This window comes from Sphingobium sp. R-21, assembly GCF_049913335.1.
Taxonomy (GTDB): domain Bacteria; phylum Pseudomonadota; class Alphaproteobacteria; order Sphingomonadales; family Sphingomonadaceae; genus Sphingobium.
Genome location: NZ_CP184374.1, coordinates 2,490,001 through 2,544,313, shown reverse-complemented (window position 1 = coordinate 2,544,313; position 54,313 = coordinate 2,490,001). Strand labels below are relative to the sequence as shown.

The 54,313-nt window shown below is 65.1% G+C and carries 53 protein-coding genes, 2 tRNA genes and 2 rRNA genes (2 of these 57 running past the window's edge); 28 read left to right on the top strand and 29 right to left on the bottom strand.

Annotated elements, in window-relative coordinates:
• Positions 1–1,544: the 5' portion of a S9 family peptidase gene (locus ACN9MX_RS12195; RefSeq protein ID WP_363826756.1), read on the bottom strand. The gene continues 529 nt to the left of window position 1, outside the view; only the first 1,544 of its 2,073 coding nucleotides appear in the window; it begins with the start codon at positions 1,542–1,544; the stop codon falls past the left edge of the window.
• Between the two features lie 93 nt (positions 1,545–1,637).
• Here ACN9MX_RS12195 and ACN9MX_RS12190 point away from each other — a divergent pair, with 93 nt between their 5' ends.
• The gene (locus tag ACN9MX_RS12190; protein ID WP_363826753.1) at positions 1,638–3,419 is read left to right on the top strand and encodes an aminopeptidase P family protein; all 1,782 of its coding nucleotides are present in this window, start codon (positions 1,638–1,640) and stop codon (positions 3,417–3,419) included.
• A 10-nt stretch (positions 3,420–3,429) separates the two neighbouring features.
• Here ACN9MX_RS12190 and ACN9MX_RS12185 read toward each other — a convergent pair whose 3' ends face one another.
• The gene (locus tag ACN9MX_RS12185; RefSeq protein WP_363827028.1) at positions 3,430–3,564 is read right to left on the bottom strand and encodes a hypothetical protein; all 135 of its coding nucleotides are present in this window, start codon (positions 3,562–3,564) and stop codon (positions 3,430–3,432) included.
• Positions 3,565–3,678: 114 nt separating this feature from the next.
• Here ACN9MX_RS12185 and ACN9MX_RS12180 point away from each other — a divergent pair.
• A tRNA-Thr gene (locus ACN9MX_RS12180) sits at positions 3,679–3,753 on the top strand.
• Positions 3,754–3,885: 132 nt separating this feature from the next.
• On the opposite strand, the gene metW is transcribed toward ACN9MX_RS12180, so the two are convergent.
• Positions 3,886–4,473, bottom strand: a complete 588-nt coding sequence (metW, locus tag ACN9MX_RS12175; protein WP_133653087.1) for a methionine biosynthesis protein MetW — start codon at positions 4,471–4,473, stop codon at positions 3,886–3,888.
• The gene (metX, locus tag ACN9MX_RS12170; RefSeq protein ID WP_363826750.1) at positions 4,470–5,621 is read right to left on the bottom strand and encodes a homoserine O-acetyltransferase MetX; all 1,152 of its coding nucleotides are present in this window, start codon (positions 5,619–5,621) and stop codon (positions 4,470–4,472) included. Before metX ends, metW begins: the two co-directional genes overlap by 4 nt.
• Positions 5,622–5,678: 57 nt before the next feature.
• Between metX and ACN9MX_RS12165 the strand changes: the two genes are divergently transcribed.
• The 3 genes from ACN9MX_RS12165 (at position 5,679) to ACN9MX_RS12155 (ending at position 8,704) form a co-directional block, all read left to right on the top strand.
• Complete coding sequence (locus tag ACN9MX_RS12165) at positions 5,679–6,638, top strand: 2-hydroxyacid dehydrogenase (protein ID WP_363826747.1); 960 nt, start codon at positions 5,679–5,681, stop codon at positions 6,636–6,638.
• 63 nt (positions 6,639–6,701) lie between these two features.
• Positions 6,702–7,799 (top strand): histidinol-phosphate transaminase, encoded by a 1,098-nt coding sequence (hisC, locus tag ACN9MX_RS12160; protein ID WP_363826744.1) that lies wholly within the window; start codon positions 6,702–6,704, stop codon positions 7,797–7,799.
• Positions 7,799–8,704, top strand: a complete 906-nt coding sequence (locus tag ACN9MX_RS12155; protein ID WP_363735732.1) for a prephenate/arogenate dehydrogenase family protein — start codon at positions 7,799–7,801, stop codon at positions 8,702–8,704. The genes hisC and ACN9MX_RS12155 overlap by 1 nt, the downstream gene beginning before the upstream one ends.
• 165 nt (positions 8,705–8,869) lie before the next feature.
• Here ACN9MX_RS12155 and ACN9MX_RS12150 read toward each other — a convergent pair whose 3' ends face one another.
• The 4 genes from ACN9MX_RS12150 to ftsE are packed head-to-tail and all read right to left on the bottom strand — an operon-like array spanning position 8,870 to position 11,731.
• On the bottom strand, positions 8,870–9,565 hold the full coding sequence (locus ACN9MX_RS12150; protein ID WP_363826741.1) for a lysophospholipid acyltransferase family protein: 696 nt from the start codon (positions 9,563–9,565) through the stop codon (positions 8,870–8,872).
• A 14-nt stretch (positions 9,566–9,579) separates the two neighbouring features.
• Positions 9,580–10,110 (bottom strand): YdcF family protein, encoded by a 531-nt coding sequence (locus ACN9MX_RS12145; protein WP_363735730.1) that lies wholly within the window; start codon positions 10,108–10,110, stop codon positions 9,580–9,582.
• Entirely contained in the window at positions 10,107–11,021 is a 915-nt protein-coding gene (locus tag ACN9MX_RS12140; RefSeq protein ID WP_363826738.1) for a cell division protein FtsX, read from the bottom strand. Before ACN9MX_RS12140 ends, ACN9MX_RS12145 begins: the two co-directional genes overlap by 4 nt.
• Positions 11,021–11,731: a cell division ATP-binding protein FtsE gene (gene ftsE / locus ACN9MX_RS12135; protein WP_363735727.1), complete on the bottom strand. Its 711-nt coding sequence runs from the start codon at positions 11,729–11,731 to the stop codon at positions 11,021–11,023. Before ftsE ends, ACN9MX_RS12140 begins: the two co-directional genes overlap by 1 nt.
• Positions 11,732–11,912: 181 nt before the next feature.
• Between ftsE and ACN9MX_RS12130 the strand changes: the two genes are divergently transcribed.
• Positions 11,913–12,755, top strand: a complete 843-nt coding sequence (locus ACN9MX_RS12130; RefSeq protein ID WP_363826735.1) for an MJ0042-type zinc finger domain-containing protein — start codon at positions 11,913–11,915, stop codon at positions 12,753–12,755.
• Between the two features lie 82 nt (positions 12,756–12,837).
• Here ACN9MX_RS12130 and ACN9MX_RS12125 read toward each other — a convergent pair whose 3' ends face one another.
• The 3 genes from ACN9MX_RS12125 to ACN9MX_RS12115 all read right to left on the bottom strand — a co-directional run bounded on the left by ACN9MX_RS12125 (position 12,838) and on the right by ACN9MX_RS12115 (position 14,859).
• Complete coding sequence (locus tag ACN9MX_RS12125) at positions 12,838–13,743, bottom strand: pirin family protein (RefSeq protein WP_363735725.1); 906 nt, start codon at positions 13,741–13,743, stop codon at positions 12,838–12,840.
• Positions 13,740–14,447 (bottom strand): glutathione S-transferase, encoded by a 708-nt coding sequence (locus ACN9MX_RS12120; protein WP_363735751.1) that lies wholly within the window; start codon positions 14,445–14,447, stop codon positions 13,740–13,742. Before ACN9MX_RS12120 ends, ACN9MX_RS12125 begins: the two co-directional genes overlap by 4 nt.
• Positions 14,448–14,556: 109 nt before the next feature.
• Positions 14,557–14,859, bottom strand: coding sequence for a BolA family protein (locus ACN9MX_RS12115; RefSeq protein WP_133653075.1), 303 nt, complete (start codon positions 14,857–14,859; stop codon positions 14,557–14,559).
• Positions 14,860–14,903: 44 nt separating this feature from the next.
• Here ACN9MX_RS12115 and ACN9MX_RS12110 point away from each other — a divergent pair, with 44 nt between their 5' ends.
• The 5 genes from ACN9MX_RS12110 (at position 14,904) to ACN9MX_RS12090 (ending at position 19,656) form a co-directional block, all read left to right on the top strand.
• Positions 14,904–15,521: a J domain-containing protein gene (locus ACN9MX_RS12110; protein WP_363826732.1), complete on the top strand. Its 618-nt coding sequence runs from the start codon at positions 14,904–14,906 to the stop codon at positions 15,519–15,521.
• Positions 15,522–15,691: 170 nt separating this feature from the next.
• The gene (cobS, locus tag ACN9MX_RS12105) at positions 15,692–16,699 is read left to right on the top strand and encodes a cobaltochelatase subunit CobS (RefSeq protein ID WP_133653073.1); all 1,008 of its coding nucleotides are present in this window, start codon (positions 15,692–15,694) and stop codon (positions 16,697–16,699) included.
• 21 nt (positions 16,700–16,720) lie between these two features.
• Positions 16,721–17,143 carry an OsmC family protein gene (locus ACN9MX_RS12100; protein WP_133653072.1) on the top strand — a complete coding sequence of 141 codons (423 nt, stop codon included), beginning with the start codon at positions 16,721–16,723 and terminating at the stop codon, positions 17,141–17,143.
• 103 nt (positions 17,144–17,246) lie between these two features.
• Positions 17,247–19,070: a cobaltochelatase subunit CobT gene (gene cobT / locus ACN9MX_RS12095; protein WP_363826729.1), complete on the top strand. Its 1,824-nt coding sequence runs from the start codon at positions 17,247–17,249 to the stop codon at positions 19,068–19,070.
• Between the two features lie 115 nt (positions 19,071–19,185).
• Positions 19,186–19,656, top strand: a complete 471-nt coding sequence (locus ACN9MX_RS12090) for a GreA/GreB family elongation factor (RefSeq protein WP_363753468.1) — start codon at positions 19,186–19,188, stop codon at positions 19,654–19,656.
• A 45-nt stretch (positions 19,657–19,701) separates the two neighbouring features.
• Here the strand turns inward: ACN9MX_RS12090 and ACN9MX_RS12085 are convergent, their stop codons facing one another.
• From ACN9MX_RS12085 to ACN9MX_RS12075, 3 genes are all read right to left on the bottom strand, one after another.
• Complete coding sequence (locus ACN9MX_RS12085) at positions 19,702–20,193, bottom strand: Dps family protein (RefSeq protein WP_133653069.1); 492 nt, start codon at positions 20,191–20,193, stop codon at positions 19,702–19,704.
• 118 nt (positions 20,194–20,311) lie between these two features.
• Positions 20,312–20,878 carry a TMEM165/GDT1 family protein gene (locus tag ACN9MX_RS12080; protein ID WP_363826725.1) on the bottom strand — a complete coding sequence of 189 codons (567 nt, stop codon included), beginning with the start codon at positions 20,876–20,878 and terminating at the stop codon, positions 20,312–20,314.
• Positions 20,879–20,886: 8 nt separating this feature from the next.
• Positions 20,887–21,219 carry a hypothetical protein gene (locus ACN9MX_RS12075; protein WP_133653067.1) on the bottom strand — a complete coding sequence of 111 codons (333 nt, stop codon included), beginning with the start codon at positions 21,217–21,219 and terminating at the stop codon, positions 20,887–20,889.
• Positions 21,220–21,438: 219 nt separating this feature from the next.
• On the opposite strand from ACN9MX_RS12075, the gene rpmG reads away from it, so the two are divergent.
• Positions 21,439–21,606, top strand: a complete 168-nt coding sequence (rpmG, locus tag ACN9MX_RS12070) for a 50S ribosomal protein L33 (protein WP_007687342.1) — start codon at positions 21,439–21,441, stop codon at positions 21,604–21,606.
• A 234-nt stretch (positions 21,607–21,840) separates the two neighbouring features.
• Here the strand turns inward: rpmG and ACN9MX_RS12065 are convergent, their stop codons facing one another.
• The 3 genes from ACN9MX_RS12065 to ruvA all read right to left on the bottom strand — a co-directional run bounded on the left by ACN9MX_RS12065 (position 21,841) and on the right by ruvA (position 25,589).
• A complete protein-coding gene (locus ACN9MX_RS12065; RefSeq protein WP_363826722.1) occupies positions 21,841–23,709 on the bottom strand; it encodes a PhoX family protein in 1,869 nt (622 codons plus the stop codon).
• A 255-nt stretch (positions 23,710–23,964) separates the two neighbouring features.
• Entirely contained in the window at positions 23,965–24,984 is a 1,020-nt protein-coding gene (ruvB, locus tag ACN9MX_RS12060; RefSeq protein WP_133653065.1) for a Holliday junction branch migration DNA helicase RuvB, read from the bottom strand.
• Positions 24,981–25,589, bottom strand: coding sequence for a Holliday junction branch migration protein RuvA (ruvA, locus tag ACN9MX_RS12055; protein WP_363826719.1), 609 nt, complete (start codon positions 25,587–25,589; stop codon positions 24,981–24,983). The genes ruvB and ruvA overlap by 4 nt, the downstream gene beginning before the upstream one ends.
• 139 nt (positions 25,590–25,728) lie before the next feature.
• On the opposite strand from ruvA, the gene ACN9MX_RS12050 reads away from it, so the two are divergent.
• The 3 genes from ACN9MX_RS12050 (at position 25,729) to ACN9MX_RS12040 (ending at position 28,396) form a co-directional block, all read left to right on the top strand.
• On the top strand, positions 25,729–26,304 hold the full coding sequence (locus tag ACN9MX_RS12050; protein ID WP_133653063.1) for a peptidase S14: 576 nt from the start codon (positions 25,729–25,731) through the stop codon (positions 26,302–26,304).
• Positions 26,305–26,400: 96 nt separating this feature from the next.
• Positions 26,401–27,027 (top strand): DUF1345 domain-containing protein, encoded by a 627-nt coding sequence (locus ACN9MX_RS12045; protein ID WP_363735719.1) that lies wholly within the window; start codon positions 26,401–26,403, stop codon positions 27,025–27,027.
• Positions 27,028–27,100: 73 nt separating this feature from the next.
• On the top strand, positions 27,101–28,396 hold the full coding sequence (locus ACN9MX_RS12040) for a methyltransferase family protein (RefSeq protein ID WP_363826716.1): 1,296 nt from the start codon (positions 27,101–27,103) through the stop codon (positions 28,394–28,396).
• Between the two features lie 85 nt (positions 28,397–28,481).
• Here the strand turns inward: ACN9MX_RS12040 and ACN9MX_RS12035 are convergent, their stop codons facing one another.
• Together ACN9MX_RS12035 and ACN9MX_RS12030 are read right to left on the bottom strand one after the other, a co-directional pair.
• Positions 28,482–29,855, bottom strand: coding sequence for a glutamate--cysteine ligase (locus tag ACN9MX_RS12035; RefSeq protein ID WP_363735718.1), 1,374 nt, complete (start codon positions 29,853–29,855; stop codon positions 28,482–28,484).
• Between the two features lie 172 nt (positions 29,856–30,027).
• The gene (locus tag ACN9MX_RS12030; RefSeq protein WP_363826714.1) at positions 30,028–30,774 is read right to left on the bottom strand and encodes a 16S rRNA (uracil(1498)-N(3))-methyltransferase; all 747 of its coding nucleotides are present in this window, start codon (positions 30,772–30,774) and stop codon (positions 30,028–30,030) included.
• 105 nt (positions 30,775–30,879) lie between these two features.
• On the opposite strand from ACN9MX_RS12030, the gene ubiA reads away from it, so the two are divergent.
• Both ubiA and ACN9MX_RS12020 read left to right on the top strand, forming a co-directional pair.
• Complete coding sequence (ubiA, locus tag ACN9MX_RS12025; RefSeq protein ID WP_363826711.1) at positions 30,880–31,785, top strand: 4-hydroxybenzoate octaprenyltransferase; 906 nt, start codon at positions 30,880–30,882, stop codon at positions 31,783–31,785.
• Complete coding sequence (locus ACN9MX_RS12020) at positions 31,782–33,239, top strand: phospholipase D-like domain-containing protein (protein WP_363826708.1); 1,458 nt, start codon at positions 31,782–31,784, stop codon at positions 33,237–33,239. The genes ubiA and ACN9MX_RS12020 overlap by 4 nt, the downstream gene beginning before the upstream one ends.
• 115 nt (positions 33,240–33,354) lie before the next feature.
• On the opposite strand, the gene smc is transcribed toward ACN9MX_RS12020, so the two are convergent.
• The 4 genes from smc to ACN9MX_RS12000 form a co-directional block, all read right to left on the bottom strand.
• Positions 33,355–36,798, bottom strand: a complete 3,444-nt coding sequence (gene smc / locus ACN9MX_RS12015; protein WP_363826706.1) for a chromosome segregation protein SMC — start codon at positions 36,796–36,798, stop codon at positions 33,355–33,357.
• An 80-nt stretch (positions 36,799–36,878) separates the two neighbouring features.
• The gene (locus ACN9MX_RS12010; protein ID WP_363735713.1) at positions 36,879–37,613 is read right to left on the bottom strand and encodes a thioredoxin domain-containing protein; all 735 of its coding nucleotides are present in this window, start codon (positions 37,611–37,613) and stop codon (positions 36,879–36,881) included.
• Positions 37,614–37,659: 46 nt separating this feature from the next.
• Entirely contained in the window at positions 37,660–38,331 is a 672-nt protein-coding gene (locus ACN9MX_RS12005; protein ID WP_363735712.1) for a thioredoxin domain-containing protein, read from the bottom strand.
• A 63-nt stretch (positions 38,332–38,394) separates the two neighbouring features.
• Positions 38,395–38,937, bottom strand: a complete 543-nt coding sequence (locus ACN9MX_RS12000; protein WP_363735711.1) for a DUF721 domain-containing protein — start codon at positions 38,935–38,937, stop codon at positions 38,395–38,397.
• 26 nt (positions 38,938–38,963) lie between these two features.
• Between ACN9MX_RS12000 and ACN9MX_RS11995 the strand changes: the two genes are divergently transcribed.
• From ACN9MX_RS11995 to ACN9MX_RS11980, 4 genes are read left to right on the top strand one after another with little or no spacing between them, the layout of a single operon-like run.
• Entirely contained in the window at positions 38,964–40,043 is a 1,080-nt protein-coding gene (locus ACN9MX_RS11995) for an A/G-specific adenine glycosylase (RefSeq protein WP_363826703.1), read from the top strand.
• Complete coding sequence (gene nudC / locus ACN9MX_RS11990) at positions 40,030–40,965, top strand: NAD(+) diphosphatase (RefSeq protein WP_363826700.1); 936 nt, start codon at positions 40,030–40,032, stop codon at positions 40,963–40,965. Before ACN9MX_RS11995 ends, nudC begins: the two co-directional genes overlap by 14 nt.
• Before the next feature lie 48 nt (positions 40,966–41,013).
• Positions 41,014–42,360: a TldD/PmbA family protein gene (locus ACN9MX_RS11985; RefSeq protein ID WP_363826697.1), complete on the top strand. Its 1,347-nt coding sequence runs from the start codon at positions 41,014–41,016 to the stop codon at positions 42,358–42,360.
• A complete protein-coding gene (locus ACN9MX_RS11980; protein WP_363826695.1) occupies positions 42,347–43,144 on the top strand; it encodes a 3'(2'),5'-bisphosphate nucleotidase CysQ in 798 nt (265 codons plus the stop codon). The genes ACN9MX_RS11985 and ACN9MX_RS11980 overlap by 14 nt, the downstream gene beginning before the upstream one ends.
• 42 nt (positions 43,145–43,186) lie before the next feature.
• On the opposite strand, the gene ACN9MX_RS11975 is transcribed toward ACN9MX_RS11980, so the two are convergent.
• The gene (locus tag ACN9MX_RS11975; RefSeq protein WP_363735706.1) at positions 43,187–43,549 is read right to left on the bottom strand and encodes a response regulator; all 363 of its coding nucleotides are present in this window, start codon (positions 43,547–43,549) and stop codon (positions 43,187–43,189) included.
• A 77-nt stretch (positions 43,550–43,626) separates the two neighbouring features.
• On the opposite strand from ACN9MX_RS11975, the gene ACN9MX_RS11970 reads away from it, so the two are divergent.
• The 5 genes from ACN9MX_RS11970 to ACN9MX_RS11950 are packed head-to-tail and all read left to right on the top strand — an operon-like array spanning position 43,627 to position 46,896.
• Entirely contained in the window at positions 43,627–43,923 is a 297-nt protein-coding gene (locus ACN9MX_RS11970; RefSeq protein WP_363753488.1) for a DUF3572 domain-containing protein, read from the top strand.
• Positions 43,920–44,591 (top strand): HAD family hydrolase, encoded by a 672-nt coding sequence (locus tag ACN9MX_RS11965; RefSeq protein WP_363826693.1) that lies wholly within the window; start codon positions 43,920–43,922, stop codon positions 44,589–44,591. The genes ACN9MX_RS11970 and ACN9MX_RS11965 overlap by 4 nt, the downstream gene beginning before the upstream one ends.
• The gene (locus ACN9MX_RS11960; RefSeq protein WP_363753493.1) at positions 44,588–45,049 is read left to right on the top strand and encodes a RidA family protein; all 462 of its coding nucleotides are present in this window, start codon (positions 44,588–44,590) and stop codon (positions 45,047–45,049) included. The genes ACN9MX_RS11965 and ACN9MX_RS11960 overlap by 4 nt, the downstream gene beginning before the upstream one ends.
• Entirely contained in the window at positions 45,033–45,758 is a 726-nt protein-coding gene (locus ACN9MX_RS11955) for a glycerophosphodiester phosphodiesterase family protein (protein WP_363826690.1), read from the top strand. Before ACN9MX_RS11960 ends, ACN9MX_RS11955 begins: the two co-directional genes overlap by 17 nt.
• The gene (locus ACN9MX_RS11950) at positions 45,751–46,896 is read left to right on the top strand and encodes a GNAT family N-acetyltransferase (RefSeq protein ID WP_363826688.1); all 1,146 of its coding nucleotides are present in this window, start codon (positions 45,751–45,753) and stop codon (positions 46,894–46,896) included. Before ACN9MX_RS11955 ends, ACN9MX_RS11950 begins: the two co-directional genes overlap by 8 nt.
• Before the next feature lie 54 nt (positions 46,897–46,950).
• On the opposite strand, the gene ACN9MX_RS11945 is transcribed toward ACN9MX_RS11950, so the two are convergent.
• Entirely contained in the window at positions 46,951–47,247 is a 297-nt protein-coding gene (locus ACN9MX_RS11945; protein ID WP_133653309.1) for an SEL1-like repeat protein, read from the bottom strand.
• A gap of 185 nt (positions 47,248–47,432) precedes the next feature.
• Between ACN9MX_RS11945 and ACN9MX_RS11940 the strand changes: the two genes are divergently transcribed.
• Positions 47,433–48,707 (top strand): multidrug effflux MFS transporter, encoded by a 1,275-nt coding sequence (locus ACN9MX_RS11940; RefSeq protein WP_363826685.1) that lies wholly within the window; start codon positions 47,433–47,435, stop codon positions 48,705–48,707.
• Between the two features lie 35 nt (positions 48,708–48,742).
• On the opposite strand, the gene ACN9MX_RS11935 is transcribed toward ACN9MX_RS11940, so the two are convergent.
• A complete protein-coding gene (locus tag ACN9MX_RS11935; RefSeq protein WP_363753501.1) occupies positions 48,743–50,359 on the bottom strand; it encodes an amino acid permease in 1,617 nt (538 codons plus the stop codon).
• A gap of 171 nt (positions 50,360–50,530) precedes the next feature.
• Between ACN9MX_RS11935 and pgeF the strand changes: the two genes are divergently transcribed.
• On the top strand, positions 50,531–51,292 hold the full coding sequence (pgeF, locus tag ACN9MX_RS11930) for a peptidoglycan editing factor PgeF (protein ID WP_363826681.1): 762 nt from the start codon (positions 50,531–50,533) through the stop codon (positions 51,290–51,292).
• A gap of 175 nt (positions 51,293–51,467) precedes the next feature.
• On the opposite strand, the gene ACN9MX_RS11925 is transcribed toward pgeF, so the two are convergent.
• The 3 genes from ACN9MX_RS11925 to ACN9MX_RS11915 form a co-directional block, all read right to left on the bottom strand.
• Positions 51,468–51,544, bottom strand: a tRNA-Met gene (locus ACN9MX_RS11925).
• A 63-nt stretch (positions 51,545–51,607) separates the two neighbouring features.
• Positions 51,608–51,722 (bottom strand): 5S ribosomal RNA (gene rrf / locus ACN9MX_RS11920).
• Between the two features lie 119 nt (positions 51,723–51,841).
• Positions 51,842–54,313, bottom strand: a 23S ribosomal RNA gene (locus ACN9MX_RS11915); it runs 329 nt beyond the window's last position.

Sequence of the window (54,313 nt, the reverse complement as noted above, 5' to 3'; positions counted from 1 at the left end):
GTGAACGTGTTGGTCCGCTTTTCGAGCTTTCCATCGAGATACCATTGCTGGCCAAGATCGTCGCCGCCCCGGATATGGGCGAGTGCGAAGGCAAAGCCCCGGTCCAGCAGGGAAAGCCGGCTGGTGGAGAAGCCCGGCTCCATCGCAATGCCATAGGCGCCATAGCCATAGAGGTGGAGCGGCGCGCTGCCGTCGCGCGGAAGGTCTTTCGGATAGACGATGGATACCGGGATCGGCGTGCCGTCGCGGGCCGGGACCATCAGCCGTTCCGTCGCGTAGCGGGTCGCGTCATAGCCCGATGGAATTTCCTGCACCTTCAGCACTTCAAGCTCGCCGGTGGCGAGGTGATAATCATAGATCGTGTCGGGCGTGACCATCGATTCATAGCCGATGCGCAGCCTGGTCACGTCATATTCGGGATTGTCGTCGAGGCTCGCCGAATAGCTGGCTTCCGGAAAGGGAATGCGCCGGGGCGAATGCGTGGCATAGTCGCGCAGCTCGATCTGGTCGAGGCCGTCCTGCCGCCCCTCGGTGACGTAGAAGCCCTTGAACAACGTGAAATCGGTCAGGTAGAAATGCGGGTCGGCACCGATGATCTCTTCCCATTGGCCGGGCGTTTCGAGCGACGCCTTCACCAGCCGGAAATTGGGATGAACGTCGTTGGTGCGGATGTAGAGCGTCCCTTCATGCTCATCGACTTCATATTCGCGGCCGGGCTGGCGCGGCGCGACGAGCAGCGGGGGTGCCGTGGGATTGTCCGCGGGAAGCAGCCAGACCTCGCTGGTGACATGGTCGCCGGTCGCGATCACGATCCATTTTTCCGATGAGGTGAGGCCGACCGAGACGCGGAACCCCTCATCATCCTCATGGAACAGCTCTACATCGCTTTCCACCGGCTGGCCCAGCCAGTGGAGGCGGGTATTGTCGGTGCGCCATTGTTCATTGGCGATGCCGTAGAGCAAGCCCTTGCTGTCGCCGGTCCACACCAGCGAGGACAGGGTATCGGGGATCACCTCCGGCAGGATTTCGCCGGTGAAGAGATCCTTGATCCGCGCCTCGAACCGTTCGGAGCCATCATTGTCGATGGCATAGGCGAGATAGCGGCCGTCCGGGCTGACCGACAGGGCGCCCAGGCGGAAATAATCATGCCCCTCCGCCAGCGCAGGTTCGTCCAGGATGAGCTGATCCTGCGCGCTGTCATCCCCGGCAGCCACCGGCTTGCGATACCATTTGCGATATTGCGCGCCGACCTCGAACGCGCGCCAGTAGATATAGTCGCCGTCTTTCTGTGGGACGGAGCTGTCATCCTCCTTGATGCGGCCCTTCATCTCCTCGAACAGGCGATCGGTCAGCGCCTTGCGCGGCTGCATGGCCGCTTCGAAAAACGCATTCTCCTCCTCCAGATAGGACAGCACATCCCTGTCCGTCACCTCCGGATAGCCGGGGTCGCGCAGCCAGGCATAGGGATCCTCCACCGTGATGCCGTGACGGGTGAAGCTGTGCGGGCGGCGGTCGGCGGAAGGAACTACGGAGGGAGCGGTCATTCAATGTCCTGATCTGGCGAAACTGTGCTGGTCTGCTTATGTTGGCGGCCATAGGCCCTGCGCAAGAGGGCCGACAAGTCCAAGGGAAATTTGATGTCCACTTATGAAGATCGCCTGAAAGCGTTGCGCGCCCAACTGGTGCGCGTGGCGCTGGACGGCTTTGTCGTGCCGCTGACTGACGAGCATATGAGCGAATATGTCGGCGCCTATGCGCAGCGGCTGGCGTGGCTGACGGGCTTTCAGGGTTCTGCCGGAAGCGCCGTGGTGTTGCCGGAGGAAGCCGCGATCTTCGTGGACGGCCGCTACACCTTGCAGGTGCGCGAGCAGGTGGATGGCGCGCATTGGCAATATGAGAGCGTGCCGCAAACCTCCGTCGCGGCGTGGCTGGGCGATCATGCCCCGGTCGGCGGGCGGATCGGTTACGATCCGTGGCTGCACACCCGCGCCTGGGTGAAGGCGGCGGGCGAGGCGCTGGCGGAGCGCGGCGCGGAGCTGGTGGCGGTGGACACCAACCCCGTAGACGCCGTCTGGCCCGATCGCCCTGCCCCCAGCGACGCCAGGCTGGTGGTGCACGAGGACCGCCATGCCGGGCAGTCGGCGGCGGAAAAACGACAGGCCATGGCCGACTGGCTCGTCACCCGGCATGCCGACGCCGTGGTTCTGTCCGCGCTCGATTCCCTCGCCTGGACGTTCAACATTCGCGGCAAGGATGTGGAACGGACGCCGGTCGCGCTCGCCTATGCCATCGTCCATGCGGATGCGACGGCGGACCTGTATGTTGCGCCGGAGAAGATGGACGAAGCGGTGGCGAAGCATCTGGGCAATGCGGTGCGCGTGCATGATCGCTCGGCCTTCGCCGATGCGCTGGCGGGCTTTGCCGGCAAGACGGTCGCTGCCGATCCCGAACGCGCGGTCGCCGCCATATTCGAGGCGCTGGAGGCCGGCGGCGCGCATATTTTGGCACTGCGCGATCCGGCGGTGCTGCCCAAGGCGGTCAAGAACCCCATCGAGATCGCGGGCCACAAGGCGGCGCAGGCGCGGGACGGGGCGGCCTTGTCGCGCTTCCTGCACTGGATCGCGGCCGAGGCGCCGGGGGGCGGTGTCGACGAACTGGGCGCGGCGGCCCGGCTGGAGGCGTTCCGCAAGGAGACCGGGCTGCTGGAGGACCTGTCCTTCGACACCATTTCCGGCGCCGGGCCGAATGGCGCGGTGGTGCATTACCGCGTGGAGGAGAAGACGAACCGGCCGATCGAGAGCGGCAGTTTCTACCTGGTCGATTCCGGCGGGCAATATCGCGACGGCACGACCGACGTGACCCGCACCATCGCCATCGGCACGCCGACGCAGGAAATGAAGCGGCGCTTCACGCTGGTGCTGAAGGGGCATATCGCCCTGGCCCGCGCGCAGTTCCCGAAGGGGACGCGCGGCGGGCAGCTCGACGTGCTGGCGCGCCAGTTCCTCTGGGCGGAAGGGCTGGATTATGCCCATGGCACCGGCCATGGCGTGGGCAGCTTCCTGTCGGTGCATGAAGGACCGCAGCGGATCGCGACATTCGGCGGCGGTGACGAGGCGCTTCAGGCGGGGATGATCCTTTCCAACGAGCCGGGTTATTACAAGACCGGCGAATATGGCATCCGCATCGAAAATCTGGTGCTGGTCGAACCCCGTGACGTGCCAGGCGCGGAGCGGGAGATGCTGGGGTTCGAGACGCTGACCTTCGCGCCGATCGACCGGAACGCGATCGCAACCGAACTGCTGACCGACGAGGAGCGTGCCTGGCTGGACGGCTATCACGCCCAGGTATGGGAGGTCGTCGGGCCGCAACTGGACGGCGCGGCGCTCGATTGGCTGAAGGCGGCCTGTGCACCGCTGTAGCAGTGCCGATCTACTCCCCCGCGTCGTCCGGGCGCGGGGGGGCTGGCGTGTCGCGCGATTCGCGGGACTGGGCCTTGCGGCGACGCAGATTGTCCCGCAACGCCTGCGCCAATCGCTCTTTCCGTTGGTCCTGACCGTTTGTCATGGCCCGCCCATAATCAAATTGCATCTTCTGCCGCAAGCCGCCTTGACATGGCGCAAGGAGGGAGCCATAGGCCCGGCTCCGCTGGCGCTATAAGCCGGATGGAACCGAAATAGTGCTGCCGTAGCTCAGTGGTAGAGCGCATCCTTGGTAAGGCTGAGGTCGTGAGTTCAATCCTCACCGGCAGCACCATTTTTCCCGCATATCCTTGATTTACGCCGCCCCGGCTTGGCGTTTTTTCGCCGCGCTTGTGGCGGTGGATCGTCAGCCATTGCGGGTGGGCAGCGGCCGCAGCCCTGTCGCTGCACGAGGATTTCCGCGCCCTCAACGCCTCAGCAGGAACACGGCATGCTCCGCCAACAGATTGGCATTGGCATGGGTGGTCTCACGATCCCCTTTCAGAAACCATTGGCCGTCTATCGACCAGCCGCGATCCTTTACCAGGGCGCGGAAATCATCGACCGTGACATGGTGGATGTTGAGCGTGTCATACCATGTGTCGGGCAGCAGGCGCGTCACCGGCATGCGGCCGCCCCAGAACAGCGACAGCCGGCCGCGCCAATGGGCGAAATTGGGGAAGGAAACAAAGGCCTGCCTGCCGATGCGCAGCAGTTCCTCCACCACCCGGTCCGGGCGGCGGGTGGTCTGCAGCGTCTGGCTGAGGATCGCATAGTCGAAGCTCGCTTCGGGATAATAGGCAAGGTCGGTGTCGGCATCCCCCTGAACGACCGACAGGCCCCGGCCGACGGCTGCGGCGACATTGTGCGGATCGATTTCCAGGCCCCGGGCATCGACCTGCTTGGTGTCGCGCAGCGCCGCCATCAACGCGCCGTCGCCACAGCCCACGTCCAGTACCCTGGCGCCAGGGGTGACAGTGCGGGCGATCAGGGCAAGGTCGGGGCGCAGGCTCATGCCCGGCCGCCCTTCAGGAAGCCGTCCACCACACGGTTCAGTTCCGGGCATTCCAGCAGGAAGGCGTCATGGCCGAAGGGACTGGAGAGTTCGACGAAGCTGGCCTGCGCGCCGCCGGCGTTGAGGGCGTGGACGATCAGGCGGGATTCCGCCGTGGGATAGAGCCAGTCCGTATCGAAGCTGACCAGGCAGAAACGCGCCCTGGATGGGGCAAAGGCCCTGGCGAGGCTGCCGCCATGATCCTCCGCTATGTCATAATAGTCCATGGCCCGGGTGATGTAGAGATAGCTGTTGGCGTCGAACCGCTCGACGAAGCTCAATCCCTGATGCCGGAGATAGGATTCCACCTGGAAATCGGCATCGAAGCCGAAGGTCTTGGCCCCGTTCGGGTTTTCCGGGCGCCCCTGCAAACGCCGTCCGAATTTCTCGGTAAGGCCAGCTTCGGAAAGATAGGTGATGTGCGCCGCCATGCGCGCCACCGCCAGCCCTGCGCTGGGGATCAAACCGCCCGCATAATAATCGCCGCCGCGCCAGTGGGGGTCGGCCATGATCGCCTGCCGGCCGACTTCGTGAAAGGCGATGTTCTGGGCGCTGTGCCGCGCCGTGGAGGCGATGACGATGCAGCTTTCCACGCGGTCCGGACAGAGGGTGGGCCAACTCAGCGCCTGCATGCCCCCCATCGAGCCGCCAATGACGGCATGGAGCCGGTCGACGCCCAGATGATCGAGCAACATCGCCTGGGCGCGGACCATGTCCGCTATGGTGATCACCGGAAAGCGCATCGCATAGGGATCGCCGGTGACGGGATCCACGCTGGCCGGCCCGCTGGACCCCATGCAACTGCCGATCACATTGGCGCAGACGATGAAATGACGGGCGGGATCGACGGGCTTCCCCTCCCCCACCAGCCGCCACCACCAGCCGGGCTTGCCCGTGACGGGATGTTCCGACGCGACATATTGGTCGCCGGTCAGCGCGTGGCAGATGAGGATGACGTTGGACCGGTCCGCATTCATCCGCCCATAGGTTTCATAGGCGATGTCCACCGGGCCCAGCGCCGCGCCGCTGTCCAGCCGCAGCGGGCCGGGCAGGCGCGCCTGCCGCCGCAGGCCGAAACGGTTGTCATCGGGAAGGGACGCGCTGGCCATATCCGTTCGGGCTAGGACCGGGGCCGGGCTCTGTCAATCGGCCCTTCCTTCGCCTAGATGACCGGAATGACCGACCGTCCCGCCATCCCCATCGTCACCTATGGCCCGCTCTATCCCTATCTGGACGATGCGCTGGCGCGGCGTTTCGCGGTCCACGCCCTTCCCGCGAATGCCGATCCCGCCACGTTGCCCCCGCAGGTGCGGGAGGCGCGGGCGCTGGTATCCTTCGGATCGGTCGGCGCCTCCGCCGCGATCATGGACGCGCTGCCGAAGCTGGAGATGATCGGGCTGTTTTCGGTGGGCTATGACAAGGTCGATATCGATCATGCGCGGGCCGGGGGCATCCGCGTCACCAATACGCCGGACGTGCTGACCGATGACGTGGCCGACCTGGCGGTGGGCCTGCTCTACGCGACGGTGCGCAACATCGCGGCCAATGACCGGATGGTGCGGGCCGGAGATTGGGCGCGGGGCAACAGGCCTCCGCTTGCCGGGCGGTTGACGGGGCGGAGGATCGGAATTCTCGGGCTGGGGCGGATCGGGCGGGCCATCGCCCGGCGGCTGGAGCCGGTGGCCGGGGAAATCCTGTATCACAATCGGCGGGCGGCAGCGGACAGCCGCTATCGCTATGTGGCCGATCCGCTCGACCTTGCGCGGCAGAGCGACGTGATCATCGTCGCGACATCGGGCGGGCCGGAAGCGCAAGGGCTGGTGGGCGCGGCTATGCTGAACGCGCTGGGACCGGAGGGCGTGATCGTCAATATCAGCCGGGGCAGCGTGATCGATGAGGGTGCGCTGGTGGCGGCGCTGGCGGAAAGGCGGATCGCGGGAGCGGGTCTCGACGTGTTCGCGGACGAGCCGCATGTGCCGGAGGCCCTGTTCGCCATGGATCATGTGGTGCTGCAACCGCATCAGGGCAGCGCGACGGTCGAGACGCGCAAGGCGATGGCCGACCTGGTGCTGGCCAATCTGGACGCCTGGGCGGCCGGCGAGCCCCTGCTGACCCCGGTCGTATAAAGCGGCGCGGAAGGGACATCCAAGCGCTTTGCGTTTCGCCTCGATGACGCTAAAGCGCGGCGCATGACAAAGCCCGCCCCCAAAGACTGGATCCTTGGCATTTCGCCCTATGTCCCCGGCAAGTCGGCCGCCGATGACGGACGCCCGCTGGCGAAGCTGTCGGCCAATGAGAATCCCTTGGGCACCGGGGAAGCGGCGCGAGCCGCGATGGTCGCGGCGACGGCGGATCTGGCGACCTATCCCGATCCGGCCGCAACCGGGCTGCGCGAGGCGATCGCGGCGGCGCATGGACTGGACCCCGTGCGCGTGATTTACGGCACCGGATCGGACGAGCTGCTGCACATCGCGGCCAGCGCCTATGCCGGGCCGGGGGATGAGATCCTGTACGTCCGCTATGGTTTTTCGGTGTACGACATCGCCGCGCGGCGCGTCGGGGCGACGCCCGTCATCGCAGCGGATGCCGACTATGCGACCGACGTGGACGCGCTGCTCGCGGCGGTGACGGAAAAGACCAAGGTCGTCTTCCTCGCCAATCCCAACAATCCCACCGGGACCATGACGTCGCGGGAGGAGATTGCGCGACTGCACGCCAGCCTGCGGCCCGACATATTGTTCGTGCTGGATCAGGCCTATGCCGAATATCTGGATGCCGAGGAGGATGATGGCGGGCTGGAACTGGCCAGGACCGCATCCAATGTGTTCGTGACGCGCACCTTCTCGAAAATTCATGGCCTGGCGGCCGAACGCATCGGCTGGGGCTATGCCAGCGCCGAGGTGATCGACGTGCTGCATCGCATCCGGGCGCCGTTCAACGTGACGACGGCGGGGCAGGCCGCGGCGGTGGCGGCGATCCAGGACACGGCCTGGATCGAGGCGAGCCGGGTGCACAACCGGAAATGGCGCGAATGGCTGGCGGCGGAAGTGGCCTCGCTGTCCAACCATGGGCTGCGCGCCGTGCCCAGCAAGGCGAATTTCCTGCTGATCCTGTTCGATGGACGGCTGACGGCCGAGGCGGCGATGAAGGGGCTTTGGGACGAAGGCTTCGCCACCCGCTGGCTGCCTGGACAGGGGCTGCCCAACGGCCTGCGCATCACCATCGGCTCCGAGGATCAGATGCGCAGGGTTGCGGACAGGCTGCGCGCCATGGCGGAAACCGCCTGATGCTGCCCTTCGCGCGGGTCACGATCATCGGGCTGGGGCTGATCGGCTCGTCGCTGGCGCGGGCGATCCGCGAAACCATGCCGACCGTGCGCGTGACCGGCTATGATGCCGATGCAGGCGTGCGGGAGATTGCGCGGGCCATCGATCTGGCCGACGACGTCACCGATACCGCCGGCGCTTCGGTGACGGACGCCGATCTGGTCGTGCTGTGCGTGCCGGTCCGGGCCATGGGCGCGGCGGCGGCGGAAATTGCCGAAGACCTGCCTGCCGATGCGATCATCAGCGATGTCGGTTCCTGCAAGGCCGACGTGCTGGCGCAGTTGAATGCGGCGCTGCCCGGGCGCAGGGTGGTCCCCGCGCATCCCGTGGCGGGGACCGAGAATAGCGGGCCAGAGGCGGGCTTTGCCTCGCTGTTCCAGGGCCGCTGGTGCATCGTGACGCCACCTGCCGACGCCGATCCAGTGGCGGTGGAGCGGGTGTCCGAACTGTGGCGGCGCGTCGGTGCCGACGTGGAGACGATGGACCCGGCGCATCATGATCTGGTGCTGGCGGTGACCAGCCATTTGCCGCACCTCATCGCCTATACCATCGTCGGCACGGCCAGCGATCTGGAGGACGTGACCCAGTCGGAGGTCATCAAATATTCCGCTGGCGGTTTTCGCGACTTCACGCGTATCGCCGCATCGGATCCGACCATGTGGCGCGACGTGTTCCTGGCGAACAAGGATGCGGTGCTGGAAATGCTCCAGCGTTTTTCGGAGGATTTGTCGGCCTTGCAGCGGGCGATCCGCTGGAATGACGGGGATGCGCTGTTCAACCTGTTCACCCGCACGCGCGCGATCCGGCGGTCGATCATCGAGCAGGGGCAGGACGATCCCAAACCCGATTTCGGGCGGCGTCATTAGAGCGGGTTTCGATCTGATTAAATCAGATCGCCGCTCTGGATTCCTTGTTTTCCGCGATTTCTTAACCAGCGATCGGTTCCGATCGCTTGGAAATCGCTCTAAATGCAGCAGCGTGTTCCGCGCAACCTGTGAACTTGGCTCCTGCCTTCGCAGGGGCACGGCAGGTTATGACGGCCTGTTCAACGCATTGATCGCCGCATGTACCAGGGCTTCCGCCTCGCGCCGGTCGAGGCCGGGGGGAACGATCTCGCCCACCCTGTAGGTTATGGTCCCTGCGCGCTTCATGAACTTGCCGCGCGGCGAGACGCGGCCGCTGTCCACCGCGACGGGTACCACCGGCAGGCCGAGCAGCGCATAGAGCCCGGCAAAACCAGCGCGCAGCGGTGGGCTTTCGCCATGAGGCACACGGGTGCCCTCCGGAAAGAGGCAGACGGCCCGGCCCTCCCCCGTGGCAGCCCTGGCCGCGGCGCGCAGGGCGCGCAGCGCGCTGGCCCCGGCGGTGCGTTCGATGGGGATCAGGCCGTAGCGCCGGGCGATGCCGCCCCAGAGCGGAATGTCGAACAGTTCGCGCTTCGCAGCGATGGCGGGACGATCCAGCAGGCAAAGCAGGTCGATCGTCTCGAACATCGATTCATGCTTGACGATATAGAGATAGGGACCGTTCTCCAGCCTTCCTTCGACCCGCACCTTCTGCCCGAGCAGCCAGTATGCGCAACGGCGATGAAAGCGGCTCCACGCAGTCGCGACCCGAGGAATCGAGCGCGGAGCGACCAGGTTGGACGCCATCGCCGCAAGGACGAACAGCAGCGATCCCGGATAGAAGATCAGCATGAAGGCAAGGGAGCGCAGCGCGGTCAGCATTCCGGGTAAGCCATTCAGATACCGATGAGCGCCGCCGCCCGGCGAAGCAGATATTTATTATATTCCCGCGCCAGCATGGTGAGGCTGGGGCGGCTGGGCACGGCGTCGTAGACGAGCGTGACCCGTTCCGGCAACGCCTGCCGCAGTTCAAGCGCGGAACGTCGCATGTGCCAGTCGGTGGTGATGAGGCGCACCGTCTTGAAATCCCGCCGCTCCAGCCAGTGCGCGGTCTCTATGGCATTGGAACGCGTGTCGATGGCTTCGCGGCCAAGCGTGATGCAACAGGAAAAGAGGCGTTCAGGCACCTTATATTGCGCAGCCAGTTCCACCGGGCGGACCGAGCGATCGACGCCGGAGATCAGCATCCGCTTGGCCGCGCCGTCCTGAAGCAGCGAAAGGCCGCGATTGATGCGCCCGGCCCCGCCGGTGAGCACGACGATCGCATCGGTCTGGCGACCGTCCAGCGGCTGCGGCAGGAAGATCGCGAACCAGGCAAAGCCCAGCATCCACCCCAGCAGGGTGACGGCGATGAAGCGGACGATCACAGCAGCCGCCCCAACGACCGCAGCACTGTCCAGCGCGCCGCGATCCGCGCCAGCAGCACGCAACCCATGGGTATAGCGGCCAGTACGGCCCAGCTGGTCCAGGGTAGCTGGACGGCGCTCAACAGTTCCGATCCGGTAGCCAGCAGCCGCGCGCCGAGCAGCAGGATCACCAGCAATGCGCATGTAAAGCCGAGCGCGCCGCCGAACAGCGCGTCCAGTCCGATACGGCGCTGAAACAGCCGGGCGATCTGCACATCGGTCGCGCCCATGAGGTGCAGGACGTCGATGGTGCCGCGATGGCTGTCATGCGCGGCGCGCGCGGCAAGGACGACCACAGCGCCGGTCGCCAGCGTCATCAGCACGACGATGCCCGCCGCCAGCCAGCCCAGCGCGGAAAGCAGGCCCGCGAGCGGCGCGAGGAAAGCGGCATGGGGTTCGATGCGGGCCTTGGGCGACAGGTTGTGGAGCTGGCGGCGAAGGCGCTCCACCTTCGCGTCCGCCTGGCCCGGCGTGAGTTCGATGTCGATCAGCGCCGGTATCGGCAGGTCGCCGCTTGCCGCATCCTGCCCCAGCCAGGGGCGAATCTGCTCTGCCAGCGCGGCGGGCGGGACCGGACGGACGGTGCGGACGGTCGCGTCCTTGCGCAGTGCGGCGGCAATGCCCGCACTGAGGCGTTCGCGCTGTTCGGCATTGGCTTCCACGATCTGCACCGTCGCGCGGCCGGCGAGGTCGGCGCCCATCGCCTTCACCGCCGCGCCCAGGCCAAGACCGGCGGCCGCCGACAGCACCGTCAGGAACATCATGATGGCGATGATCCAGGGCATGGGGCCAGCCACCCGCCCCTCCGGCAGCAGCCGATGGCGCGCGGCGGCGGCGGCCCGACGATTGCCCAGAGTGCCGGTGGACGCCATCAGCCGGCCACCTGCGGCCGGGGCGGGTAGCGCAGCGATCCGGTCGGGTCGGACAGGCGGCCCTTGTCCAGCTTCATCATCTGCGCGCTTCCCACCTGAGCGATGAGCGGCAGGTCGTGCGTGGCGACGACGATGGTGGTGCCGAGCCGGTTGAGCGCTTCGAACAGGGTCATGAGGCGGCGGGCCATGTCGGCGTCGACGTTGCCGGTCGGCTCATCCGCCACCAATATCTCCGGGCGGCCGATCACCGCGCGGGCGATGGCGACGCGCTGCTGCTCGCCACCTGAGAGGGTGGCGGGGCGCGCCTGGCCGCGATCGCCCAGGCCCACCCAGTTCAGCATTTCGCTGACGGGCAGGTCGATCTCGCTCTCTTCCATGCCGGCAACGCGTAGCGGCAGGGCGATATTGTCGTATACGGACAGATGCGGGACCAGCCGGAAATCCTGGAACACCACGCCAATGCGGCGGCGGAACCCCGGCAGGCGCTTGCGGGGCAGCGTCACCACATCCTCGCCGAACAGACGGATGACGCCACGGCTGGGCCGCTGGGCGAGGTAGAGGAGCTTCAGCAGCGATGTCTTGCCCGCGCCCGACGCGCCGGTCAGGAAGTAGAAACCGCCGCCGGCCAGGGAGAAGCTGACGTCGGACAGCGTCTCGCTATCCAGACCATAGCGCAGGCCGACATTTTCGAACTGGACAATGGCCGACATGCGTCAATTTCGGCGCCCGCGCGCTCCCTGCTTCCCCGAGCATATAGCCATGGCACAGTGGACGGGCGGCCGTAAAGCCCATCCGGAAGGCGAGCCAGCCTGTTCCCGCGAGTCGCGCACGATGGAGACGGCATGTTTGAAGCCGCTTGCCCTCGAATCCAACTCGTGCCTATGAAGCAACATGATCCTGGTGTGTCCCAATTGCGCCACGCGCTATATCGTGCCGGACAGCGCCGTCGGCCCGAACGGCCGCCAGGTTCGCTGCGCCGCCTGCAAGCATAGCTGGTTCCAGGAAGGCGCCGCGCTCGCTCCACGGGAAGAAGCGATGGCGACGGCAGGCATAGCGGAAGCTGCGCCGCCTCCTCGTCCCGCACCACCACCTCCTCCGCCGCCCCCGCCAGCACCTCCTCCGCCACCTCCACCTGTCGAGGAACCCTCAGCTCCAGCGGTCGAGGCCGTCGCAGCGGCCGAGGAGCCCGAGCCGCTCGCCGCCGCGCCAGAGGAAACCAGGCCGGATTACCGGTTTGACGATGTCTATGGCCGCGCCCAGGCGGAAGCGCATGACGACTGGGCCGAACCTGTGCCCGCCGCCACGAAGCCGCGGCGCAACCGGCTGAAGATCTGGACCTATGCGGCGATCGCCTTCTGCCTGGCCGTCGGCGCGGCGGGCGGCGCGCTGTGGTATTTCGGCACGCCTGGCTGGGCGGTCAATCTGGGCCTGGTGCCGGAGGAAGGCGATCCGGACCTGCTCTTCTATCTCTCCAAGCCCGCCGAGCGGCGCAAGCTGCCCACCGGAGAGGAATATTTCGCCTTTGGCGCCCGGATCGTGAACAGCGGCAAGCAGGTTCTGCCGGTGCCGCCAGTGCTGGTGCAATTGCGCGACCGGCAGAACCGGCTGGTGTTCAGTTGGACCACCAAGGCGGACCGGACCCGGCTGAAACCGGGCGAAGAAGCGTCGATCAACGAAAGCCGGATCGACATTCCGAAAAATGCCGAAAATCTGTCGCTGACTTTCGTCCAGTAACGGGCAGAAAAGCCGCTATCCAGGCACGGCTTGCTCCTGCCATGGTAGAAGCAAGCCGCGCATTATCGGGCCAAGTCGCCGTTCAGGGATAGCTCACCGTCTTCGGCCTTCCCTGCGGAATCGGGATGAATTCCTGATCGTCGCCGGGGATCAGCGGGAAGCGCATGGCTTCCCAATCCTCCCGCGCCTGCATCAGGCGATCGGTCGAGGATGCCACGAAATTCCACCAGACATGGCGCGGCGTCCGGAACGCCTCGCCGCCGCACAGCACCACCCGGCCGCCGTCGACGCTCATCAATGTCGCGCGGATGCCAGGCCGCAGGACGTAGAGCATCTGCGGCTGGAGCATGACTCCGTCCAGCGCCGCATCGCCGCCCGAAACATAGATGGCCCGCTCCTCCGCAGCGGCGTCGATCGGGACCGAACCGCCAGGAGAGAGCTGGATATCGGCATAGATGGTGCTGGCATAGGTGGTCACGGGCGAGGTGGCGCCCCACAGGCTGCCCATGATCACGCGCGCCCGCGCCCCGGCGCCATCGATGACGGGCAAGCCGCCCTCGCCGACATGTTCGAAGGCCGGGTCCATTTCCTCATAACGGTCGGGAAGCGCCAGCCAGGTCTGGATGGCGGACAGTTTCGACAGCTTCGCGCGATCCTCGTCCGGCGACCGCTCGCTGTGGACGATGCCCTTGCCCGCCGTCATCAGGTTGACCGCGCCCGGCTCGATCAGCTGCTCCGTGCCCAGGGAATCGCGATGGAGGAAGCTGCCCTCATACATGTAGGTGACGGTGGCCAGGTTGATGTGCGGGTGCGGGCGAACATCCACGCCCTGTCCCGCCTCTATCCGGGCCGGTCCGGCCTGGTCGAAGAAGATGAAGGGGCCGACCATGGTGCGATCCTTGACCGGCAGGGAGCGATGGACGCGGAAATCGCCCAGATTATGGGTGGTGGGCGTGATCGTCTGTATGATCGGATCGGTCGGGATCATGCTGCGTCCAGTTCGGGATAATGGCGGAAGATATCTTCATTAGTGAACGGCAGGCGCCGTTCGCTCGCCAGATAGTCCTGCAATTCGGGCAGCGCCGCAACCCGGTCATGCAGATCGGCAAGGCGCGGAAAGGACGGCATCAGCGTCGCCATGCGCAACGGAAAGGCATGGCGCAGCCCGGCGACCAGATGGAACAGCGACAGATCGGCATAGCTCCAGCGCCGGGCAGCCAGCCAGTCACCGGGCTCGGCGCTCAGCGCATGTTCGAAATAGGTGAGGAATTTGGGGATGCGGCTGGCGCGAAAGCCATGGGCGGCGCGAAGCGCTTCGGCCTTCTGTTCCTCATAATAGAGGCCGGGGCCGAGCGGATGGTGCACGTCATGCGCCTCCGCCACCATGTCCATGACGGTAAGCTGCACCTGCGCCAGCCAATAGCGGGGCCTGAGACCTTCGGGGCCGCATTCATGCCGCTCGGCCAGGTAAAAGAGGATGTTGGCGGTTTGCGCCACGGTGCGGCCATCCGCGACCAGATAGGGCGGGGCGAAGGCCGGACCGGCGTCATGGCGTTCCATATCGGCCATCATCGCGCCGTCCCCATCGATGCGGGCGCAGTCGCGATAGGCAATGCCGCACGCCTCCAGCGTCAGCCGCACGAACTCGCCGCGGCCCGCTATGGTGGACCAGTACCAGAAATCATAGGCCATACGTCGCGCCTCCAGCCCCTTGCTCTCACGAAATGCCGGCGGTCAGAGGTTCATCCGGCCGGAAATCGCTTTGGGAACGGCCGCACAACGCGCGAGAGGCGCCATGGTGTCATTCGCCCGGCGCGCGCGCCTTGATCGCCAGGGCATGAACCTTTTCGCGCAGCAGATCGGCCAGCGCGGCATTGACCAGCCGCTGGCGGGCCACGCGGTTCTGGCCAGTGAAGCGGTCGGAAACGATCTCCACGGTGAAGTGGCTTTCCCCCGATCCATCATGCCCGGCGTGCCCGCGATGCTTCTCGCTGTCGTCGATCACGGCGAGCCGTTCGGGATTGAGGGCGGCCTGCAGCCGGGCTTCGATTTCGGTGGCCACTGGTCCTTGCGGCGTGGAGGGGTCTTTCAGAATCTCGGTCATCGCCCCTATATAGGCCCTTTGCTCCCCGTTGCATCAGGACAATCTTGGCTGGCGATTCCTTCTCGACCCGACGTTTCAACCGTTTCCATGGCCGCGTGGAAAGCGACCGCCCCTGTGCGGCGCCCGGCTGCGATGAACCGGGGGAATTTCGCGCGCCCCCCGTGGAGGGAGGCCGGTCGCACGAGGAAGGCCCGCGCTGGCGCTGGCTGTGCCTCGACCATGTGCGGGAATTCAACCAGGGCTATAATTTCTTCACCGGCATGAGCCCGGAGGAGATCGCCGCCGCCCAGCGCCCCTATGCGGGATGGGAAAGGGAAACCCGGGCCTTTTCCTCCAACGCTGCCAGCCCGCCGCCCCGATGGTCGGACTTCCAGGATCCGCTGGACGCCATCGGCGCCAAGTTCAGGGAGCGGGTGGCGAAGGCCCGGGCCGACAGCCAGATGCGGCAGGACGGCAAGTTCCTGTCGCGGGACGACCGCAAGGCGCTGGAGGTGATGGGGCTGCCCATCGATGCCGACCGCAGGGCGCTGCGGCAGCGCTATACCGAATTGCTGCGGCGCTTTCATCCCGACCATAATGGTGGCGACCGCAGCCATGAGGCATCGCTGCAGGGGGTGATCGAGGCCTATCAGCTCCTGCGCAAGGCGGAGGCCTTTGCCTGAGCCGCGTCGCACAGCCCATCGTCCCCTCCCCCCGCCGGCGCTGATCGGGCAGGGGGCCAATTTGGCCGAATGGGCTGCTTGATCCCGGCCTGCTAAAGCCCCACTCTATCGACATGCCCGTCCCCTATGGCTAGGGCTGTGCCGACCAGACCGTTCAAAGAGATTAGAAGATGACCGACATCCCGAACGTCCAACCCGATACCCGCGCCGAAACGCTGTTGGCATCGCCCGACCGCGAAGTGGATGCGCGCGAAGTGTTCGGCATCGATGTCGACATGAAGATACCCGCCTTTTCGGAAGCCGATGAGCGGGTGCCCGATCTCGACCCCGCCTATGTGTTCGATCCGGATACCACGCTCGCGATCCTGGCGGGCTTTGCCTATAACCGTCGCGTGATGGTGCAGGGCTATCACGGCACCGGCAAGTCCAGCCATATCGAGCAGGTCGCGGCGCGGCTGCGCTGGCCGTGCATCCGCATCAATCTGGACGCGCATATCAGCCGCATCGACCTGGTCGGGCGCGACGCCATCGTCCTGAAGGAAGGGCAGCAAGTCACCGAATTTCGCGAAGGGCTGCTCCCCTGGGCCCTGCAACGGCCGGTCGCGCTGGTGTTCGACGAATATGACGCCGGCCGTCCGGACGTGATGTTCGTGATCCAGCGCGTGCTGGAAACCGACGGCAAGATGACGCTGCTCGACCAGAATCGCGTCATCCGGCCCAATCCCTGGTTCCGCCTGTTCGCGACCGCCAATACCGTGGGTCTGGGCGACACGACCGGCCTTTATCACGGCACGCAGCAGATCAACCAGGGCCAGATGGACCGTTGGAACCTGGTCGTGGCGCTCAACTACCTGCCCGCCGCGACCGAGGCGCAGGTGGTGCTGGCCAAGTCCGGCGAATATGACCATGAGGGCGGCCGCAAGGAAGTCGAGAACATGATCAAGGTGGCGGAGCTGACCCGCCAGGGCTTCATCAACGGCGACATCTCGACCGTCATGTCGCCGCGCACTGTGATAAGCTGGGCGCAGAACGCCCTGATCTTCAAGAATATCGGCTTCGCCTTCCGCCTGTCCTTCCTCAACAAATGCGATGAGGCGGAGCGGCCGCTGGTGGCCGAATATTATCAGCGCGTCTTCGGCAAGGACCTGCCCGAAAGCGTCGCCCACCGGGCGGCCTGAGCGCGCAGGGAGGAACGAGCCATGATCGTCGTCGAACGGATCGATCCATCGGGCGGCACCGCCCACCGGATCAGCATCCGCGGCCATGAGCTGATCGCGGACATGTCGGCGCCCGACGGCCATGACGCCGGACCCGACCCGCATGACCTGTATGATTCGGCGCTGGGCGCCTGCAAGGCGATGACCATGCTCTGGTATGCGCAACGCAACGGCATTCCGGTGGAGGACATCCACGTCGGCGTGGTGCGCGACGCAAGCCGGGAACGGGAGGGCGTCTACAGGCTGACCACGCGCATCGCCCTGTCCGGTCCGCTCACCGCCGACCAGCATGACAGGCTGATCGCCGTGGCCGCGAAATGCCCTTTGCACAAGCTGATGAGCGAGGTGGAGACTGAGATCGAGACCATCGCGGTGCCCTATGTCGGAGAGGGCGAGCGGCCATGAACGCCGCCGCCCGTACGAACGCGCTCCGTGCCCCGCGGGATGAAGGGCATCGCTGCCTGAACGGTTGCCTTCACCCTGCGTCGGGCGGGATGCTGCTGGACACATGACCGACCGTTCGCTCCTCGACGCCTTCAAGGATGTGCTGTCCGGCGCAGCGCGATCGATTGCGCGCGACGCGGAGGTGGAGGTCAGCTTCACCGCCGACACGCCTCATATGGCGGGCAAGGCGATCAAGGTGCCGACTCCTGGACGCAACCTTCCCGCTGATCAGGTGGCGCTGGCGCGGGGCTTTGCCGACGCCAATGCGCTGCGGCTGCGGCATCACAATGCCCGGATCCACAACGCGGCCGCGCCCGCCGACGCGACCGCGCGGGCCGTCTATGATGCGGTGGAGCAGGCGCGGGTCGAGGCGATCGGTTCGCGGGCGATGGAAGGGGTTCGGGCGAACCTGAACCATGCGCTGGACCTGCGCCTGAAATCCGACCCGATCCGGCGGGCACGTTCGTCCGAGGAAGTGCCCCTGTCGACGGCGCTGGCGCTCAAGGTGCGCGAACGGCTGACCGGACAGGCCACGCCCAGGGACGTGCAGGCGGGCCTGGCGATGATCGACCAGTGGATCGAGGAAAAGGCGGGCGCTGATCTCGACGCTTTGGCCATGGCCATTGACGACCAGCGCGCCTTCCAGAAGCTGACCACCGCCATGCTGGAGCATCTCGCGCTTGTCGACGAAGACATGCCGCCCGAGACTGATGATTCCGAGACGCCGGACGAGGGCGAGGACGAGGAGCAGCAACAGGACGAGAGCGACAGCGGCGAGGACGAGGCCGGCGACAGCGACGCCTTTGCCGAGACGCGCGCCGAGGATCAGGGCGGGGAAAGCCAGAACGGCGAAACCGAATATAGCGATCAGTTCGATCCCGGCAGCGAGGATGGCGCGGAGGATATGGGCGAGGACGGCATGATGCCTGTTCGCTCGAACCGGCCGATGGGCGACCTGCCGCCGGGCTTCGACTACAAGGCTTATACACTGCTGCATGACGAGGTGGTGACCGCAACGGACCTGTGCGACGAGGATGAATTGCTGCGCCTGCGCGGCTTCCTGGACCAGCAGCTCGTCAGCCTGCAGGGCGCGGTGACGAAACTGGCCAATCGGCTGCAGCGCCGGCTGATGGCGCAGCAGTCGCGGAGCTGGGACTTCGACCAGGAAGAGGGGCTGCTCGACGCGGCGCGGCTGGCGCGGATCGTGATCGATCCGACACGATCGCTGTCCTACAAGATCGAGCGGGATATCGAGTTCCGCGATACCGTCGTCACGCTGCTGATCGACAATTCCGGGTCCATGCGCGGCCGGCCGATTTCCATCGCCGCGATCAGCGCCGATATCATGGCGCGCACGCTGGAACGCTGCGGCGTGAAGACGGAGATACTGGGCTTCACCACCCGCGCCTGGAAGGGCGGGCAGAGCCGGGAGGACTGGCTGGCGGCCGGACGTCCCCCGATGCCGGGGCGTTTGAACGACCTGCGCCACATCATCTACAAGAAGGCGGACGAACCCTGGCGCCGGGCGCGCAAGAATCTCGGCCTGATGATGCGGGAGGGGTTGCTCAAGGAGAATATCGACGGCGAGGCGCTGCTCTGGGCGCATGGCCGGCTGCTGGCGCGGAACGAGGAACGCCGCATATTGATGGTGATCTCCGACGGCGCGCCTGTCGATGATTCCACCCTGTCGGTGAACAGCGGCACCTATCTGGAACGCCATTTGCGGCAGGTGATCGAATGGATCGAGAACCGCTCGCCCGTTCAGCTCGTGGCGATCGGCATCGGCCATGACGTGACCCGCTATTATCGCCGCGCAGTGACCATCATGGATGCCGAACAGCTTGGCGGCACCATGGTGGAACAGCTCGCGGCGCTGTTCGACGATTAGAAGCCCTGCTTGTCCGGGCTTTGGCGCTGTCGCAACCCGGACCTTCCCCTTGAAAAGAAGAGCGCCGGTTTCGACCTCGTGATGGCGCGGACAGGCGTTTTGACAGGAGAGTGCAATGAGTGTCGCCTTTCGTCGCGAGAGTGACGAGGAGCATCTGGAGCCCACTTTCGAACTTCCGCTGCCGCCCGGTCCCAATTGGGTGACGGCGCGCGGCCTGCGGCTGACGCGGGAGAAGGTGGAAGCGCTGGAGGCGGTGGAAATGGATGGCATGGCCGAAGATGAGGCCAAGAAGCTGAAGCGCGAGTTGCGATACTGGCGGACCCGGCTTGCCACCGCGGAGGTGCGGCCGATCCCGGACGGGGAGGCGGTCGCCTTCGGCAGCCGCGTGACCTACAGCTTGAACGGCAAGGAAAGGCAGATCTGCATCGTCGGCGATGATGAAGCGGATCCCGCCGAAGGGCGCATCGCCTTTTCCGCGCCGCTCGCCCGCGCGATGATGGATGCGGAGGGTGGCGAGAGCGTGGATTTCGGTGGAAGGGCCGCTGCGCTCACCATCGTGGCGATAGAGCCGATCATCGAGGATTGATCCAACGAAAAAGCCCTCCAGTCGCGGCTGGAGGGCTTTGTTCCATCAGGCGTTGCGGCCGGCCTCGAACAGGAACCAGGCGCGTTCCTCCGCCTCGTCCGTCCAATCGTCGATAATGCCTTCCGTCGCATTGTCGCCCGCTTCGGTGGCTGCGGCCTTGGCGGCGCGCAGGGCCTCCACCAGCTTCAGATTGTCCTCCCGCAACTCGTTCAGCATGTCGCCGGGGCTGACATAATCGGCGTCATTGTCGGCAAGGGACTGGTGACGCGAAATGTCGCCTATGGAACGCAGCGTCGTGTTCCCGGTCTTGCGCACGCGTTCGGCGATCAGATCGGTGGTGGCCAGGATCTGCGTCGCCTGCTCGTCGAACATCAGATGATAGTCGCGGAAATGGGGACCGGACACGTGCCAGTGGAAATTCTTGGTCTTGAAATACAGCGCATAACTGTCCGCGAGCACGCCGTTCAGCGCCTCTGCGACCGTTTTCGTGGCATTGCTGCGCAAATCTGTCGGAGTCTTGAGATCGGGGGCTGTCATGCTTGGCTCCTGCTAAGGGACTTGGTTTCGGACATATAATGATCTGTGCCCGATATGGTGCCATGACAAAACAGGGAACTCCGCCAAAAAAGCCGTTCAGTCTGATGCATTCCGTCGATCAGGCGAGGTGCAGCGCCGACACCGCCGCCGCCATCCCCGCGAGCAGCACCAGCACGGCGCCGCCAAGCCGAATGGCGCGAAGCGGCAGCGCGTCGAACGCCGGGCCGCGCAGCAGGAGGACGGGAACAGTCGCGGCGATGATGCCGATCGCCCCGCCCGTTGCGGCCAGCACCGGATCGGCGGTGCGCACGGCGATTCCCAGGATCAGGAATTGCGCGCCGTCCCCGAAGCCGAGGATGAAGAGACCAAGCGCACTGGTGAGAAAGGGCCCAAGCCGCCAGTTCGCCAGGGGGTCAGGCCGCTTCGTCGGCCAGAACATCCCGACCGCCAGGAAGATCAAAGCCAGCGCCAGGAACAGCAACCGCCCGTCCGTCCCCAGCATCGGCGCGATAAAGGCGCCCGCCGCCGCGCCGATCGCCGCATTGGCGAAAGCCGCCGCCACGATCCCCGCGATCACCGCTCCATCGCGCTGGAACCGTTCGGCCAGGGCCAGGGCCAGCAACTGCCCCTTGTCGCCGGTTTCGGCCAACAGACAGCCGAGCAGCGCGATCAGCAATGCATCCATTCAGCCGGTCAGACGGTCAGCCGCGTGCCAGGCCCCGCCGCCGGCCTGGCGGCGACAGGCATCGCTATCACCTCCGCATCGGGCATTTCGGCCGCGATCGCGTCGCGCATCAGGTCGAGATAGGACATGACGACAGGCCCGGCGCCTTGCAGCGACAGCGCCGACTGCAATGTGCCGGCCAGGCCTTCGACATTGTCGAGGTGGAAGGCGCGGGCAATATGGCGTATCCGGTCAATCTCGTCCCGCAGGCGCGCCAAGGAGATATGCCCCCGTTCGCCCGCGAGCGCGTCCACCCGCCGCAGCAGATCGGCAAGAATGGCCAGCATCGGATCATGTCGCATGGAGAAGACTCCCCCGTCCTGTAACTCCGACTCCACCGATAGACCCGAGCCGGTTAAGGCCGCGTAAAGTGTAGCATGGCCGCCGCATTTCGGCCACGAGCCTTGACACCGATCCGAATCTGCCTCATGGGGCACCGCTGAAACGGGGCGGTCCCTTGCTCGCAAGAGATTTGGGGCCGCTCTTCTTTTTCACGATATTCACGACCAGGGACTAAGGCCATGGCCAAGCCAGCAACCGTCAAGATTCGCCTCGTCAGCTCGGCTGACACCGGATTCTTCTACGTGACCAAGAAGAATCCGCGTACCAAGACCGAGAAGCTGAGCTTCCGGAAATATGACCCCGTCGTGCGCAAGCATGTCGAGTTCAAGGAAGCCAAGATCAAGTGATCGCGCAGGTGGCTGACGCCACCTGACACCATTCGGATTCGCGGCGTATATAGCCCGAACGAAGAGGCCCGTTCCTAAGGGAACGGGCCTTTCCTTGTTTCCCAGCCGTGCTCAAGGCGAGGTCGGCTTGCCATCCTCCGCAGGGCCGGGAGGGGTCGGCAAGGACGACTTTCTGGCGCCGGAGCGCAGGAAGCCGTCCCTTGCCGGCGAACAGGGCCGGGCCGGCGCCAAGGCTCAGTTTCCGACCGGCTGACCGTCTGTACGGCGCACCACTATCGTCGAGGAACGCGGCTGCTGCCCCGACACCGGCCAGTTGCCCGTGGGATGCTGGATATTGATGAAGAAGTTCCGAAGGTCCGGCGTATAGGCGATGCCGGTGATCTCGCAGCCCGTGGGACCGACCAGGAAGCGCTTGGACGCCTTGCTGGTCTGGTCGACATGGTACATCGAATTGTTGCCAAAGGCCTGCGTCATGTTCACCGCCGTGCCGTTCAACGTACCGGCGTTGCCCGTGAGGTTGTGGTCGGTCTGAACCCACAGGCGGCCCTGCGGATCGATGCGAAGGCCATCGGGACTGGAGAAATAATCGCCGTTGATGTTCCCCTTCAGATTCGCTTCGGCAAGGTTGGGATTGCCCGCCAGCAGGAAAATTTCCCAGGTGAAGCCGGTTGCGAGCGGTGAATCGCCATTTTCGCGGAACTTCAGGATGTGGCCGTGCAGGTTGGTCACGCGCGGATTGGGATTGTCGGTGACGCGGCGACCGCTGTTGTTGGTCAGCGTGACGAAGATCGCCTGATGATTCGGCGCGACCGTGATCCATTCCGGCCGGTCCATCAGCGTACCGCCGGCGACGCGGGCGGCCGACTGGGCGTTGATGAGCACATCGGCCGTGCTGTTGAAGCTGACGGTGGTGGGGGTGGGCGGCGTGGTCGACTGGCTGACGTTGCCGGGATCGGTGGCGTTGGCGACCAGGCCGTTCTGGCCCTGCACCAGCGCCCGCCACTCCCCCGTGCCGTCCGCATTGAAGCGCGCCACATAGAGCGTGCCGTAATCGAGCAGGTCGACGTTCGATGCGCGATTGCTGGTGCTGTAGGCGCGATCGGGCACGAACTTGTAGATGCAGCCCGGCGTCGAATCGTCGCCCATATAGAAGGCGACGCGATTGTTGGCGTCATTCAGATAGGCGGTGTTCTCATGGGAGAATCGGCCCATGGCGGTGCGCTTGGTCGGCGCGGCCAGTTCCTGATAGGGATCGATCTCCACGACCCAGCCGTAATTGTTGCTGGGCTGCGTGGGATCCAGATAATTATTGGTCGTCTCTTCGCAGGTCAGATAGGTGCCCCAGGGCGTGCGGCCCGAGGAACAGTTGTTGAGCGTACCGCGAATGGTCGAGGACAGCAGGCCCGCAGCCGGTCCGCCAACGCGATAATCGGTGTTGCCGCTATAGCGCTTGTTGAAGCGCGATCCCGCCTTGACGGCGAACTTGCCGTCCGTGCCCTTGGCGATTTCCACCACCGAAACGCCGACGGCCGACAGGGCGAGCGCCTTCTGGTCCGCGGTGGCGGTGGCGGCGTTATAGGTGCCGCTGGCGAAGAGGATATTGTAATCCGGCAGTTCATGGTTGATCGCCAGCAGGCCGCCGCTGTTGGGATCGACGCCCGACAGGTCGAAAAACTCCATGCCGTCATGATTGCCGCCCGCCCACAAATTGGTCTGGCTCGCGCTGCCGGGGATGCTGCCGGGGGCATAGGGGGTGCCAGGCTCCACCGAATCGCCCGCCTTCAGCAACACATCGACAGTGTAGCCGGCAGGAACGGTGACCGTGTCGTTGCTGTTGATCGCGACCGACGCGAAGGCGATGGCATAGCTGGGCGCCGGGGTCGGCGGGGGAAGGGGGGCGGGCGAGCCGGAGGCTTCGTCGTCGCCGCATGCCGTCAGCGCGCCCAGCATCGGCAGCATGGAAAGGCCCAGCAGGCCGTTCTTCAGCACGGTGCGGCGCGCCGGATTGGCGGCGACGATCGATTCCAGGCTGTCTTCGCCCGCGGTGATCTTTGGCTGCGCATCGCGAAAGGCCGCGCGCGCCTCGTCGGTCAGATGAGACATGGATGAATACCCCTGTGCATAATCCGGGCTGTCGGCTGGAGGCCGCGCCGGTGGCGACCGGGGCATGGCAGAGGCAAATGACGGCATGGCTGCAAAAAGGAGACGGATCGGTGAAAGCGGCATGACCGGGCGGTGACATTGCCGATCGATGGGAAGCCGACCACGGGCCGCCGCGATGAATGGCCTGCCCTCCCGCGAATATGCGTATGGATCATTTGGCGATCGGCGGCCGGTCGGTCCGGCCGTCGGCCGATTTCAATCGAACAGCCCATCCTGAAGATGGGAGGGGGGATTGAGGCCCAGATGCTTCCAGCCCGGACCATTGAGGCAGCGACCCCGCGCCGTACGGGCAATCAGGCCAAGCTGGATGAGATAGGGTTCGATCACTTCCTCGATCGTGTCGCGCGCTTCGGAAAGACCGGCCGCCAGCGTTTCGACCCCCACCGGGCCGCCGCGATAAATGTCCGCGATCATGGTCAGGTAACGGCGGTCCATCAGGTCGAGACCGAGATAGTCGACCTCCAGCCGCGTCAGTGCGGCGTCGGCCACCTTGGCGTCCACGGCCGCTGCCGCCGCCACATTCGCGAAGTCGCGCACCCGCCGCAGCAGTCGCCCCGCGATGCGCGGCGTGCCCCGCGAGCGCCGGGCGATCTCCACCGCACCGTCCGGGGTTATGGCCAGGTCCAGCAGCCGCGCGGCGCGGCGCACCACCAGCTCCAGTTCGTCCACTGTATAGAATTGCAGCCGCACCGGAATGCCGAAGCGGTCGCGCAGGGGTGTCGTCAACAGGCCCTGCCGCGTGGTCGCACCGACCAGGGTGAAGGGCGGCAGGTCGATCCGCACCGATCGGGCGGACGGCCCCTCGCCGATCATCAGGTCGAGCGCCCGGTCCTCCATCGCAGGATAGAGCACTTCCTCGACCGCGGGGTTGAGCCGGTGAATCTCATCGACGAAGAGGACGTCGCCCTCATCCAGATTGGTGAGCAGCGCGGCGAGATCGCCTGACTTGGCGATGACCGGGCCTGATGTCGCGCGGAAACCCACACCCATTTCGCGGGCGACGATCTGCGCCAGCGTCGTCTTGCCAAGGCCGGGGGGACCGAAGAAGAGCACATGGTCCAGCGCTTCGCCCCGTCCCCTGGCGGCTTCGATGAAGATGCGCAGATTTTCCCGTGCCGCCTGCTGCCCGATAAATTCACCCAAGGACTTGGGACGCAGCGCGGCATCCGCATCCTCGACACGGCGCGTGGAGGAGATCAGGCGGTCCTCGCTCATTTCGCCGCTTTCCGGAGCGCCAGGCGGACCAGCGCATCCAGCGACGCGTCCTCACCCAATTCCTCCTCGGCAGCGGCGACGGCGCTGCTGGCTTCGGCGGGTTTGAAACCCAGATTCTGCAACGCCGAAATCGCGTCGGCGCCGTGGCCGCCGGTGGGCAGGGCCGTAAAGCCGCCACCGGCCGCGCCGGCTGGTGCGGGTACGGCGCCGATCTTGTCCTTCAACTCATTGACGATGCGCTGGGCAAGCTTGGGGCCGACGCCATTGGCGCGCGCGACCATCGCCTTGTCGCCCGTGGCCACTGCGCGGTGCAGCTCCGCCGGTTCCAGGGCCGACAATATGGCCAGCGCCACGCGGGATCCCACGCCCTGCACGCCGGTCAGCAGGCGGAACCAGTCGCGTTCCTCGGCTCGGGCGAAACCGACCAGGCGGATGGCATCGTCCGACACAAGCATTTCGGTATGGATCGTCACCGCTTCGCCCACAGGCCCCAGCGCGGAGAGCGTGCGGGACGAGGCGCCAACCAGATAGCCGACCCCGCCCACGTCGATGATGGCATGGTCCAGGCCCGTGCTGTCCAGCCGTCCTTTCAGTTTAGCGATCATGCGCCCCGCCCTTTGGTCATGATCTGTTCTTTAGGGACGTCTCCAGCGGGGCGCCAGCTAAAAACCGAGGGGAACAGGGCACCATTTGCCGGCCTGCGCGTAGAGCAGCCGGCGAGGGCAGAAGAAGGAGCCGTTTTTAATGTCGATACAGGCACCGTTGCTGGGCCCCAAGGATTTCGAATATCCCGCGATCATGCTGTCAGGCTATGTCGATCATGGCATGTACCTGCATTTCCGCAACTGCCTGTCGTCCGCGCCGCAACAGGGATTGGTCGTGGTGGAGATCGCCACCCTGGGCGGCGATCCCGAGATTGCACGGATGATGGGGGAGGATGTCCGCTTCCATTCCGATCTCTATCCGGACCGGCGGCTGGTGTTCCTGGGCAAGACGGCGGTCTATTCGGCGGGCGCCACCTTCATGGGCTTCTTCGCGGCGGAAAATCGCTATCTCGCGCGGGGAACACGCGTGATGATCCACGAGCGCATCATCACGCGGGACATCCATCTGGAAGGGCCGCTGTCGACCTGCATCGCGTCGCTCAAGGCGACATTGCATGAGATCGAGGCGTCGATCGCGATCCAGAATGAAGGTTTCGCGAACCTGATCCTGGGATCGCAGGTTTCGATGGAAGAACTGCTGAAGCGCGCGCCGGAAAACTGGTATCTCGAAGCGAATGAGGCCCAGGCGCTGGGTTTGGTGGCGGCCGTGATCTAGCGCATTGTCAACTTGACCCTTTGCGGTCGGCAACGCGTAAAATGCGGTATCAAAAGCATCTTGTGCGCGGCGGGGATTACGCCTTTGATGCACGGCATGAGCCGACCGCAGATTTTCCCGTGGCGTTATGGCATGTTCCTGGCCCTGCTGGCCAGCATGGCGCCCTTTGGCCTCCTGCTGCCCTGGCATGAGGCGGTGATGGCGGGCTTTGACCTGGCGGCGCTGGCCTTCATCCTGTCGGTCTGGCCGCTGCTGGACGCCGATCCCGACGCGATGCGGCGCAAAGCGGCGGACAATGACGTCAATCGGCAATTGATGCTGTTGCTGACCGGAATCGTGTCGATGGTGATCCTGGTCGCCGTCGGCGTCGCGGTCAGCCAGCATGGCGGGCCAAGTGCGGGGGCGATTGCGCTGGTGCTGGCGACGCTGGCGCTGGCCTGGCTCTTCTCCAACCTCGTCTATGCGATGCATTATGCGCATATCTTCTACCTGGGCGATGGAAAGGGCCGGGACAGCGGCGGACTTGATTTTCCGGACACGCAGGAACCAAGCTACTGGGATTTCCTCTATTTCGCCTTCACATTGGGAATGACATTCCAGACTTCCGACGTCGCCGTGAAAAGCGGAAGCATAAGGCAAACGGCGCTGTTCCATTGCCTGGCCGCCTTCCTCTTCAACCTGGGCATATTGGCGTTCACCATCAATGTGTTGGGCGGGAGCTGATCGGGGCGGCCGGATCCCCCTTCGCCCGGTCGGCCTTCGGGGGTTGTTTACCTATTTTCGCTAGGGCCACGGCATGAGCGACAATGCCGATCCCTGTCCGAAATCCGCCGTCAGCCATGGCGTGGGCATTGCCGGGCTGGTCGGCCTCTGCCTCTGGACATTGGTGGCGCGCCATTACGGGATGAATGGGCCGAATGCGGGCTTCGCCGCGGTAGTCGCGTGCGGCCTTCCCATGGTGCTGTGGTCGCTGCTGGTCGACAAGGTCCACCGCCGGGCATCGACAGGGATCGACTGGATCGCACCCGCCCGGCCCTGGCGCGCGGTGATGGACGTCAGCATCGTCAAGATCGCCGGTTTATGGGCGACCTGGCTCGTCATCGCATCATTCTATTGCATTGCGCGCTGGTATTGGGCGGGCGATTATCGCATGTCCATGAACCTGCTGATGAGCGCGGCGCCCTGGCTGCTGGGGGCGTCAGTGCCCTATGTGATCTGGCTGGACCGGCGGACGGTCGAACCGAAGGACGCAAGCTTTGCCTTTGGCCAATGGGTGATCGGCGGAGCCGCGGGCGTGCCGGACCGGGCGGAGGTTGCCCATCATGCCCGCGCCTGGGCGGTGAAGGGCTTTTTCCTCGCCTTCATGCTGTCGATCGTGCCGGGCAATTTCGCCAGCGTGGTCGAATGGCGGACAGCGGATGCGTTCAGCCATCCCGTGGCCCTGGCGAGCTTCCTGATCGCCATCATGTTCATGATCGACGTCTGCATGGCGACGGTGGGCTATATGCTGACGATGAAGCCGCTGGATTCGCATATCCGGACGGCCAATCCGCTGCTGGCGGGATGGGTTGCGGCGCTGATCTGCTATCCGCCCTTTGTGCTGATGGGCAATGGCGGTCCGCTCGATTATCACGCCGGCGGAGCCGAATGGGATGTCTGGACGCGCGGGCATGAGGCCCTGCAATGGCTGTTGGGCGGGTGGCTGGTCCTGCTGACCGCCATCTATGCCTGGGCGACGGTGGCCTTCGGACTGCGCTTCTCCAACCTGACGCATCGCGGGATCCTGACGCACGGACCCTATCGCTGGACGCGCCATCCGGCCTATCTGGCGAAGAACCTCTTCTGGTGGTTTTCCGCCCTGCCTTTCCTCAGCCTGTCGGGCAACCTGACCGATGTGGTGCGCAATTGTGCCCTGCTGGGCGTGACCAATGCGGTCTATTATTGGCGGGCGAAGACCGAGGAGGCGCATCTGGGCGCCGATCCGGAATATCGCGCCTATAGCGACTGGATGGAGCGCAACGGCGCCGTGCCACGCCTTTTCGCGTGGATCGTGGGGCGCAAGCCCATGGGGCTGGCGCAGCCCGCCGAATGAGGGCCGACCATCTCATCCACAATAGCTGACCGGCCCTGTCGGAGGGGCAACCCTTCCTTCTCCCGCAGGGAGAAGGAAGGAAGCGTCAGAAGCTTTCCTCAGCGTAGATCCGGGTGAGGTCGCCCTTCCACTCGCCATGATAGCGGGCGAGCAGCCGTTCGGCGTGGGTCTGGCCCGACGCCACGATCTCGTCCAGCGGGGCGAGGAAGCCGCTTTCATTGTCGCCCGACGCATTGAGCCGGGCGCGGGCGGAAAGGCCGGCGCGGGCGATGTCCAGCGCTTCGGCGGCAATGTCGCGCAGCTTGCGGTTGCCCGCAATGGGCGCGTCCAAGGCCAGTTTGGGCACGGAATCGCGCAGGACCTGCCGTTCCTCCATGCTCCAGCCCTTGACCAGATCCCAGGCCGCGTCCAGCGCGCCTTCGTCATAGAGCAGCCCGACCCATAGCGCCGGCAGCGCGCAGATACGGTTCCACGGCCCGCCATCCGCGCCGCGCATTTCCAGGAAGCTCTTCATCCGCACTTCCGGGAAGGCGGTGGACAGATGATCCTCCCAGTCCTTCTCCGTCGGCTTTTCGCCGGGCAGGGCGGGCAGTTCGCCCTTCAGGAAATCGCGGAAGCTCTGGCCCGCCGCGTCGATATAGCGGCCGTCGCGATAGACGAAATACATCGGCACATCGAGCGCATAGTCGGCATAGCGCTCATAACCGAAGCCGTCCTCGAACACGAAGGGCAACATGCCCGTGCGGCCGGGGTCGGTGTCCGACCAGATATGGCTGCGATAGGACAGGAAGCCGTTGGGCTTGCCTTCCGTGAAAGGCGAATTGGCGAAGAGCGCCGTCGCCAGCGGCTGCAGCGCAAGGGAGACGCGGAACTTCTTCACCATGTCCGCCTCGCTGCCATAGTCGAGGTTGGTCTGGATGGTGCAGGTGCGCAGCATCATGTCCAGGCCCATGCTGCCCACGCGCGGCATGTGACGCAGCATGATGTCGTAGCGGCCCTTGGGCATGATGGGCAGTTCTTCGCGGCTCTTGTCCGGCCACATGCCAAGGCCCAGGAAACCCAGGCCCAACATGTCGCCCACATATTTCACCTGTTCCAGATGCCGGCTGGTTTCCGCGCAGGTCTGGTGGAGATTTTCCAGCGGCGCGCCCGACAGTTCGAGCTGGCCGGCCGGTTCCAGGCTGATGGTGCCGTCGGCGCCGGAAAGGGCGATGATATTCTCCCCCTCGAACACCGGGTTCCAGCCATAGCGGGTAAGGCCGATCAGCAGCGTGTGAATGCCGCCCCGCTCGTCGTAGCTGGGGGCGTGATAATCCCGCCTCGCATAGACGAATTTCTCATGCTCGGTGCCGATGCGCCAGCGATCCTTCGGCTTGGCGCCCTTGGCGAAGGCCGCGATCAACTGTTCGCGGCTTTCAATGATGGGATCATTTTCCCCTGAGTCGGTTCTGGTGCTCATGCCCCGCCTTAATCTTTCCCCCGGTTGCGTCAAAGGCGCAACCTTCGGCGCTCAGATAAGCTGCGTTGATGGCGGCTTCAATCGGGTTGCGGAAGAAAACCATATTTGAGCGCTCGGCACGAGATGCTGCGGTGCCAGCCGGCGGGCCGCGGAAGCATGACGCGCCAGGAAGCTAAACCCAGTCTCCGTTCATCGTCATCCAGGCCGTGGTCGCAGCGATGGCGGCGGTTTCCGCGCGCAGAATCCGGGGGCCGAGCGAGACGGCGACCGATCGGGGATGGGCGCGGATCGCTTCGCGCTCGGCGGGGTCGAAGCCGCCTTCAGGACCGATCAGGAAAGCGGCGGCGCCCGGATGCGCCCTGAGCGTGGCGGCCAGCACCTCCCCGCCGGTCTCATCGGCAAAGAAAAGCCAGCGGTCCTCCGGCCAATCCCGCAACAACGCGTCGAGCTTCACCATAGGCTCAAGTTCGGGAAGGGCCGTGCGGCCGCATTGCTCTGCCGCTTCGACCAGATGGGCATGCAGGCGATCGAAATTGAGCCGGTCCACCACGGCGCGCCGGGTGAGCACGGGCTGCAGGCGGGCCACCCCCAGTTCGCAGGCCTTTTCGGCGACCAGGTCGATGCGCCCCTTCCTGATCGGCGCGCAGCAGAGCCAGAAATCGGGGACATCCTCCGGCGGTCTGGTCTGGCTGACCACCTCCAGCACCAGGTCGCGCTTGCGGATGTCGCGCGCCCTGGCCGCCCATTCGCCCGACCTGCCGTCGAACAGCAGGACGATGTCGTCCGGTTTCACCCGCATGACGCTGATCAGATAATGGGCCGGGTTGCCGTCGACAGGCACGGCCACACCCTCGCCCAGCTGCGTTTCGACGTGGAGGCGCGGCGCGCTTTGCGGCGGCCAGGCGGGGGTCGCGGTCATTTTGTCTCTTCCGTTCGCCCTGAGCTTGTCGAAGGGGCATGCTTCTCTTTAGGGAAGTGGAGGGTTTCGACAAGCTCGGCCCGAACGGAGTCCCAAAAACCTATCATGGCCCAACAGACGATAGTTCCCGATAGCGAGGCGCGCGGGCTGGTCGCGCGCTTGCCGAATATCCCCCGTGCCCTGGCCCTGCTGGCGCGATTTGATCGGCCGATCGGCTGGTGGCTGCTGTTCTGGCCTGGCGCCTGGGCCGTTGCGCTGGCGGGGGGTACGCGGGCGCAGTGGCCGCTGATCCTCTGGCTGCTGCTGGGCAGCATCGCCATGCGCGGGGCGGGGTGCGTGTTCAACGACATTGTCGACCGCGACCTCGACCGGCAGGTAGCGCGCACGGCATCCCGCCCGCTGGCGAGCGGGGCGATATCCCTCAAGACCGCATGGATATGGTTGCTGTCCCTCTGCCTGGTCGGACTGGTGGTGCTGCTCCAGCTCCATCTCTACGCCCAGGTCGTGGCCCTGGGCTCGCTGGCGCTGGTCGCGGCCTATCCGTTCATGAAGCGGATCACCGGCTGGCCGCAAATATGGCTGGGGCTGGTCTTTTCCTGGGCGGCGCTGGTCGGGTGGAGCGAAGCGGCGGGAAGCCTCAATTTGACGGGATTGCTGCTCTATGGAGGATGCATCTTCTGGGTGGTCGGCTATGACACCATCTATGCGTTGCAGGATCGGGAGGATGACGCCCTGATCGGCATCGGATCGAGCGCCCTGTCCATGGGCAGGCATGTGCGCAGCGGCGTGGCGTTCTGCTATGCGATGGCGCTGGGCCTTTGGGCCAGCGCCATCTGGCAGGCAAGGCCGCAGGGCCTGGCGCTGGCGGCGTTGCTGCCCATGGCGGTGCATCTGGGCTGGCAGGTGGCGACGCTGAAGGAGGACGGCATCGATCCCCTGGCCAAATTCCGTTCCAATCGCTTTGCGGGACTGCTGATGTTCCTGGGCTGCCTGGTGGTGGGCAGCGCATGAACGGTCCGCGCGAGAGGGAGGATTGCTGGCGGATCGAGCGGGCGCTGAAGGCCAGCATGATCGTCGATGCGGACGCCTATTTCCGGCATGCCCGCGCCGCGATGATGAAGGCGAAGAAGCGGATCATGCTGATCGGCTGGGATTTTGACGCCGCCATCACGCTGATCCGCGAAGATGAGGCGGGCGACGGCGCGCCAACGGTGATCGGGGATTTCATAAGCTGGCTGGTGGAACGGACGCCGGAGCTGGAAATCTTCCTGCTGCGCTGGGACGTGGGCGCGATGAAGTCCATGGTGCGGCCGTCAAACCTGTTCACGACCGTCCGCTGGATGGCCAATTCACGCATCACGGTGAAGCTGGACAGCCATCATCCGACCGCCGCGTCCCACCATCAGAAGATCGTGGTGATCGACGATTGCTTTGCCTTTTGCGGTGGCATCGACATGACCGGCGATCGCTGGGACACCCGGCATCACCGCGATGAGGAACCGGGGCGGCGGCATCCGGACGGGTCGCCCTATGGCCCCTGGCACGATGCGACGACGGCCCTGCAGGGGCCCGTCGCGGCGGCGCTGGGCCAGCATGCGCGGGCGCGGTGGAAGGATGCAGGCGGGGAGGAACTGCTACCGGTGGAGGGTCAGCAGGATTGCTGGCCCGATGCATTGCCGGTGCAGTTCGAGGATGTGGATGTCGCCATATCCCGCTCCGCGCCGGAGATGGAGGACCAGGAACCGCTGATCGAGATCGAGCGGCTTTATGTGAACCAGATCGCGTCGGCGAAGCGCTATATCTATGCGGAGAGCCAATATTTCGCCTCCCGCCGCATTGCCGAGGCGATCGCAGCCCGGCTGGCCGAGGAGGACGGGCCGCAGATCGTCATCATCAATCCGGAACAGGCCGACGGCTGGCTGGAACAGCAGGCCATGGACACGGGCCGCGCCCGGCTGTTCGAGGCGCTGAAGGCGCGGGACCGCCACGGCCGGTTACGGCTCTACCATCCGTTTACCGCGCGGGGGGAGCCGATCTATGTGCATGCCAAGATCTTGATCGTCGATGACCGGGTTCTGCGGGTCGGATCGTCCAACATGAACAACCGGTCCATGCGGCTGGACACCGAATGCGACGTGACGATCGATGCCGCGCTGCCCGCCAATGCAGGGCGGGAGGATGTGATACGGGCGATTCGCGACGATCTCATCGCCGAGCATCTCGACCTGCCCGTCGCGCGTGTGGCGGCGGTGATCGCCGAGCGCGGGCTGGTAGCCGCCGTCGAGCAGCTGCGCGACAAGCCGGGGCGAACGCTGAGACACTATGTGACGCCTGACCTGAACGACGTGCAGGCATGGCTGGCGGACAATGAGATACTCGATCCGGAAGGTCCGGGAGAGATGATGGAACCCGTGGCGGAGCGCGGATTGTTCCGGCGGATGCGCGGGTGGATGGAGCGGGATTAGAGCGATTTCCAAGCGATCGGAACCGATCGCTGGTTAAGAAATCGCGGAAAACAAGGAAACCAGAGCGGCGATCTGATTCAATCAGATCGAAATCCGTTCCGGGCCCGAAACACAGTCATTCCGCCGCGAGCAGCGCTTCCGCACTGCCGAGGTTGACCGACACGAGGCGGCTCACCCCGCGTTCCACCATGGTCACGCCGAACAGCCGGTGCATGCGGGCCATGGTTACCGCATTATGGCTGACGATCAGGTATCGCGTGTCGGTCTGCGCCACCATCGCGTCAAGCAGGTCGCAGAAGCGCTCGACATTGGCGTCATCCAGCGGCGCGTCGACCTCGTCCAGCACGCAGATCGGCGCGGGGTTGGTCAGGAACAATCCGAAGATCAGGGCGACGGCCGTCAACGCCTGTTCACCGCCGGAGAGCAGGGTCAGGGCGGCCAGCTTCTTGCCCGGCGGCTGGGCCATGATTTCCAGCCCTGCCTCAAGCGGATCGTCGCTGTCGATCAATTCCAGATGCGCCTGGCCCCCATTGAACAGCGTCGTGAAAAGACGGCGGAAATGGCCGTCCACCGCCTCGAACGCGGCGAGCAGGCGCTGGCGCCCCTCCCGGTTCAGGCTGCCGATCGAGCCGCGCAGCCGGTTGATCGCCTGGGTCAGTTCCTCGCTTTCGGCGCGGCTGCTGGCCTGGGTGGCTTCCAGTTCCTCCAGTTCCTGCGCCGCGACCAGGTTGACCGGGCCGATCCGCTCACGCTCCGTGACGAGCCGGTCATGCTCGCCCTGTTCGCTCTGGGCGATGCGGACCTCTGCGCTGGCGAAGCCCAGTTTTTCGGGCAGGACGGGCGGCGGGCATTCGAATCGCTCGCCGGAAAGGCGGTTGGTTTCGACACGCTTCTCATCCGCCGCCTCGGCGCGGGCGGTGGCGGTGGCGCGGGCTTCGCGGGCATTGGCGAGCGTTTCGCCAGCCTGCGACGCGCGCTGTTCGGCCATGCGCAGCGCGGCTTCGGCTTCGCTTTCCTCGCGCCGCGCGGCCTCCGCCGCTTGCATCAGCGTGTCGCCCTGCTCGCTGAGTGCGGCGATGGTCGCCGCCAGACTGTCAGGCTGGCCGGCGATTTCGGCGCGTTCCTTCGTTATGGCCTCGCCGCGTTCGACCATCGCCGCGATGCGCTTGGCCGCTTCACCGGCGCGGGCACGCCAGCTCTTGGCCTCCGCATCGGCGGCGGCCATGCGCTCCCGGTCGCTGGCCAGCGCGCGGTCCGCCAGCGCCTGATCGGCCTGAAGCTGGCTGACCGCGATCCGGGCCTTTTCGCTCGCCTGTTGCAGCGTGGCGACCTGCGCGCGGGTTTCCCCGCCATCGGGCATGGCGGCCCGGCTGGCCTGCGCCTTGTCATGCTCGCCCTGCGCGCCGAGCAGGTCGGCGCGGGCTTCGTTCAACCGCTCCTCCATCGCTTCGCGCCGGCCGCTCAGCCGTTCGAGCGCGGTGGCGGCCTCATCGGCGGCGCGCAGGGCGGTACGCAGGCGCTGATCCGCATTCGCAAGCTGGGTGCGGCCGGACGCCAGCGTCCGGCCAGCCTCGCCTTCACGCGCCAATGCTCCATCCTGCGCCGCGCGGGCAGCATCGACATCGGCTTCGACGGCGGGCCGGGCGGCGGCAAGGGCCTCGAGACGGTTGAGGCGGATCAGCCGTTCGGCGGCGGCGGCTCCGCCTTCCACGGCGACATAGCCGTCCCAGCGGCGAAGCTGGCCATCCCTGGTGACGAGGCGCTGGCCAACCGCGAGCGCCTGGCCTTCGTCACTGTCCGCGACCGCGACCTGGGCGAGACGGCGCTCCAGTTCGGCCGGCGCCGTGACATGGACGGAGAGCGCCGTGCACCCTGCGGGCAGGCCTGGATCGCTGTCGAGCGGCGTCGCGCCTGCCCAACGGCGTTTGCCCTCGGCAGCGATGGGCGCTTCCAGATCGTCGCCCAGCGCAGCGGCGAGCGCGCGTTCATAGCCGGGGGCGGCCTTGAGCCGATCCAGCGCGCGGCTGCGGCTGCCGGTGCCGCTGTCCACGGCCCGCTGGAGCGCGGCGGCTTCGCTGTCGAGCGCGGCGAGGGCCGCGCGGGCGGAGGACAAGGCGGCCTCGGCGCCGGCACGCGCCTCCGCTGCTTCGGCGCGGTCGGCTTCGGCGGAGCGGATTGCGGCTTCGGCGGCATCGCGGTCGGCGCTGGCCTGCTGCTGAGCGGCGATCGCTTCGGCCCGCTTTTCTTCCAGCGGCGCGGCGTCGGGCAAGGCCGCGACTTCCGATTCAAGGCGTTGCGTTTCACGGGACGCCCGGTCCAGGCGAGCGCGCGCGGCGGCAAGCGCAGCGTCAGCCACGCGCAGTTCGGCCTGCTCGCCCGCCTGCTTCGCCATGGCCTTGGCCAGATCGAGTTCGGCGTCGCGGGCGGCGTCCTCGGCACGGGCGATCCGGCCGGCGAAATCGGGACGCATCGCCTCGGTCTCGGTGATGCGCGCCTTGAGCGCCGCCAGTTCATCGGTGAGGCGGGCAATCGCCTCCGCCGCGTCATTGGCGAGCGTGCCTTCGCGTTCGCGGTCCTCCTCCAGCCGGGCGGCCTGCTGGGCAAGGTCATGGAGGCGCCGTACCACGCCGTCCCGTTCGGTGCGCAGGGCGGCGAGCCTGTGTCCCGCTTCGCTCGCCGCATCGCGCGCGACCTGGGCGGCGGCGCGTTTCTGCGCAAGCGCCTCCACGGCAGCATGGGCGTGGACGGCGGCGGCCTGCTGCGCCTCCTGCGCGGCGGCGACGGCGCTTTCGGCCTGTTTGGCCTCGGCACGGGCGGCGTCTGCGCTGGCGGCGGCCTCGCGCCAGCGGGCGAAGATCGTGCGTCCCTCGGCGATGCGGATCTGTTCGGAGAGGCGGATATAGCGCTCCGCCGCCTTCGCCTGGCGTCGCAGGCTGCTGGCGCGGGCGTCCATGTCGGAAAGGATTTCGTCCAGCCGCATCAAATTGGCTTCGGCGGCCCGCAGCTTCTGCTCCGCATCCTTGCGGCGGACGTGCAGGCCGGAAATGCCCGCCGCTTCCTCCAGCATGGCGCGGCGCTCCTGGGGGCGGGCCGCGATGACGGCGGCGATGCGGCCCTGGCTGACCAGCGCGGGACTGTGCGGACCCGTGGCGGCATCCGCGAAGATCAGCGACACGTCCTTGGCCCGGACGTCGCGGCCATTGGCGCGGTAAGCACTGCCGGCGCCCCGCTCGATCCGGCGGGTCACTTCCAGTTCGCCGTCGGCGGCCACTTCCACCGCGTTGAACAGTTCGCCCTGTTCCTGGACGGTGAGCAGCGAGACTTCCGCGAAATCACGCTGCGGACGGGTGGAGGTGCCCGCGAAGATCACATCCTCCATGCCGCCGCCGCGCATCGACTTGGCGCTGGATTCGCCCATGACCCAGCGGATCGCCTCCAGCAGGTTGGACTTGCCGCAGCCATTGGGCCCGACAATGCCGGTCAGGCCCGGTTCGATGCGCAATTCGGTCGGATCGACGAAGCTCTTGAAGCCGGAGAGCTTGAGGCGCTTTATCTGCATTGCGCGACGTCAGGGCAGGGCCGGGCGGCGCCGCCATCGGCGGAAAGCCGGCCCGACGATGTCAGCCCCCCCTGGTCCAATCAGATCCCCGCTTCCTTGAGCTTCGTGCGCAGCGCCGGCCAGGCGGCGGTATTTTCCACCATCACGCCGTTCAGGATGAAGGTCGGCGTGCCTTCGATCTTATATTGCTGATTGGCGGTCTCGACCGTCTTGGCCAGTTTTTCGGCCGCAGCCGTGTCGGCCAGGCACTGCTTCGCCTGATCTTCGGATATGCCGCGCTGCTTGGCGAAATCGACCAGGCCGACGGCGGAGGCCAGTTGGCCGAAGCGCTGCGCCGGGGGCGCGCTCATCAGCGCCTTGTATTTTTCATCGCCCAGCGCCTGCGCCTTTTCGAACATCGCGCTCTGATTGGCGAAAAACTGTTCGGAGAGCGGATAGAAAATGTCCTTGCCACCGCAACGGGCCAGCAGCGCCGTCGAAATGTCGATCGGGTCGCGCACATAATTGCGGAATTCGAAGCTCATCTTCCCGCTGTCGACGATCTGCCTGATCTCCTCGGACGATTCGGCGGCGAAGTCGCGGCAGTGCGAGCAGGTGTAGGAACCATATTCGACCAGCTTCACCTTCGCATTGGGATTGCCCATGACGAAATAGCCGTCGGGGCTGGCGGCGATGGTTTCCGACCATTTCGTGCCGGCAGGCGCGGCGACCGCGGCGATCGGTTCGGCGGAGGTGACGCTGCCCTCATCCTTCTTGCCGCAGGCGGCGACGGTGAGGCTAAGGGCGATCAGGGCAAGTCCGGAAAGGGCTTTCACGTTGTTCTTGGCTCCGTTGTCGGGCGTTGTCGTGCAGTGGTTTAGATCAGGGCAATGCAGCCTGCAACCGCGTCCAGTCCGATCCGTGGACCAGCGTGCCGTTCAGCGTGAACGCGGGCGTCCCGCCGATCTGCAGCTTGTTCCAGGCTTCGTCGGTCATGGCGAGCACCTGCTTCATCGACGCGGGATCGTTGATGCATGCGTCAAGCTGCGCGGGCTTGAATCCGCGCTTGCCCATCAGCGCGTAGAGGCCGGTCTTCTGCCCGATGTCGCGCAGGGCCGCCTTCTGATCCGTCGGCTTGGCGGCGTCCGTCTCATAGGACTGGATCTTCTCCATCCAGGCTTCCTGATTGGCGAACAGCGCCTCATGATTGCCGAAGAATTGCTTCGGCCCGCCGCAGCGGGCGAGCAGCGCGGCGGCCAGGTCATATTTGTCGCGCACCGCATTGCGCACCTCGACGCTGAGTGTGCCGCCCTTCACATAATTGGCGCGCAGCGGTTCGCTGGCTTCGCCCACGAAATGCGCGCAGTGGGAGCAGGTGTAGCTCACATATTCGACCAGCTTGGTCGGTGCGGCGGGATTGCCGAGCACATGGCCACCCATGGGGGACAAGGCTATCCGGGTCAGCCAGTTGGCGGCGGGAGCGGCCCATGCGGACAGAGATGCGCTTGCCGGGATGGCGAGCAGGGCGAGGAAGGCCAGGCGGAATTTCATCATGCGATGGTCCAGTGATGCGCCGCCCCTGTCGCGGCTGAAGGTGGTGATGGAGTAACTTTCCGATCAACTGATCTTGGGCAAACCGCTGCTGTTGGCAAGCCCCTGCGCCAGGGATTCCAGCACGGCGCGCAATTCGGGGTCGCCAATGTCGCGCAGGGAATCCCCCAGCTCGACCGGAATGGGCTTGAGATTGGCCGGCGGGGGGCGGCGTTCCGGTTCCCTGGGCTGCACCATGCCTTGCTTCATCGCGATCTTGGCGACGGCGGCATAGCCGAAGAAGCGGTTCACCCGCTCCATGATGTCGGGCAGCACGTGCTGGATCATGGGCGCATGGCCGCTCATGACGGTGAGCTGCAATGTGCCGCCCGCCTTCTTACCCGCCGGAAAGCGGATCGATTCGGGTTCGCTGATCGTCGCATAATGCGGGCCCACGATCTCCGCCCAGCGGGTGACGATGCTCGATTGCACGAAGCCGAACTTGCGGAAGGCGGCGGCGCCGATGGCGGGCATCAGGTCGGCGATCCGGCGGGGCGCGCCGACGCGCGGCCGGTCTTCCGCATCCGACTTGCGGCTTTTCATTTTGGGTGTCGGGGGGCGTTCCGTCATGGCTCTCTTAATGGCATAGGGGCGCCATGCGCGTCGAGGGCAACATCCAGAAAATAGCATCCGATCTGCTCGCCCATTATGACGTCCATGCGCGGCGCCTGCCCTGGCGCGCGCCGCCGGGGGCCAATGCCGCCAATCCCTATCGGGTCTGGCTGTCGGAGGTGATGTTGCAGCAGACCACTGTCGCGGCGGTCGCGCCCTATTTCGCCAGGTTCACCGAACGCTGGCCCGATGTCGCGGCGCTGGCGGCGGAACAGGATGCCGAGGTCATGGCCGCCTGGGCAGGGCTGGGCTATTATGCCCGCGCCCGCAACCTGCTGGCCTGCGCACGGGCGGTCGCGGACGAACATGACGGCATGTTTCCCGACACGGAGGAGGGGCTCCGCGCCCTGCCGGGCGTCGGCGCCTATACGGCGGCGGCGGTGGCCGCCATCGCCTTCGGGCGGCGGGCCGTGGTGGTCGACGCCAATGTCGAACGCGTGGTTTCGCGCCTCTTCGCCATATCGACGCCTTTGCCGGCGGCACGCCCCGGGATTCGCGCGGCGACCGACGCGATCACGCCGGACCTGCGCGCCGGGGATTTCGCGCAGGCGATGATGGATCTGGGCGCGACTATCTGCACGGCGCGCAATCCCGCCTGCGGCATTTGCCCGTTGCGGGAGAATTGCGCGGCTTTCCGTACCGCAGACCCTGCCGCTTTCCCGGTCAAGGCGGCGAAGAAGGCCAAGCCGCACCGCCGCGGTCATGGCTGGTGGATCGAACGGCCCGACGGGCATGTCTGGCTGGTGCGGCGGCCCGAAAAGGGAATGCTGGGCGGCATGCGCGCGCTGCCCTCCTCCGAATGGAACGACGCGCCCGATCCGACGCCGCCGGTCGCCGGTGCCTGGCGCCAGGTGGCGGAACCAGTCGCGCATGTTTTTACGCATTTCTCCCTCGCATTGACGGTGCATCATGCCCATGTGGGGCAGGATGTGACGCCGCCTGGAGAGGGCGAATGGTGGCCAGTGGCCCGGATCGCGAAGGCGGGCCTGCCGACGCTGTTCGCCCGCGCGGCCCAGGCGGCCCAGACGGCGATGAAGGAGAAAGGGAAAGATGCACGGCTCTGACGCCCCCGGATCGCGGCTCATCGCCTTTGGCGGCGGACGACTGGACCGGGTCGACCATGTCCGCAGCAACCCTGTCCTGCTGGCGGAAGCCTTTGCATCTGCGCAGGCGCGCCGCGTCGTACTGGACGGATTGGAACCGGTGGTGGTGGATGGCCATCTGGTGATGGAACCGCTGCCCGCCGACGGCCTGATCGAACATCATGCGCTGCTCGGCGTGGATGAGCGGCAACAGCCGATCTTCGCCGAACTGCTGGCAGATGCGCCGGACACCCTGTTCGCCACGCCGCGCAGCCGGGCCTTGGCGGATGAGGTGCCGGGGCATGAGGTCGCCCTCTACGGTGCCGCGCGCAGCCTGCTGGCCTGGCATGCGCGGCATCGTTTCTGCTCGGTCTGCGGACAGCGCACGGCGCCTGCCAAGGCGGGCTGGGCACGGCAATGCGAATCCTGCCGGGCGGAACATTTCCCCCGCGTCGATCCGGTGGTCATCATGCTGGCCGAACATCGCGGGCGCGTGCTGCTCGGACGGCAGCATGGCTGGCCTGCGGGGCGCTATTCCGCACTGGCCGGCTTCGTGGAGCCGGGCGAGACGCTGGAGGAAGCCGTGGTTCGCGAAATCCGGGAGGAAGCGGGCGTGGTCACCCGCTCCGTGCGCTATGTCGCCAGCCAGCCCTGGCCCTTCCCCTCTTCCCTGATGGTCGCCTGCATGGCGCAGGCCGATGACGACGCTCTGAAGATCGACGAAAATGAGATCGAACACGCCTTCTGGTGCGACGAGGCGGGCGTCCGCGCCGCAATGGCCGGGGAGGACGGTGCGCCCTTTCTCGCCCCGCCGCCGATGGCCATTGCCTGGCATCTGTTGCGCCATTGGCTGGATGAAAGGGGATCGGAAGGGCAGGTTGCCGACCGTCGCCCAAGCGCGTAAGGCCGCCCCTTCGCCCTGCATGTCCCCTTACAGGAAACGATCGATCCCATGCTCAGCCTAGAAGAAGCCCAGTCCCGCGCGCAGGATCTGGTGACTGCGGCGCGCCGGGCGGGCGCGGATGCGGCCGACGCCATCTATGCCTGCAACGCGTCGACCAACGTGTCGGTACGGCTGGGCGCGCTGGAGGATGTGGAACGGTCGGAGGGCGAGGAGATCGGCCTGCGCGTCTTCATCGGGCGCCGCTCCGCCAGCATTTCAGCGTCGGACATGAATCCCGCGACGCTGGCCACGCTGGTCGACCGGTGCATCGCCATGGCGGGACAGGCGCCGGAAGATCCCTATGCCGGCCTCGCCCCGGAAGACCGGCTGCTCAGGAAGAAACTTCCGGCGCTGGACCTGACCGATCCGGTCGAACCCGAACCGGCGGACCTCAGGGAACGCGCCCTGATCGCGGAGGAGGCGGCACGCGCCGTGCCCGGCGTCACCAATAGCGAGGGCGGCGGCGCGGCGACCGGGCGGAGCCAGATGGCGCTCGCCACCAGCCATGGCTTTGCAGGGGCCTATGCGGGGACCAGCCATTCGACCTGGGCAAGCGTGCTGGCCGGCTCCGGCGCCGACATGCAGCGCGACCATGCCAGCCACAGCGTCCGCCATATCGAGGATCTGGACGATGCGGAGGCGGTCGGCAACCGCGCCGGGCATCGCGCAGTGGCGCGGCTCCATCCGGTGAAGACCGGCAGCGGCGTGATGCCCGTGATCTTCGATCCCCGGATCGGGTCCAGCCTGATGGGGCATCTGATCGGCGGAATGGTGGGCCCCGCCATTGCGCGGCGATCGAGCTTCCTGCTGGAATCGCTGGGCGAAGCGCTGTTCGATTCGGGCGTGACGATCATCGACGACCCGCTGCGGCCGCGCGGCTTGCGCTCGCGCCCCTTTGACGGCGAGGGACTTGCCGTCGAGCGGCGGGCGCTGATCGACAAGGGCGTGCTGACCGGCTGGCTGCTGGACAGCGCCTCGGCACGGCAACTGGGCCTGCAACCGACGGGCCATGCCAGCCGGGGCGGCAGCGGCGCGCCGGGCGCGGGGGTCACCAATGTGCATATGGAGCCGGGCAAGCTGTCGCCCGGCGAACTGATGGCGGACGTGAAACGCGGCCTTTATGTCACCGAACTGATCGGCATGGGGGTCAATGGCGTTACGGGCGACTACAGCCGGGGGGCAGCGGGCTTCCTGATCGAAAATGGCGCCGTTGGGCAGGCGGTGTCGGAAATCACCATCGCCAGCAATCTGAAGGACATGTTCCGGGCGCTGGTGCCGGCCAATGACCTTGCCTTCCGCTATGGCATGAACGTGCCGACCATTCGTATCGACGGGATGACCGTTGCAGGCGGCTGACATTCCCTTGCGCGATGCCGTGGCCGCCGTCTCGGACGCGGCCGACCGGGCCCTGACGCTCTGGGCGGGCGGGGAAACCCGCGTGCGCCAGTGGGAAAAGGTGCCCGGCCATCCGGTGTGCGAGGCTGACATCGAACTGGACGCCATGCTGCGCGAGCGGCTCTACGCCATTGATCCCGCGGCGGGTTGGCTGTCGGAGGAGACGGCCGACACCGTGCATCGGCTGAACCTGCCGCGCGTGTGGGTAGTCGATCCGATCGACGGCACGCGCGACTATCTGCGCGGGCGGCCCGGCTGGGCGGTTTCGGTGGCGCTGGTGGAACATGGCGCCGTGCGCTTCGGCATTCTCGCGGCGCCCGCCCGGAATGAATTGTGGATCGCGCAGGCGGGTGCAGGGGCGACCCGGAACGGTCGGTCCCTGCGCGCCGGGCCACGCGCCGTCCTGCCCGGTTCGCGGGTTCCGGCGGACCAGCTTCCCCGCCATGACCGCGATCTCGTCACCGTCGAAAAGCCCAACAGCATCGCTTTGCGCATGGCGATGGTCGCGGCGGACGAGGCCGACCTGGTCGCCACGGTGCGTTGGGGCAATGAATGGGACGTGGCCGCTGCCGCGCTGATCGCGGAAGAGTCCGGCGCTGTCGTCACCGATGCGCTCGGCAATCCCTTTTCCTTCAACCGGCCGCAACCCACTGCTTTCGGCTTGCTGTGCGCGGCGCCGGGGATTCACGCGGCCGCGGCGGAACGCCTGGCGCCCCGGGCGCGGGAGATATTGACGCGGGGATAGAGGCGGCGCATCGGCCCCATCCGCAATCCGCCCTTGCGCGCGTCAGAGCAATGCGTTCACCTGCTCCACAAAGCGCAGCACCGAGATCGGCTTCGACACATAGGCCTGCGCCCCCGCTTCCCGGATCCGCTCCTCATCACCATGGCCGGCATAGGCGGTGACCGCCATGACCGGCACCGACGACAATTGCGCGTCCTGCTTCAGCGAGATGATGAGGTCCAGGCCGCTGACATGCGGCAGATGGATATCGGTGATCACGAGGTCGGGATGGAACTCCCGCGCCTGGGGCAACAGGTCGCGCCCGTCCCGCAACGGCAGCACTTCATGCCCGTGCGCGCGCAACAGGTCGCAAAAAAGTTTGAGATTGAGTTCGTTGTCCTCGACAACGAGCACGCGCTTTGCCACCAGTCACCCGCGTTTGGAGAAATCCGCCAATATAATGGAAGCGCGTCCCCTAAACCCGCCCTTCGTTGAGATCAATCATGCGTCCCGACATTAACCATGGCAAGCAGCATAGTCCAAGCGATACGCGAGAGCCATCCGTACTGGCGCTGATGGCGCTGGCCTGGACCCTGGCGGATGATCGGCGCGCCGACCGGCTGCTGGCGCTGACGGGGCTGGATGCCGACACGCTGAGGGCGGGCGTGGCCGATCCTGCGATATTGGGCGCTGTGCTGGGCTTCCTGTCGGACCATGAGCCCGACCTCATCGCCTGCGCAGAGAGCATCGACAGCAGCCCGGAGGCGCTGATAGCAGCAAAGGAGCATCTTGCCGCATGACCCGGCCGTTGATCATCACCGACTGCGACGAGGTGCTGCTGCACATGGTCGTCCCCTTTCGCGAGTGGCTGGACGAGCAGCATGATATCCATTTCGACATGCATGACCGCGGCTTCAGCGAGGCGCTGCGGCACAAGGACAGCGGCCAGCCGGTGGAGCGGGCGCTGGTCTGGGAACTGCTGCTGGGCTTTTTCGAGACGCAGATGCACCGCCAGACGCCCATTGCCGGGGCGGTGGAGGCCATAAGGCGGCTCGGCCGGATTGCGGACATCGTGGTCCTGACCAACATCACGGAGCGGCATCACCTCCAGCGCGTCGAACAGCTCGCGGCGCATGGCCTTGATCTTCCGGTGCGCTGGAACCAGGGAGGCAAGGGGAAGCCGCTGGCCGCCATCCTTGCGGAGCGCGAACCCAGCGTCGCCCTGTTCATCGACGATCTGGCGGAGCATCATGCCTCGGTCGCCGACCATGCGCCCGGCGTCTGGCGCCTGCACATGGTGGGGGAGCCGCAGATCGCCGCCAACGTCGCCGTCGCGCCCATGGCCCATGCCCGAATTGACGACTGGGCCGTCGCCGAAGCATGGATCGCCGCCCGGCTGGCCGAGGGGCCCGCGCCGGCAGCACCGTCCTATCAGAATATTCCGTCCACCCAGGGAGCATCCTCATGAGCATCGAAACCCGGCTGAGTGAATTGGGCATCGCCCTGCCCGCCGCCGCCGCACCCGTCGCCGCCTATGTCGCAGCGGTGGAAGCCAACGGCCTGCTGCATATTTCCGGGCAGATCTCGCTGTCCGACGGCCAGTTGATGACGGGCCGGCTGGGCGAGGACCGCGACCTCGACTATGGCGTCAAGGCGGCGCGCGCCTGCGGGCTCAACCTGATCGCCCAGATGAAGGCGGCGCTCGGCAGCCTGGACCGGGTCGAACGGATCGTGAAGCTGGGCGCCTTCATCAGCAGCACGCCCGAATTCACCGACCAGCCCAAGGTCGCCAATGGGGCATCCGAACTGATGGTCGAGATATTCGGCGAAGCGGGCAAACACGCCCGCAGCGCCGTCGGCGTGCCGGTGCTGCCGCTGGGCGCGGTGGTCGAGATCGACGCGATCGTCCTTGTCCGCCCGGCCTGACGCCTATCCCTTCCTGACCGAGCGCCCCTTTGCCCATCGCGGGCTGCACGGCGGTCGGATCAGCGAAAACGGCATGGCGGCCTTCGCGGCCGCCATCGCCGGCGGTTTCGGCATCGAATGCGACGTGCGCCTCAGCCGCGACGGCGTCGCCATCGTCTTTCACGACGCGTCCCTTGAACGGATGACGGGCGAAGGTGGCGCGGTGTCGGACCATGATGCCGGGTCGATAGATCGCCTGATGCTGCCCGACGGCGGCGGCGTTCCCCGCCTCCGCGCGCTGCTCGACCTCTGCGGAACCGAAATTCCCCTGCTCATCGAGATCAAGGTGGACGGGCGCCATGTCGGCCCGATCTGCGCGGCGGTTGCCGACGATCTGGCGCGACGGCCGAAGACATTGGCGGCGGTCATGTCATTCAACCCCCTCGCCATTGGCTGGTTCAGGCGCCGCCGGCCCCTGGTCGCGCGGGGCCTGGTGATCACGGACCAGGGCAGGCGCGGTTGGCGCGGCAGAATCGGGCGGGCCCTTGCACTTTGGGCGGCGAAACCCGATTTTATCGCCTGTGATATCCGCGACCTGCCTTCCTCTTCTGCCCATGATGCCCGCCAAAGGAGCCTGCCCGTGCTGACATGGACGGTGCGCGGAGAGGAGGAGCGTGCCCGCGCCGCGCTGCATGCGGACCAGATCATCTTCGAGCGGTCCCATGACTGAATGCGTGGCCCGGCTGGCGCAGGGCGTTGCGGAATTGCCGCGCGACGAGTGGAACGCCTGCGCGGGCGACGCAAATCCCTTCATGAGCTGGGATTTCCTGACCGCGCTCGAACGATCGGGCAGCGTCGGCGGAAACAGCGGCTGGCAACCGCTGCCGCTGGTGATCGATGGTCCGGACGGGCGGATCGCCGCTGCCGCGCCGCTTTATGGCAAGAGCCATAGCCAGGGCGAATATGTGTTCGACCACGGCTGGGCCGATGCCTGGGAAAGGGCCGGCGGGCAATATTATCCGAAGATTCAGATCGCGGCTCCCTTTTCGCCGGTACCGGGCCCCCGGCTGCTGCTGCGTGATGGGACCCTCGCGCCGGCGCTGATCGCCGGGATCGAGGCGGTGGTGCAGCAGAATCAACTGTCCTCCGCCCATGCGACCTTCATAGCGCCCGAACAGGTGCCGCTGTTCGAGGCGGCGGGCTGGCTGATCCGGGAGGATAGCCAGTTCCACTGGACCAATCGCGGCTATGGCGATTTCGCCGACTTCCTGGCCGATCTGTCGAGTGCCAAGCGCAAGAATATCCGCAAGGAAAGGGAAAGGGCGGTCGAGGGGCTGGATATCCTCCACCTGACCGGAGCGGCGCTGACGGAGGCGCATTGGGACATGTTCTGGACCTTTTACCAGGACACGGGAGCACGCAAATGGGGGCGCCCCTATCTGACCCGGGCATTTTTCTCCATGCTGGGCGAGAGCATGGCCGACCGGGTACTGCTGGTGCTAGCGCTGCGACAAGGGCGACCCATCGCCGGTGCGCTCAACCTGATCGGCGCGGATACGCTCTACGGTCGCTATTGGGGCTGTTCGGAAGACGTGCCCAATCTGCATTTCGAACTATGCTATTATCAGGCGATCGACATCGCCATCGCCCGCGGACTGAAACGGGTGGAGGCAGGCGCGCAGGGCGGCCACAAGCTGGCGCGCGGCTACACCCCGGAGCCGACATTTTCAGCGCATTTCATTCCCAATGCCAGCTTCCGCAGGGCCGTTACCGAATTCCTGGTGGCGGAACGGCAGGGCGTGCAGCGCGACCGGATCTGGCTGACCGAAAGGACACCCTTTCGGAAGGGCGAGGCGCGGCCGGACTGACGACAAAGGTCAGCCTGGCTGCAAGGAGCCTGGCGGACCGCTGTGTCCCCGATTTCAGGCCGCGCGCAATTGTGTCGCGGCAATCAGCGCCCTCGCCTGCCGCTGCGCTTCGGCGATTTCGCGCGCCGACATTTCCTCGGCCACTTCGGCGCGCATCGCCTGCCCTTCCTCGCTGCCCTTGAGCGCGGCGAGATTGAACCATTTATGCGCCTCGATCAGATCCACCGGCATGCCGCCCGTGCCGCAGCTATAGGCGACGCCCAGATCGAAACAGGCCTCCGCAGTTTGGCCTTCTGCTCCGGCAAACCGGCTTTGCATCAGAAACTGCGCACTCTTCAGTCCATTGGCCATAACCGAATCCCCCTCATGGATTTCGACTTGTGGTTCTTGACGAGCAGCAGGCTGCACCGGCAGCGGATAAAAAATGGTTAACGCGTCGGATACCATGTGATGATGGCTCCGTTGAACCGATCCCGCGTCCGTCCGCGACGTGAAAAGGGTGGCGCGGTCAATGGATTGTCCCCATAGCCACCGGCATGACAGACCATCACGACATCAGCCGGGTGCAACCGAAGAAGGACATCGCGTTTCGCGAATTCGTGATGCTCTGCGCCTGCCTGATGGCGATGAACGCGCTGTCGATCGATCCCATGCTGCCGGCCTTGCCCGATATCGGTCGGGATCTTTCGGTCCCCCACCCCAACGACCGCCAATTGATCATCAGCGTCTATTTCATGGGCCTGGGTGTTGGGTCGCTGCTGTTCGGCGTGCTGTCTGACCGCTTTGGGCGAAAGCGGGTACTCGGCAGCGCGATGGCGCTGTTCATCCTTTCCTCGATCGCCTGCGCGGGCGCGCACAGCTTTGCCGCCATGCTCGTCGGACGGGCCTCCGCCGGCTTTTTCGCCGGGGCCAGCCGGGTGATCACCGTCGGCATCGTCCGTGATCGGTTCAGGGGGGATGCGATGGCCCGCGTGATGTCGCTGATCTTCGCCGTGTTCATGCTGATCCCGGTCATGGCGCCCACTTTCGGCCAGGCGATCCTCTGGATTGCGCCCTGGCGCTGGATTTTCTGGGCGCTAGCGATCCTGGCGACGCTGATCCTGCTGTGGATGGGGATGCGGCTGCCCGAAACGCTGCTGCCGGAAAATCGCCTGCGGATGAGCGCAGGCTCCATTTTCCGCACGGTCGGCACGATCGTCCGCACGCGGGCGTCAATCGGCTACATGTTGGCGAGCGGCGTCGTGATGAGCGGCCTGATCGGCTTCATCCTGTCGGTGCAGCAGATATTCTTCGACATATTCGCCGCGCAGAAGATTTTTCCCTTCGCCTTCGCGGCCATCGCCGGCAGCATGGGCATCGGCAGTCTGCTCAACAGCCGCCTTGTCTCGCGCTTCGGTGCGCGGCGGCTGAGCCAGACAGCGCTGCTATGCCTGGTGTCCATCAATGTCGTGCACCTGACCGTGATCCTGTCCGGATTGGAAACCATCACCAGCTTCATGGTCCTGCAGTCAGCGACGATGATGACCATCGCCTTCACCGCATCGAATTTCAGCGCGATCTCCATGGAGCCCTTCGCGAAAGGCGCCGGCGTCGCTTCCTCCTTCCAGGCATTTCTGACCACCGCCGTGTCGAGCACGCTGGGCAGCCTGATCGGCCGCGCCTTCAACGGGACGACATTGCCGCTGACCCTGGGACTGGCGGTGTTCGGCTCTATCTCCTTCCTGATCGTCGCTTGGGCGGAGCGGGGAAAATTGTTCACGCGCCCCCATCATGGCGGGCTGCGCGATCCGGAATTCGAGCCGATGCATTGAAAAAGGGGGCGGTGTGATCCGCCCCCTTTGATCGATCAGGCGTCCCGGCCGCCAGGCGTATGCGCGCCCGGCAGCGGCGGCACGGGTTGAGGCGGGATGCCGCTATCCTGCTCATGGGTTTCAACCAGGCCGCGCCCCACATGGCTCTTGCGATAACCATAGATGAAATAGAGCACGAGGCCGATCCCGCCCCAGATCGGCAGGACAAGCTGGGCGTCGACCGGCAGGTTGAAGAACAGGAAGACGCAGCCAAATGCCGCAGTCGGCGCGATCACCCACACCAAAGGCGTGCGGAAGGGGCGAGCGCGGCCCGGTTCCTTCACGCGCAACACCAGCACGGCGAGACACACCATGAAAAAGGCGAACAGCGTGCCGGAGTTGGAGATGTCGGCCAGCTGCCCCACCGGCAGCAGCGCGGCGCCGATCGCGACGAAGATGCCCGTCACCATGGTGACGATATGGGGCGTCTTGAACCGGGGATGGATGCTGGCGAGCTTTTCCGGCAGCAGACCGTCGCGTGCCATCACGAAGAAGATGCGGGTCTGGCCGAACATCATCATCAGAATGACTGAGGGCAATGCCAGATTGGCCGCAAGGCCAAGGGCATTGCCGACCACCGTCCAGTTGATCTCGCGCAGCACATGGGCGAGCGCTTCGTTGGAGCAGACCAGATCCTTGGCATGGGCCGCCATCGCGCAGGTGGCGGCAAAGCCCTGCGATCCCGGCGCGACGACCGATCCATCCGGGCCGAGCACAGGCTGCGCCCCGATTGCGCCGATCGCGCCGGCAGCCACGAGCAGATAGAAGATGGTACAGATCGCAAGGCTGCCGATCAGGCCGATGGGCACGTTGCGCTGCGGGTTCTTGGTTTCCTCCGCCGCGGTCGACACCGCGTCGAAGCCAACATAGGCGAAGAAGATGGACGCTGCGGCGCCGACTATGCCCATGCCGCTGGTTCCCGCGGGACCGAACCAGTCATTGGGTGCGAAGGGCGAGAAATTGCCGGTGTCAAGCACGGGAAGCGTCAGAATGATGAAGGCGGTAAGCGCGGACACCTTGATGGCGACGAGCACGGCATTGACGCGCGCGCTTTCGGTGGTGCCGATTATCAGCAGGGTCGTGACTGCCAGCGCGACGACGATGGCGGGAATGTTGATCACGCCGTGGGTGAAGTCAGCATGTGGGATCAGGCCATTCATCGTCCAGACCGGCCCCGCCGAGAGCGCCTGCGGCAATTCGAGTCCCGTGATGCTTTTGAGCAGCCCCATGAAATAGCCGGACCACCCCACCGAAACGGCGCTGGCGGCGACCGCATATTCGAGGATGAGCGCCCAGCCCACCATCCAGGCGAGCAATTCGCCGACGACGGCATAGGTATAGGTGTAGGCCGAGCCCGACACGGGAACCATTGAGGCGATTTCGGAATAGCAGAGCGCGGCGAAGGCACAAACAGCGCCCGCGATCACGAAGCTCCACATCATGCCTGGCCCGGCCTTTTGCGCGGCGGCGGCGGTCAGAACGAAAATACCGGTGCCGATGACCGCGCCGACACCCAATAGCGTCAGTTGAACCGGCCCCAGCGTACGGACGAGAGCTTTCTTCTCGGCCGTGGCCAATATGGCATCCAATGGCTTTATGCGCCCGAAAATCATTGTGGAGCCCTTTATCTTTGAAGTCTTTTGCCCAGACGGCCGTTGCGGCCGCTCTCCTTTTGTGATGGAGTGGAGACTATCGCCTAATCTGCGGCGCGCAAGTATGTTGCGCATTCGGGACATGGTCCAAAAGCGCTCCCCCTCCCCCTGACGACCCCAAAGGAGTGAATTGTGGTAGAATTGCTGCGGGCAGCGAGTTTGAGCGATACGCTGCATGGCTTCGCCGGGCGGCGCGGCGGCGTTTCGACCGGGGTTCATGCTGGCCTGAATGTCGGACTTGGCTCGGAAGACGAACGTGACGCGGTTCTGCACAACCGGGATCTTGCGCGCGACGCCCTGCTGCCCGGGGGTGCGCTGGTAACGGTCCACCAGGTCCACTCACCCGATGTGGTCACAGTCACCACGCCCTTTGCCATTGACGAACGCCCGTCGGCCGATGCGATGGTGACGGATCAACCCGGTCTGATATTGGGGATTCTCACCGCCGATTGCGTTCCCGTGCTGTTTGCCGATGCCTCGGCAGGGATCATTGGTGCGGCGCATGCGGGCTGGAAGGGCGCCCTGGGCGGTGTCACGGATCGGACGATCGATGCGATGGAGGCGCTGGGTGCAGCGCGTGACCGGATCACATGCGCGATAGGGCCATGCATCGGCCGTTCGTCCTATGAGGTGACGCTGGATTTCGCCGAACGCTTCGTGGCAGCAGATACGGAAAATGATCGCTTTTTCTCGGCTGGCCGCGAGGGGCATTGTCAGTTCGACATCGCCGCCTATGTCGCCGCCCGGCTGGCGGGTGCGGGGGTCGGCCAGGTCGAGCTGCTGGACGAGGATACATATGGGCAGCCAGAACGCTTTTACAGCTATCGCCGTGCATGCCACCGCGGAGAACCCGATTATGGCCGACAGATTTCGATGATAGCGTTACGGGCTTGAAGAAGCACGCAGGTAGCCGGCCGTACACGCTATCTGCGGCAAGCCAGCGTCAATGGAATGGGTTTGAGAATAGCTTGCAGCAATGAAAATGGGCCATGTCCAACCTCGACCGAAATTAATGGTTTCGAGGGTTTGACCGGAATGGCGATCCAACTGCGAAGAAGATTGCGGCCTCTGGTTGCGGGAGTAGGATTTGAACCTACGACCTTCAGGTTATGAGCCTGACGAGCTACCGGGCTGCTCCATCCCGCGACACTAGAGATCGCTGCGGAGGCCGCACATATTGTGGATGGGAATTGAAGCGCGAGCTATAATGCCTGGCGACGCCCTACTCTTCCGGGGCTTGAGCCACAGTACCATCGGCGCAGACTGGTTTCACGTCCGAGTTCGGGAAGGGATCGGGTGGGTCACAGACGCTATGGTCACCAAGCAATAGAGCTTGCGCTTCGTTTTTTAATCGATGTTTTCCGTGCAGATTATCTGGCTGTTTGATCACCACATTTGCTGACGTTTGCTGGAATATCCAGTGTTGTCATTGATGGTGGGACTCTCAGGCGCGATCAGAGCAATTAGGACCGGTTAGCTCCATATGTTACCACACTTCTACATCCGGCCTATCAAGGTCGTGGTCTACGACCGCTCGAAGAAATCTTATCTTGAGGGAGGCTTCCCGCTTAGATGCTTTCAGCGGTTATCCCGTCCATACATAGCTACCCTGCTGCGCCCTTGGCAGGACGACAGGTACACCAGAGGTATGTTCAACCCGGTCCTCTCGTACTAGGGTCAACTCCTCTCAAATTTCGACGCCCACGGCAGATAGGGACCAAACTGTCTCGCGACGTTCTGAACCCAGCTCACGTACCACTTTAATTGGCGAACAGCCAAACCCTTGGGACCTGCTCCAGCCCCAGGATGTGATGAGCCGACATCGAGGTGCCAAACGATTCCGTCGATATGAGCTCTTGGGAATCATCAGCCTGTTATCCCCGGCGTACCTTTTATCCGTTGAGCGATGGCCCTTCCACGAGGGACCACCGGATCACTATGACCGACTTTCGTCTCTGCTCGACTTGTCAGTCTCGCAGTCAGGCGGGCTTATGCCATTGCACTCTAACAGACGGTTTCCAACCGTCCTGAGCCCACCATCGCGCGCCTCCGTTACTCTTTAGGAGGCGACCGCCCCAGTCAAACTACCCGCCACAGAGGGTCCCTGCACCGGATAACGGTGCGAGGTTAGACATCAGAAAACAACAGGGTGGTATTTCACCTATGGCTCCACGACAACTGGCGTCATCGCTTCAAAGCCTCCCACCTATGCTACACAGTTCTTTCCTAATGCCACTCTGAAGCTGCAGTAAAGGTGCACGGGGTCTTTCCGTCTAACCGCGGGTACTCCGCATCTTCACGGAGAATTCAATTTCGCTGAGCATATCCTGGAGACAGTGGGGAAGTCGTTACGCCATTCGTGCAGGTCGGAACTTACCCGACAAGGAATTTCGCTACCTTAGGACCGTTATAGTTACGGCCGCCGTTTACCTGGGCTTCAATTCAGTGCTTGCACACCTCCTCTTAACCTTCAGGCACCGGGCAGGCGTCAGGCCCTATACGTCGTCTTGAAGCCGACTTAGCAGAGCCCTGTGTTTTTGCTAAACAGTCGCTACCCCCTGGCCTGTGCCCCCCACAAAAAGTTGCCTTCATGTGGGGCCTCCTTCTTCCGAAGGTACGGAGGCAATTTGCCGAGTTCCTTCAGGATACTTCTCTCAAACGCCTTGGTATACTCTACCATTCCACCTGTGTCGGTTTAGGGTACGGTCTATACGGTGGGGCTATTTCCTGGGACAACTTCCCTGCCCGGACCAATCCAATAAGGCCGAACAAGTTACGCCATCCGTCACACACCACCAGGCCCACGAATATTAACGTGGTTCCCATCGACTACCCCCTTCGGGCTCGTCTTAGGGGCCGGCTTACCCTGCTCAGATTAGCTTTAAGCAGGAACCCTTGGAATTTCGGCGACAGTGCATCTCACACTGTTAATCGCTACTCATGTCTGCATTCGCACTTCCGATACCTCCACGACCCATTACCAGATCGCTTCAACGGCCTACGGAACGCTCCGCTACCGCTCAGAACAAACGTTCTGAACCCTAAGCTTCGGTGCACGTCTTGAGCCCCGTTACATCTTCGCCGCAGGATCTCTTATTTAGACCAGTGAGCTGTTACGCTTTCTTTAAAGGATGGCTGCTTCTAAGCCAACCTCCTGGTTGTTTTGGAAATCCCACATGCTTTCCCACTTAGACGTGACTTGGGGACCTTAGCTGTAGGTTAGGGCTGTTTCCCTTTTGACGACGGACCTTAGCACCCGCCGTCTGTCTGCCGGACTAGACTCGTTGGTATTCGGAGTTTGGTTAGTATTGGTAGATCTCGCGACCCCCGCAACCATCCAGTGCTCTACCCCCAACGGCAATCATCCGACGCTCTACCTCAATAGATTTCGCGGAGAACCAGCTATTTCCCGGCTTGATTGGCCTTTCACCCCTAAACACAACTCATCCGATAATTTTTCAACATTAAACGGTTCGGCCCTCCAGTGCGTGTTACCGCACCTTCAGCCTGGTCATGCCTAGATCGCCGGGTTTCGGGTCTAATGCATCGAACTCATGGTCGCCCTGTTCAGACTCGCTTTCGCTGCGCCTACACCTAACGGCTTAAGCTTGCTCGATACACTAAGTCACAGACCCATTATGCAAGAGGTACGCGGTCAGGTCTCAAGGACCCTCCCACTGCTTGTAGGCATCCGGTTTCAGGTACTGTTTCACTCCCCTCATCGGGGTGCTTTTCACCTTTCCCTCACGGTACTGGTTCGCTATCGGTCATGTACGAGTATTTAGGCTTGGAGGGTGGTCCCCCCATGTTCAGACAGAGTTTCACGTGCTCCGCCCTACTCAAGTCCGACATCTTCATTTTCGCATACGGGGCTGTCACCCGCTATGGCCCAACTTTCCAGAAGGTTCTGCTAAT

What these genes read in the sequence shown, in the direction of transcription:
- ACN9MX_RS12080 (WP_363826725.1), bottom strand. Translation starts at nt 20,878, where the DNA reads ATGGATGCATTGCTGATCGCGCTGCTCGGCTGTCTGTTGGCCGAAACC.
- ACN9MX_RS12045 (WP_363735719.1), top strand. Translation starts at nt 26,401, where the DNA reads ATGAGCCGACCGCAGATTTTCCCGTGGCGTTATGGCATGTTCCTGGCC.
- ACN9MX_RS12115 (WP_133653075.1), bottom strand. Translation starts at nt 14,859, where the DNA reads ATGACCGAGATTCTGAAAGACCCCTCCACGCCGCAAGGACCAGTGGCC.
- ACN9MX_RS11950 (WP_363826688.1), top strand. Translation starts at nt 45,751, where the DNA reads ATGACTGAATGCGTGGCCCGGCTGGCGCAGGGCGTTGCGGAATTGCCG.
- ACN9MX_RS11945 (WP_133653309.1), bottom strand. Translation starts at nt 47,247, where the DNA reads ATGGCCAATGGACTGAAGAGTGCGCAGTTTCTGATGCAAAGCCGGTTT.
- metW (WP_133653087.1), bottom strand. Translation starts at nt 4,473, where the DNA reads ATGAGCCTGCGCCCCGACCTTGCCCTGATCGCCCGCACTGTCACCCCT.
- ACN9MX_RS12035 (WP_363735718.1), bottom strand. Translation starts at nt 29,855, where the DNA reads ATGAGCACCAGAACCGACTCAGGGGAAAATGATCCCATCATTGAAAGC.
- metX (WP_363826750.1), bottom strand. Translation starts at nt 5,621, where the DNA reads ATGGCCAGCGCGTCCCTTCCCGATGACAACCGTTTCGGCCTGCGGCGG.
- rpmG (WP_007687342.1), top strand. Translation starts at nt 21,439, where the DNA reads ATGGCCAAGCCAGCAACCGTCAAGATTCGCCTCGTCAGCTCGGCTGAC.
- ACN9MX_RS12140 (WP_363826738.1), bottom strand. Translation starts at nt 11,021, where the DNA reads ATGGCGTCCACCGGCACTCTGGGCAATCGTCGGGCCGCCGCCGCCGCG.
- ACN9MX_RS12185 (WP_363827028.1), bottom strand. Translation starts at nt 3,564, where the DNA reads ATGACAAACGGTCAGGACCAACGGAAAGAGCGATTGGCGCAGGCGTTG.
- cobT (WP_363826729.1), top strand. Translation starts at nt 17,247, where the DNA reads ATGACCGACCGTTCGCTCCTCGACGCCTTCAAGGATGTGCTGTCCGGC.
- ACN9MX_RS12090 (WP_363753468.1), top strand. Translation starts at nt 19,186, where the DNA reads ATGAGTGTCGCCTTTCGTCGCGAGAGTGACGAGGAGCATCTGGAGCCC.
- ACN9MX_RS12165 (WP_363826747.1), top strand. Translation starts at nt 5,679, where the DNA reads ATGACCGGAATGACCGACCGTCCCGCCATCCCCATCGTCACCTATGGC.
- cobS (WP_133653073.1), top strand. Translation starts at nt 15,692, where the DNA reads ATGACCGACATCCCGAACGTCCAACCCGATACCCGCGCCGAAACGCTG.
- ACN9MX_RS12040 (WP_363826716.1), top strand. Translation starts at nt 27,101, where the DNA reads ATGAGCGACAATGCCGATCCCTGTCCGAAATCCGCCGTCAGCCATGGC.
- ubiA (WP_363826711.1), top strand. Translation starts at nt 30,880, where the DNA reads ATGGCCCAACAGACGATAGTTCCCGATAGCGAGGCGCGCGGGCTGGTC.
- ACN9MX_RS11935 (WP_363753501.1), bottom strand. Translation starts at nt 50,359, where the DNA reads ATGATTTTCGGGCGCATAAAGCCATTGGATGCCATATTGGCCACGGCC.
- nudC (WP_363826700.1), top strand. Translation starts at nt 40,030, where the DNA reads ATGCACGGCTCTGACGCCCCCGGATCGCGGCTCATCGCCTTTGGCGGC.
- ACN9MX_RS12005 (WP_363735712.1), bottom strand. Translation starts at nt 38,331, where the DNA reads ATGATGAAATTCCGCCTGGCCTTCCTCGCCCTGCTCGCCATCCCGGCA.
- ACN9MX_RS12065 (WP_363826722.1), bottom strand. Translation starts at nt 23,709, where the DNA reads ATGTCTCATCTGACCGACGAGGCGCGCGCGGCCTTTCGCGATGCGCAG.
- ACN9MX_RS12120 (WP_363735751.1), bottom strand. Translation starts at nt 14,447, where the DNA reads ATGGCCTATGATTTCTGGTACTGGTCCACCATAGCGGGCCGCGGCGAG.
- ACN9MX_RS12000 (WP_363735711.1), bottom strand. Translation starts at nt 38,937, where the DNA reads ATGACGGAACGCCCCCCGACACCCAAAATGAAAAGCCGCAAGTCGGAT.
- ACN9MX_RS11985 (WP_363826697.1), top strand. Translation starts at nt 41,014, where the DNA reads ATGCTCAGCCTAGAAGAAGCCCAGTCCCGCGCGCAGGATCTGGTGACT.
- ACN9MX_RS12125 (WP_363735725.1), bottom strand. Translation starts at nt 13,743, where the DNA reads ATGATCCCGACCGATCCGATCATACAGACGATCACGCCCACCACCCAT.
- ruvA (WP_363826719.1), bottom strand. Translation starts at nt 25,589, where the DNA reads ATGATCGCTAAACTGAAAGGACGGCTGGACAGCACGGGCCTGGACCAT.
- ACN9MX_RS12100 (WP_133653072.1), top strand. Translation starts at nt 16,721, where the DNA reads ATGATCGTCGTCGAACGGATCGATCCATCGGGCGGCACCGCCCACCGG.
- ACN9MX_RS12155 (WP_363735732.1), top strand. Translation starts at nt 7,799, where the DNA reads ATGCTGCCCTTCGCGCGGGTCACGATCATCGGGCTGGGGCTGATCGGC.
- ACN9MX_RS11960 (WP_363753493.1), top strand. Translation starts at nt 44,588, where the DNA reads ATGAGCATCGAAACCCGGCTGAGTGAATTGGGCATCGCCCTGCCCGCC.
- ACN9MX_RS12075 (WP_133653067.1), bottom strand. Translation starts at nt 21,219, where the DNA reads ATGCGACATGATCCGATGCTGGCCATTCTTGCCGATCTGCTGCGGCGG.
- hisC (WP_363826744.1), top strand. Translation starts at nt 6,702, where the DNA reads ATGACAAAGCCCGCCCCCAAAGACTGGATCCTTGGCATTTCGCCCTAT.
- ACN9MX_RS12085 (WP_133653069.1), bottom strand. Translation starts at nt 20,193, where the DNA reads ATGACAGCCCCCGATCTCAAGACTCCGACAGATTTGCGCAGCAATGCC.
- ACN9MX_RS11970 (WP_363753488.1), top strand. Translation starts at nt 43,627, where the DNA reads ATGCGTCCCGACATTAACCATGGCAAGCAGCATAGTCCAAGCGATACG.
- ACN9MX_RS12050 (WP_133653063.1), top strand. Translation starts at nt 25,729, where the DNA reads ATGTCGATACAGGCACCGTTGCTGGGCCCCAAGGATTTCGAATATCCC.
- ruvB (WP_133653065.1), bottom strand. Translation starts at nt 24,984, where the DNA reads ATGAGCGAGGACCGCCTGATCTCCTCCACGCGCCGTGTCGAGGATGCG.
- ftsE (WP_363735727.1), bottom strand. Translation starts at nt 11,731, where the DNA reads ATGTCGGCCATTGTCCAGTTCGAAAATGTCGGCCTGCGCTATGGTCTG.
- ACN9MX_RS12030 (WP_363826714.1), bottom strand. Translation starts at nt 30,774, where the DNA reads ATGACCGCGACCCCCGCCTGGCCGCCGCAAAGCGCGCCGCGCCTCCAC.
- ACN9MX_RS12020 (WP_363826708.1), top strand. Translation starts at nt 31,782, where the DNA reads ATGAACGGTCCGCGCGAGAGGGAGGATTGCTGGCGGATCGAGCGGGCG.
- ACN9MX_RS12130 (WP_363826735.1), top strand. Translation starts at nt 11,913, where the DNA reads ATGATCCTGGTGTGTCCCAATTGCGCCACGCGCTATATCGTGCCGGAC.
- ACN9MX_RS11965 (WP_363826693.1), top strand. Translation starts at nt 43,920, where the DNA reads ATGACCCGGCCGTTGATCATCACCGACTGCGACGAGGTGCTGCTGCAC.
- ACN9MX_RS11995 (WP_363826703.1), top strand. Translation starts at nt 38,964, where the DNA reads ATGCGCGTCGAGGGCAACATCCAGAAAATAGCATCCGATCTGCTCGCC.
- ACN9MX_RS11940 (WP_363826685.1), top strand. Translation starts at nt 47,433, where the DNA reads ATGACAGACCATCACGACATCAGCCGGGTGCAACCGAAGAAGGACATC.
- ACN9MX_RS12190 (WP_363826753.1), top strand. Translation starts at nt 1,638, where the DNA reads ATGTCCACTTATGAAGATCGCCTGAAAGCGTTGCGCGCCCAACTGGTG.
- smc (WP_363826706.1), bottom strand. Translation starts at nt 36,798, where the DNA reads ATGCAGATAAAGCGCCTCAAGCTCTCCGGCTTCAAGAGCTTCGTCGAT.
- ACN9MX_RS12150 (WP_363826741.1), bottom strand. Translation starts at nt 9,565, where the DNA reads ATGCTGACCGCGCTGCGCTCCCTTGCCTTCATGCTGATCTTCTATCCG.